The 56,232-nt window shown below is 64.2% G+C and carries 53 protein-coding genes (1 of these 53 only partly in view); 36 read left to right on the top strand and 17 right to left on the bottom strand.

Translation table 11 applies throughout. The features are described 5' to 3' along the window. Both oxc and Q0743_RS04730 read right to left on the bottom strand, forming a co-directional pair. On the bottom strand, positions 1-1,464 hold the 5' portion of the coding sequence (gene oxc, locus Q0743_RS04735) for an oxalyl-CoA decarboxylase (protein ID WP_298240426.1). It extends 270 nt beyond the left edge of the window; only the first 1,464 of its 1,734 coding nucleotides appear in the window; the start codon lies at positions 1,462-1,464; its stop codon lies off the left edge, out of view. Positions 1,465-1,525: 61 nt separating this feature from the next. Continuing rightward, positions 1,526-2,221 (bottom strand): GntR family transcriptional regulator, encoded by a 696-nt coding sequence (locus Q0743_RS04730; protein ID WP_164936202.1) that lies wholly within the window; start codon positions 2,219-2,221, stop codon positions 1,526-1,528. Between the two features lie 350 nt (positions 2,222-2,571). Between Q0743_RS04730 and Q0743_RS04725 the strand changes: the two genes are divergently transcribed. From Q0743_RS04725 to Q0743_RS04700, 6 genes are all read left to right on the top strand, one after another. Continuing rightward, positions 2,572-4,701: an acetate--CoA ligase family protein gene (locus Q0743_RS04725; protein ID WP_298240425.1), complete on the top strand. Its 2,130-nt coding sequence runs from the start codon at positions 2,572-2,574 to the stop codon at positions 4,699-4,701. 112 nt (positions 4,702-4,813) lie between these two features. Further along, positions 4,814-5,656 carry an IclR family transcriptional regulator C-terminal domain-containing protein gene (locus tag Q0743_RS04720; RefSeq protein ID WP_298240424.1) on the top strand — a complete coding sequence of 281 codons (843 nt, stop codon included), beginning with the start codon at positions 4,814-4,816 and terminating at the stop codon, positions 5,654-5,656. Positions 5,657-5,761: 105 nt separating this feature from the next. Beyond that, a complete protein-coding gene (locus tag Q0743_RS04715; protein ID WP_298240423.1) occupies positions 5,762-6,730 on the top strand; it encodes a tripartite tricarboxylate transporter substrate binding protein in 969 nt (322 codons plus the stop codon). After that, positions 6,727-7,224 (top strand): tripartite tricarboxylate transporter TctB family protein, encoded by a 498-nt coding sequence (locus Q0743_RS04710; protein ID WP_298240422.1) that lies wholly within the window; start codon positions 6,727-6,729, stop codon positions 7,222-7,224. The genes Q0743_RS04715 and Q0743_RS04710 overlap by 4 nt, the downstream gene beginning before the upstream one ends. Then, the gene (locus tag Q0743_RS04705) at positions 7,224-8,723 is read left to right on the top strand and encodes a tripartite tricarboxylate transporter permease (RefSeq protein ID WP_298240421.1); all 1,500 of its coding nucleotides are present in this window, start codon (positions 7,224-7,226) and stop codon (positions 8,721-8,723) included. Before Q0743_RS04710 ends, Q0743_RS04705 begins: the two co-directional genes overlap by 1 nt. 53 nt (positions 8,724-8,776) lie before the next feature. Continuing rightward, the gene (locus Q0743_RS04700) at positions 8,777-9,547 is read left to right on the top strand and encodes an NYN domain-containing protein (RefSeq protein WP_298240420.1); all 771 of its coding nucleotides are present in this window, start codon (positions 8,777-8,779) and stop codon (positions 9,545-9,547) included. 50 nt (positions 9,548-9,597) lie between these two features. Here Q0743_RS04700 and Q0743_RS04695 read toward each other — a convergent pair whose 3' ends face one another. Next, positions 9,598-10,794, bottom strand: a complete 1,197-nt coding sequence (locus Q0743_RS04695; RefSeq protein ID WP_298240419.1) for a tetratricopeptide repeat protein — start codon at positions 10,792-10,794, stop codon at positions 9,598-9,600. A 199-nt stretch (positions 10,795-10,993) separates the two neighbouring features. Between Q0743_RS04695 and Q0743_RS04690 the strand changes: the two genes are divergently transcribed. From Q0743_RS04690 to Q0743_RS04670, 5 genes are all read left to right on the top strand, one after another. Further along, complete coding sequence (locus Q0743_RS04690; protein ID WP_298240418.1) at positions 10,994-12,796, top strand: adenine deaminase; 1,803 nt, start codon at positions 10,994-10,996, stop codon at positions 12,794-12,796. 152 nt (positions 12,797-12,948) lie between these two features. Further along, positions 12,949-14,739, top strand: coding sequence for a glyoxylate carboligase (gene gcl, locus Q0743_RS04685; protein ID WP_298240417.1), 1,791 nt, complete (start codon positions 12,949-12,951; stop codon positions 14,737-14,739). Positions 14,740-14,751: 12 nt separating this feature from the next. After that, positions 14,752-15,537, top strand: coding sequence for a hydroxypyruvate isomerase (gene hyi / locus Q0743_RS04680; RefSeq protein ID WP_298240416.1), 786 nt, complete (start codon positions 14,752-14,754; stop codon positions 15,535-15,537). Between the two features lie 12 nt (positions 15,538-15,549). Next, on the top strand, positions 15,550-16,437 hold the full coding sequence (locus tag Q0743_RS04675) for a 2-hydroxy-3-oxopropionate reductase (protein ID WP_298240415.1): 888 nt from the start codon (positions 15,550-15,552) through the stop codon (positions 16,435-16,437). Between the two features lie 114 nt (positions 16,438-16,551). After that, on the top strand, positions 16,552-16,935 hold the full coding sequence (locus Q0743_RS04670) for a DUF1236 domain-containing protein (RefSeq protein WP_100176620.1): 384 nt from the start codon (positions 16,552-16,554) through the stop codon (positions 16,933-16,935). Positions 16,936-16,979: 44 nt separating this feature from the next. Here the strand turns inward: Q0743_RS04670 and Q0743_RS04665 are convergent, their stop codons facing one another. The 3 genes from Q0743_RS04665 to Q0743_RS04655 all read right to left on the bottom strand — a co-directional run bounded on the left by Q0743_RS04665 (position 16,980) and on the right by Q0743_RS04655 (position 18,620). After that, positions 16,980-17,357 carry a VanZ family protein gene (locus tag Q0743_RS04665; protein ID WP_298240414.1) on the bottom strand — a complete coding sequence of 126 codons (378 nt, stop codon included), beginning with the start codon at positions 17,355-17,357 and terminating at the stop codon, positions 16,980-16,982. A gap of 77 nt (positions 17,358-17,434) precedes the next feature. Then, positions 17,435-18,043 carry a thiamine pyrophosphate-dependent enzyme gene (locus Q0743_RS04660; RefSeq protein WP_298240413.1) on the bottom strand — a complete coding sequence of 203 codons (609 nt, stop codon included), beginning with the start codon at positions 18,041-18,043 and terminating at the stop codon, positions 17,435-17,437. A 10-nt stretch (positions 18,044-18,053) separates the two neighbouring features. Further along, a complete protein-coding gene (locus tag Q0743_RS04655) occupies positions 18,054-18,620 on the bottom strand; it encodes a thiamine pyrophosphate-binding protein (RefSeq protein ID WP_298240412.1) in 567 nt (188 codons plus the stop codon). 245 nt (positions 18,621-18,865) lie between these two features. Here Q0743_RS04655 and Q0743_RS04650 point away from each other — a divergent pair, with 245 nt between their 5' ends. The 3 genes from Q0743_RS04650 (at position 18,866) to Q0743_RS04640 (ending at position 20,808) form a co-directional block, all read left to right on the top strand. Then, complete coding sequence (locus Q0743_RS04650) at positions 18,866-19,915, top strand: hydroxyacid dehydrogenase (protein WP_298240411.1); 1,050 nt, start codon at positions 18,866-18,868, stop codon at positions 19,913-19,915. Between the two features lie 112 nt (positions 19,916-20,027). After that, the gene (locus Q0743_RS04645; protein ID WP_298240410.1) at positions 20,028-20,477 is read left to right on the top strand and encodes a flagellar basal body rod C-terminal domain-containing protein; all 450 of its coding nucleotides are present in this window, start codon (positions 20,028-20,030) and stop codon (positions 20,475-20,477) included. 118 nt (positions 20,478-20,595) lie between these two features. Then, the gene (locus tag Q0743_RS04640) at positions 20,596-20,808 is read left to right on the top strand and encodes a hypothetical protein (protein ID WP_174718872.1); all 213 of its coding nucleotides are present in this window, start codon (positions 20,596-20,598) and stop codon (positions 20,806-20,808) included. 3 nt (positions 20,809-20,811) lie between these two features. On the opposite strand, the gene Q0743_RS04635 is transcribed toward Q0743_RS04640, so the two are convergent. From Q0743_RS04635 to Q0743_RS04625, 3 genes are all read right to left on the bottom strand, one after another. Beyond that, positions 20,812-21,387 (bottom strand): GNAT family N-acetyltransferase, encoded by a 576-nt coding sequence (locus tag Q0743_RS04635; RefSeq protein WP_298240409.1) that lies wholly within the window; start codon positions 21,385-21,387, stop codon positions 20,812-20,814. A 6-nt stretch (positions 21,388-21,393) separates the two neighbouring features. Next, on the bottom strand, positions 21,394-23,751 hold the full coding sequence (locus tag Q0743_RS04630) for an Orn/Lys/Arg decarboxylase N-terminal domain-containing protein (RefSeq protein ID WP_298240408.1): 2,358 nt from the start codon (positions 23,749-23,751) through the stop codon (positions 21,394-21,396). 81 nt (positions 23,752-23,832) lie between these two features. Continuing rightward, positions 23,833-24,312, bottom strand: a complete 480-nt coding sequence (locus Q0743_RS04625) for an Lrp/AsnC family transcriptional regulator (RefSeq protein WP_298240407.1) — start codon at positions 24,310-24,312, stop codon at positions 23,833-23,835. Between the two features lie 143 nt (positions 24,313-24,455). Between Q0743_RS04625 and ald the strand changes: the two genes are divergently transcribed. Then, positions 24,456-25,571 (top strand): alanine dehydrogenase, encoded by a 1,116-nt coding sequence (gene ald / locus Q0743_RS04620; protein ID WP_298240406.1) that lies wholly within the window; start codon positions 24,456-24,458, stop codon positions 25,569-25,571. A 110-nt stretch (positions 25,572-25,681) separates the two neighbouring features. Here the strand turns inward: ald and Q0743_RS04615 are convergent, their stop codons facing one another. From Q0743_RS04615 to Q0743_RS04605, 3 genes are read right to left on the bottom strand one after another with little or no spacing between them, the layout of a single operon-like run. Further along, positions 25,682-27,592, bottom strand: a complete 1,911-nt coding sequence (locus tag Q0743_RS04615; protein ID WP_298240405.1) for an NAD(P)/FAD-dependent oxidoreductase — start codon at positions 27,590-27,592, stop codon at positions 25,682-25,684. Further along, positions 27,589-28,230: a TetR/AcrR family transcriptional regulator gene (locus Q0743_RS04610; protein ID WP_298240404.1), complete on the bottom strand. Its 642-nt coding sequence runs from the start codon at positions 28,228-28,230 to the stop codon at positions 27,589-27,591. Before Q0743_RS04610 ends, Q0743_RS04615 begins: the two co-directional genes overlap by 4 nt. Then, positions 28,227-29,720: an AMP-binding protein gene (locus Q0743_RS04605; protein WP_298240403.1), complete on the bottom strand. Its 1,494-nt coding sequence runs from the start codon at positions 29,718-29,720 to the stop codon at positions 28,227-28,229. Before Q0743_RS04605 ends, Q0743_RS04610 begins: the two co-directional genes overlap by 4 nt. Before the next feature lie 172 nt (positions 29,721-29,892). Here Q0743_RS04605 and Q0743_RS04600 point away from each other — a divergent pair, with 172 nt between their 5' ends. The 7 genes from Q0743_RS04600 to Q0743_RS04570 all read left to right on the top strand — a co-directional run bounded on the left by Q0743_RS04600 (position 29,893) and on the right by Q0743_RS04570 (position 36,202). Then, complete coding sequence (locus Q0743_RS04600; RefSeq protein WP_142249095.1) at positions 29,893-31,152, top strand: ABC transporter substrate-binding protein; 1,260 nt, start codon at positions 29,893-29,895, stop codon at positions 31,150-31,152. 88 nt (positions 31,153-31,240) lie between these two features. Next, positions 31,241-32,143 carry a branched-chain amino acid ABC transporter permease gene (locus tag Q0743_RS04595; RefSeq protein ID WP_298240402.1) on the top strand — a complete coding sequence of 301 codons (903 nt, stop codon included), beginning with the start codon at positions 31,241-31,243 and terminating at the stop codon, positions 32,141-32,143. Beyond that, the gene (locus Q0743_RS04590; protein WP_298240401.1) at positions 32,140-33,159 is read left to right on the top strand and encodes a branched-chain amino acid ABC transporter permease; all 1,020 of its coding nucleotides are present in this window, start codon (positions 32,140-32,142) and stop codon (positions 33,157-33,159) included. The genes Q0743_RS04595 and Q0743_RS04590 overlap by 4 nt, the downstream gene beginning before the upstream one ends. Before the next feature lie 2 nt (positions 33,160-33,161). Next, entirely contained in the window at positions 33,162-33,917 is a 756-nt protein-coding gene (locus tag Q0743_RS04585; protein ID WP_298240400.1) for an ABC transporter ATP-binding protein, read from the top strand. Beyond that, complete coding sequence (locus Q0743_RS04580) at positions 33,914-34,627, top strand: ABC transporter ATP-binding protein (protein ID WP_298240399.1); 714 nt, start codon at positions 33,914-33,916, stop codon at positions 34,625-34,627. Before Q0743_RS04585 ends, Q0743_RS04580 begins: the two co-directional genes overlap by 4 nt. Positions 34,628-34,793: 166 nt before the next feature. Next, positions 34,794-35,012, top strand: a complete 219-nt coding sequence (locus Q0743_RS04575) for a hypothetical protein (protein WP_014496622.1) — start codon at positions 34,794-34,796, stop codon at positions 35,010-35,012. 131 nt (positions 35,013-35,143) lie between these two features. Continuing rightward, positions 35,144-36,202 (top strand): putative sulfate exporter family transporter, encoded by a 1,059-nt coding sequence (locus tag Q0743_RS04570; RefSeq protein ID WP_298240398.1) that lies wholly within the window; start codon positions 35,144-35,146, stop codon positions 36,200-36,202. A 138-nt stretch (positions 36,203-36,340) separates the two neighbouring features. Here the strand turns inward: Q0743_RS04570 and Q0743_RS04565 are convergent, their stop codons facing one another. From Q0743_RS04565 to Q0743_RS04545, 5 genes are all read right to left on the bottom strand, one after another. Then, positions 36,341-37,213, bottom strand: a complete 873-nt coding sequence (locus tag Q0743_RS04565; RefSeq protein WP_298240397.1) for an ABC transporter ATP-binding protein — start codon at positions 37,211-37,213, stop codon at positions 36,341-36,343. After that, positions 37,210-38,082 (bottom strand): ABC transporter permease, encoded by an 873-nt coding sequence (locus tag Q0743_RS04560; RefSeq protein WP_298240451.1) that lies wholly within the window; start codon positions 38,080-38,082, stop codon positions 37,210-37,212. Before Q0743_RS04560 ends, Q0743_RS04565 begins: the two co-directional genes overlap by 4 nt. A gap of 35 nt (positions 38,083-38,117) precedes the next feature. Beyond that, entirely contained in the window at positions 38,118-39,539 is a 1,422-nt protein-coding gene (locus Q0743_RS04555) for an ABC transporter substrate-binding protein (protein WP_298240396.1), read from the bottom strand. A gap of 181 nt (positions 39,540-39,720) precedes the next feature. Further along, on the bottom strand, positions 39,721-40,494 hold the full coding sequence (locus tag Q0743_RS04550) for a Crp/Fnr family transcriptional regulator (RefSeq protein ID WP_298240395.1): 774 nt from the start codon (positions 40,492-40,494) through the stop codon (positions 39,721-39,723). A gap of 130 nt (positions 40,495-40,624) precedes the next feature. After that, the gene (locus tag Q0743_RS04545) at positions 40,625-40,921 is read right to left on the bottom strand and encodes a gamma-butyrobetaine hydroxylase-like domain-containing protein (protein ID WP_298240450.1); all 297 of its coding nucleotides are present in this window, start codon (positions 40,919-40,921) and stop codon (positions 40,625-40,627) included. Between the two features lie 200 nt (positions 40,922-41,121). Between Q0743_RS04545 and Q0743_RS04540 the strand changes: the two genes are divergently transcribed. The 14 genes from Q0743_RS04540 to chvE all read left to right on the top strand — a co-directional run bounded on the left by Q0743_RS04540 (position 41,122) and on the right by chvE (position 56,144). Beyond that, positions 41,122-41,895 (top strand): ferredoxin--NADP reductase, encoded by a 774-nt coding sequence (locus Q0743_RS04540; RefSeq protein ID WP_298240394.1) that lies wholly within the window; start codon positions 41,122-41,124, stop codon positions 41,893-41,895. Positions 41,896-41,997: 102 nt separating this feature from the next. Then, positions 41,998-43,740, top strand: a complete 1,743-nt coding sequence (locus Q0743_RS04535; protein WP_298240393.1) for a fumarate reductase/succinate dehydrogenase flavoprotein subunit — start codon at positions 41,998-42,000, stop codon at positions 43,738-43,740. A 31-nt stretch (positions 43,741-43,771) separates the two neighbouring features. Further along, entirely contained in the window at positions 43,772-44,005 is a 234-nt protein-coding gene (locus tag Q0743_RS04530; RefSeq protein ID WP_007593252.1) for a ferredoxin family protein, read from the top strand. Between the two features lie 2 nt (positions 44,006-44,007). Further along, on the top strand, positions 44,008-44,985 hold the full coding sequence (locus tag Q0743_RS04525; RefSeq protein ID WP_298240392.1) for a HEAT repeat domain-containing protein: 978 nt from the start codon (positions 44,008-44,010) through the stop codon (positions 44,983-44,985). A gap of 109 nt (positions 44,986-45,094) precedes the next feature. After that, positions 45,095-46,267 (top strand): fumarylacetoacetate hydrolase family protein, encoded by a 1,173-nt coding sequence (locus Q0743_RS04520; protein ID WP_298240391.1) that lies wholly within the window; start codon positions 45,095-45,097, stop codon positions 46,265-46,267. Between the two features lie 479 nt (positions 46,268-46,746). Next, positions 46,747-47,712, top strand: a complete 966-nt coding sequence (gene ytfQ / locus Q0743_RS04515; RefSeq protein WP_298240390.1) for a galactofuranose ABC transporter, galactofuranose-binding protein YtfQ — start codon at positions 46,747-46,749, stop codon at positions 47,710-47,712. Between the two features lie 118 nt (positions 47,713-47,830). Beyond that, positions 47,831-49,375, top strand: coding sequence for a sugar ABC transporter ATP-binding protein (locus Q0743_RS04510; protein WP_298240389.1), 1,545 nt, complete (start codon positions 47,831-47,833; stop codon positions 49,373-49,375). Continuing rightward, positions 49,372-50,364, top strand: a complete 993-nt coding sequence (locus Q0743_RS04505) for an ABC transporter permease (protein ID WP_298240388.1) — start codon at positions 49,372-49,374, stop codon at positions 50,362-50,364. The genes Q0743_RS04510 and Q0743_RS04505 overlap by 4 nt, the downstream gene beginning before the upstream one ends. Next, positions 50,361-51,341 carry a galactofuranose ABC transporter, permease protein YjfF gene (yjfF, locus tag Q0743_RS04500; RefSeq protein WP_298240387.1) on the top strand — a complete coding sequence of 327 codons (981 nt, stop codon included), beginning with the start codon at positions 50,361-50,363 and terminating at the stop codon, positions 51,339-51,341. The genes Q0743_RS04505 and yjfF overlap by 4 nt, the downstream gene beginning before the upstream one ends. After that, positions 51,338-52,114 (top strand): FadR/GntR family transcriptional regulator, encoded by a 777-nt coding sequence (locus Q0743_RS04495; protein WP_298240386.1) that lies wholly within the window; start codon positions 51,338-51,340, stop codon positions 52,112-52,114. Before yjfF ends, Q0743_RS04495 begins: the two co-directional genes overlap by 4 nt. Beyond that, positions 52,111-53,037: a Gfo/Idh/MocA family oxidoreductase gene (locus Q0743_RS04490; protein WP_298240385.1), complete on the top strand. Its 927-nt coding sequence runs from the start codon at positions 52,111-52,113 to the stop codon at positions 53,035-53,037. Before Q0743_RS04495 ends, Q0743_RS04490 begins: the two co-directional genes overlap by 4 nt. Before the next feature lie 2 nt (positions 53,038-53,039). Beyond that, entirely contained in the window at positions 53,040-54,119 is a 1,080-nt protein-coding gene (locus Q0743_RS04485; RefSeq protein WP_298240384.1) for an aldose epimerase family protein, read from the top strand. Next, positions 54,119-54,997 carry an SMP-30/gluconolactonase/LRE family protein gene (locus Q0743_RS04480; protein ID WP_298240449.1) on the top strand — a complete coding sequence of 293 codons (879 nt, stop codon included), beginning with the start codon at positions 54,119-54,121 and terminating at the stop codon, positions 54,995-54,997. Before Q0743_RS04485 ends, Q0743_RS04480 begins: the two co-directional genes overlap by 1 nt. A gap of 73 nt (positions 54,998-55,070) precedes the next feature. After that, complete coding sequence (gene chvE, locus Q0743_RS04475; protein ID WP_298240383.1) at positions 55,071-56,144, top strand: multiple monosaccharide ABC transporter substrate-binding protein; 1,074 nt, start codon at positions 55,071-55,073, stop codon at positions 56,142-56,144. Positions 56,145-56,232: the final 88 nt, after the last annotated feature.

The following is a 56,232-nucleotide window of genomic DNA, read 5'->3' as shown; positions in this document are numbered from 1 at the left end:
GCCGTCATTGTTGAAGATGACGACGCAGATCGGAAGGTTGTAGCGGCAGATCGTCTCGACCTCCATGCCGGAAAAGCCGAACGCCGAGTCGCCTTCCACCGCGAGCACGGGATGACCGGTCTCGAGCGCGGCGGCGATCGCCTGGCCCATGCCGATGCCCATGACGCCCCAGGTGCCGACGTCGAGACGCTTGCGCGGGCGATACATGTCGATGACACCGCGGGCGAGATCGAGCGTGTTGGCGCCTTCGTTGACGAGGATCGCCTCGGGGTGCTCCTTGATGACGTTCTTCAGAACGCCGAGCGCGCCATGATAATCCATCGGCGATTTGTTGTTCATGAGCTTCGGCGCCATCTTGGCGACGTTCTCGTCGCGCTTGGTGGTGATCGCCTTGGTCCATTCCGCAGGTGGGGCGGTCCAGCCCGTAGCGATGGCCTGGTTGAAGGCCGAGACGACCGAGCCGATGTCGCCGACGACGGGCGCGACGATCTCGACGTTGGAGTCCATCTCACGCGGCTCGATGTCGACCTGGATGAACTTCTTCGGGGTTTCGCCCCAGCTCTTGCCCTTGCCGTGCGAGAGCAGCCAGTTCAGGCGTGCGCCGATCAGCATGACGACGTCGGAGTCCTTCAACACCGTCGAGCGGGCTGCACCTGCGCACTGCGGATGGGTGTCGGGGAGGAGACCCTTGGCCATGCTCATCGGGAGGAACGGCACGCCGCTCTTCTCGACGAAGCTCTTGATCTCTTCATCGGCCTGCGCGTAGGCCGCGCCCTTGCCGAGGATGATGAGCGGACGCTTTGCGCTCTTCAGAACATCAAGCGCGCGCTTCACGGATGCAGGCGAGGGGATCTGCGCGGGCGCCGCGTCGATCACCTTGACCAGCGACTTCTGGCCGGCCTCGGTGTTCATCACCTGGCCGAACAGTTTTGCGGGGAGGTCGAGATAGACGCCGCCCGGACGGCCCGAGACCGCGGCGCGAATGGCGCGGGCGAACGCGATGCCGATGTCCTGGGCGTGCAGCACGCGATAGGCCGCCTTGCACAGCGGCTTTGCAATCGCGAGCTGGTCCATTTCCTCGTAGTCGCCCTGCTGGAGGTCGACGATTTCGCGCTCGGAAGAGCCCGAGACCAGGATCATCGGATAGCAGTTGGTGGTGGCGTGCGCGAGCGCGGTGAGACCGTTGAGGAAGCCGGGCGCGGAGACCGTGAGGCAGACGCCGGGCTTCTTGGTGAGATAGCCGGCGATGCCTGCGGCGTAACCGGCGTTCTGCTCGTGGCGGAAGGAGATCACGCGAATGCCGGCGGCCTGCGCCATGCGGCCCAAATCCGTGATCGGGATGCCCGGCACATTATAGATGGTGTTGATGCCGTTCAGCTTGAGCGCGTCGATGACGAGATGGAAGCCATCCGTCAGCTCCTGCTCGGTGCCCGGTGCCTCGGACTTGGTCGCGGTATTCAGCATGGGCCTTGTCTCCCTGGTCTCAAGTAGTGGGGCGAATTGTTCGCCCTTCTGGTGAACGTTGCTAAGTGAAGAGCTCCTGACCGTGCGCTTCGACGTAAGCGGCAAGGCCGAGAGTGTGGTCGCGGGCGCGCTTCTCGGCGAGCTCGGTGTCGCGGGCCTCCAGTGCTTCGATCATGCCGAGATGCTCGGGCAGGGAGGTCGCGGTGCGGTCCTTGCGTCCGATGGTCAGCTGGCGATAGCCGCGCACGTGGAGCAGGAGGTCGTTGGTGAGGTCGACCAGGACAGGCGATTCAGACAGCGAGATCAGCGCCTGGTGGAACGCGATGTTGGCCTTGGAGTATTCCTCGACGTGATCCTCGGGCAGGCGGTCCTTGCCGAAATCCTTGAAGAAGTCGCGCAGCGCCGTGATGTCCTTCTTGCGTGCAGTCGTGGTGATGAGGCGCGCGGCCATGCTCTCCAGCGCCGCCCAGGCGCGGATCATGTCGACGATCTCGCTCTTGGTCCGGCGCACCACCATGATGCCGCGGCGCGGAACCGTCTTCACGAAGCCGTCCTGCTCCAGCATCGCGATGGCTTCGCGGATCGGGGTGCGGCTGACGCCCAGGCGTTCGGACAACGCGCGCTCGTCCAGCATCACCGGCTCGGGCGTCGAGTAGATGTCCATCTTGAGGATGGCTTCCTTCAAGGCGTCATACGCCTTGTTCTTGAAGCTGCTCTCCGGGGCAATGCGAACGATTGCGATGTCTGCCTCGGCCATGTTCGGCAACGCCTTGGTTGGTTTCCGTAGTGACACGACGAATCTCCTCCAGTGGGAGTCGTCTTTTACAGGAATATTAACGGGAAAGTTTTTGGCATACCACATGCCAGAATGTCAAGGCGGCTATTTTTTGCGGCGTTCTAAGCAACGCGACAGCTTGACAAGTTGGCTTCTGGCATACCAAATGCCATCGCCAGCCATTTTTGATCCAAGGCGGCGGAGTAGTCTCGGGCTTTATGCCGCTCCGCTCCGCGACATGGAACAGAGCGCGGCGAATGGCAAGCATCACGGGCAGCCGCAACCACGCGCGCGCTTTGAAAAGAACGAACTGAGGTCAAGGGAGAAGCCACATGTCCAATTCCAAAGATGCCGTCCGCAAGGTGCTTGACCAGGTCAAGGCGGACAACCGCACCAGCCTGACGGCCCCGGAAGGCAAGCTGGTCTGCGACGCCTACGGCATTCCGGTGCCGAAGGAGGGCGTGGCCAAGTCGGCGGGCGAGGCCGGCAAGATGGCCTCCTCGATGGGCTTCCCGGTCGTGATGAAGATCGTCTCGCCGGACATTCTCCACAAGACCGAAGCCGGCGGCGTCATCGTCGGCCTCAAGAATGTTGAGGACGCCGAGAAGGCCTACGAGACCATTCTCTCCAACGCCAAGAAATACAAGGCCGATGCCAAGATCGAAGGCGTCCAGGTGCAGCAGATGCTGGCCGGCGGCACCGAGGTCATCGTCGGCTCGATCACCGACGGCTCGTTCGGCAAGCTGGTCGCCTTCGGCCTCGGCGGCGTGCTGGTCGAGGTGCTCAAGGACATCACCTTCCGCCTCGCGCCCGCGACCAAGGAAGACGCGCTCTCGATGCTCGACGGCATCCAGGCGCATGAGATCCTGAAGGGCGTGCGCGGCGGCGAGCCGGTGAACCGCACCGCTCTGGCCGAAATCATCGTCAAGGTCTCGCAGCTCGTCACCGATTTCCCTGAAATCGTCGAACTCGACCTCAATCCGGTGTTCGCGACGGCGAAGGGGGCCACTGCCGCCGACGTCCGCATCGTCGTCGACTTCGCCTATGTGCCGAAGCCCAAGCCGCGCCCGACCGAAGAGATCGTCGCGGCCATGAATCGCATCATGCAGCCGAAGGCGGTCGCCGTGGTCGGCGCCTCCGCCGAGGACGGCAAGATCGGCAACTCCGTGATGAAGAACCTCATCAACGGCGGTTACAAGGGCGACATCTACCCGATCCATCCCAAGGCCGCCGAGATCCTCGGCTACAAGGCCTACAAGAGTGTCAAGGACGTGCCCGGCGTGATCGACACGGCCGTGTTCGCGATCCCCGCCAAGTTCGTCGCTGCGGCACTCACCGAGTGCGGCGAGAAGAAAATCCCCGGTGCGGTGCTGATCCCGTCGGGCTTCGCGGAAGCCGGTGCGCCGGAGCTGCAGGCCGAGATCGTCGAGGTCGGCAAGAAGTACGACATCCGCCTGATGGGGCCGAACATCTACGGCTTCTATTATACGCCCGCCAATCTCTGCGCGACCTTCTGCACGGCCTATGACGTCAAGGGCCACGCGGCGCTGTCGTCGCAGTCGGGCGGTATCGGCATGGCCATCATCGGCTTCTCGCGCTCGGCGAAAATGGGCGTGTCCGCCATTGTCGGCCTCGGCAACAAGTCCGACATCGACGAGGACGATCTGCTCGCCTTCTTCGAGCAGGACCCGAACACCAACCTGATCGCGCAGCACTGCGAGGATCTCAAGGACGGCCGCGCCTTCGCGGAAGCCGCCAAGCGCGTTTCCAAGAAGAAGCCGGTCGTCGTGCTCAAGGCCGGCCGCACCTCGGCCGGCGCCAAGGCGGCGTCCTCGCACACCGGCGCGCTCGCCGGTAACGACAAGATCTACGAAGACGTGCTGGCGCAGTCGGGCGTGATCCGCGCCCGCAGCCTGCGGCAGCTGCTCGAATTCGCCCGTGGCGTGCCGGTGCTGCCGACGCCGAAGGGCGAGAACGTGCTGATCATCACCGGTGCCGGCGGCTCGGGCGTGCTGCTGTCGGATAGCTGCGTCGACAACGGCCTGTCGCTGATGTCGATGCCGCCGGATCTCGATGCGGCCTTCCGCAAGTTCATCCCGCCGTTCGGCGCGGCCGGAAATCCTGTGGATATCACCGGCGGCGAGCCGCCGATCACCTACGTCAACACGGTGAAGCTCGGCCTTTCGGACGAGCGCATCCATTCGCTGATCCTCGGCTACTGGCACACCATCGTCACGCCGCCGATGGTGTTCGCCCGCAACATGGTCGAGGTGAAGAAGGAGATGGAGGCCAAGGGCTTCGTGAAGCCGATCGTCGCCTCGCTCGCCGGCGACGTCGAGGTCGAGGAAGCCGCCGAATATCTCTACCAGAACGGCATCCCGGCCTATGCGTACTCGACCGAGCTGCCGGTCGAGGTGCTCGGCGCCAAGTACAAGTGGGCGCGCGGGGCCGGGCTGCTCTGAGCTGTCAACAAAAAATGTCGCTCCGGTGAAGGCCGGGGCGACATTTCCCACGATGCGGGAAAGTTTCACGGCACGAGCGTCAATCGTCTGACTGGCTGATATGCAGGTCGCGATGAGGAAAAACGTGATCCGCCGCAGGACCGTCGAGCCGAGATCCACGGCCGACCATGAGCCTGAGACACGCGACGGCGGCGTGCAGTCCGTTGATCGTGCGCTGTCGATCCTGGAAACGCTGGCTGAGGACGACGCAGGCTACCGCCTGAGCGATCTGGCGATCCGCACAGGGTTGTCCACCTCGACCGTGCATCGCCTGCTCGCAACGCTGGAAAGCCGTCGCTTCGTTCGGTTCGACGGCGCCGAATCCAAATGGCATGTCGGCTCGCGCGCCTTCACCGTGGGCGCGAGCTTTGCCCGGCGGCGTAATTTCTCCACGCAAGCGATCCCCTACCTCCGCAAGCTGCGCGATCTCACCCGCGAGACGGCCAACCTCGCCGTGGTCGACGACGAATTCATCATCGTGCTGACCCGCATGGAAAGCCGCGAGATCATGCGCTCGCTGACCCAGGTCGGCGGCCGTGTCGCCATGGTGACGTCGGGCGTCGGCAAGGCGGTGCTCGCGACCTATTCCGACGAGGACGTCGGCGCTGTCATCCGCCATCACGGCATGCCCCGCCTGACCGAGAAGTCGATCGTACGGCCGAGCGACCTGTTCAGGGAACTCGAAAAGATCCGCAAGCAGGGCTTTGCGCTCGACGACGAGGAGGCCTGCATGGGCCTGCGCTGTATTGCGGCGGTGGTCTACAACGACTGCGCCGAGCCGCTCGCGGCGATTTCCGTCTCCGGCATGACCAGCCGGTTGACCGATCAGAGGTTGCCGGAAATCGGGCAAATCGTCCGGGATGTCGCCGCCGAACTGACGGCTGCCCTCGGCGGTGTGCTCCCGACACCCCGCTGAGCCAAAACCCCTGGGCGATGGCTGGACAGCGTCGGCCGTTTTGGTTGATATGCGACCAAACGACACAATGCGGCAAACGTCCGCATGATCCAGGAGAGCGTCCTTATGTTCCATTTTTCCGCGCGCCTTGCCGGCGCAGCTGTTGCGCTGACCCTTGCGGCAGCGACGCCATCCTTGGCCCAGCAGCTCGAGCTCAAGGTGATGGCGCCGGCGGCTCCCGGCGGCGGCTGGGACCAGACAGCGCGCTCGATGCAGCAGGCGCTGGTGGCCTCCGGTGTCGCGCGCAGCGTACAGGTCACCAACGTCCCCGGTGCGGGCGGCAGTGTCGGCATCGCGCAATTCGTCAACGGTGCCAAGGGCGACGGCAACCAGCTGATGGTCAACGGCTTTGTCATGGTCGGCGCGCTCGCCATGAACAAGTCGCCGGTGACGCTCGAGCAGGTGACGCCGATCGCGCGCCTGACCGAGGAAATCCAGGTGATCGTGGTGCCCGCGAATTCGCCGATCAAGACCGCGCAGGATCTCGCCGCTGCGGTCAAGGCCGATATCGCCAAGGTGACCTTCGCCGGCGGCTCGGCCGGCGGTGTCGACCATGTGATGGCGGCGTTGTTTGCCGGCGCCGTCGGCGCCGACGCCAAGAAGATCAACTACATCCCGTTCTCCGGCGGCGGCGAGTCGCTCGCCGCGATCCTTGGTGGCAAGGTCACCGCGGGCATTTCGGGCCTCAGCGAATATGAAGGCCAGATCAAGTCCGGCAAGCTGCGCGCGATCGGCGTGACCTCCGAGAAGCGCATCCCTGGCAGTGATATCCCGACCTTCAGGGAGCAGGGCATAGACCTCGTGATCGCCAACTGGCGTTCGGTGGTGGCGCCTCCCGGCATCACGCCCGAGCAGAAGAAGACCCTGAGCGATGCGGTCGAGAAGATGGTGAAGTCGGACGCCTGGAAGGAGATTCTCAAGCAGAAAGGCTGGGAGGACGCCTATCTCGGCGGCGATGCCTTCGCCGACTTCCTGAAGAAGGAAACGGTCCGCGTCACCGACGTGTTGAAGTCGGTCGGCCTCGTCAAGTCATGACCCGAGATCGCGCGTCTGGCGATCCGGCTCAGCCGCCGCGGCGCGTCGATCGCGCCGGCATCGTCATCGCAGCGTTGCTCGCAGCTGTCGCCGCGGTGCTGGTCTTCGACGCGCGCGGCCTGCAGTCGACCGCGATGTACGGCATGGGGCCGGAGGCGATGCCGGTCGTGGTCGCAATTGGCCTTGCGCTGCTCGCGATCGGCAACTTCGTTGATGCGTTGCGCGGCAATCTGCCGGCGCGCGAGAGCACCGATCCGGTCCCGGTGGTCCTGATCCTCGTCGGCCTCGCGCTGCTGATCGCCATCGTCGGCTTTGGCGGCGGCTTCATCCTGGCGACCTCGGCGCTGTTCGTGACGACGTCGGCGGCGTTTGGACGCCGCGCTATCCTGATGGATTCGATCATCGCCCTCGTGATGTCGATTTTGATCTATCTCGCGTTCGACCGGTTATTGACGCTGAGCCTTCCGACCGGCCCGCTGGAGCGATTGCTGTGATGGATACCTTTGCGGCGCTGGCGCACGGCATGGCCGTCGCCATTCAGCCGATGAACCTGCTCTACGCGATGATCGGCGTGTTCCTCGGCACCGCCGTCGGCGTGCTGCCCGGCATCGGCCCCGCACTGACCGTCGCGCTGCTGCTGCCCGTCACCTACAAGCTCGACCCCGGCGGCTCGCTGATCATGTTCGCGGGCATCTATTACGGCGGCATGTATGGCGGCTCGACCACGGCGATCCTGATCAACACGCCCGGCGAGAGCGCCTCGATGGCGACCGCGCTGGAAGGCAACAAGATGGCCAAGGCCGGCCGCGGCGGGCCGGCACTCGCGACCTCGGCGATCGGCTCCTTCGTCGCCGGCACCATCGCCACGATCGGGCTTGCCTTCCTCGCGCCATGGCTGGTCGATTTTGCCGTGCGGTTTGGCCCCGAGGATTACTTCGCGCTGATGTGCGTAGCCTTCGTCACGGTGTCTGCCACCTTCGGCGATTCCCCCATTCGCGGTCTCACCAGCCTCTTCATCGGCCTGACGCTCGGCCTCGTCGGCATCGACAAGCTGACGGGGCAGGCGCGGCTTGCGTTCGGCGTCCCGGAGCTGCTCGACGGCGTCGAGGTGACGACGCTGGCGGTCGGTCTGTTCGCGGTGGGTGAAGCGCTCTATGTCGCGTCGCGCCGCCACCACACAGAGGAAAAGCTCGAGCCGGTGCGCGGCTCGCTGTGGATGACGAAGGAGGACTGGAAGCGCTCATGGAAGCCGTGGCTGCGCGGCACCATGTTCGGCTTCCCGATCGGTGCGCTGCCGGCAGGCGGCGCGGAAATCCCGACCTTCCTGTCCTATTCGACCGAGAAGCGGCTGACGAAGCATCCCGAAGAATTCGGCAAGGGCGCGATCGAAGGCGTCGCCGGGCCCGAGGCCGCCAACAACGCCTCCGCTGCCGGCACGCTGGTGCCGCTGCTGACGTTGGGCCTGCCGACCTCGGCGACGGCCGCGATGATGCTGGCGGGCTTCCAGCAATACGGCCTCAACCCGGGGCCGCTGCTGTTCGCCGAGCGACCGGACCTGGTGTGGGGCCTGATCGCCAGCCTGTTCATCGCCAACTGCATGCTGCTGGTGCTCAACCTGCCGCTGGTCGGCCTGTGGGTGCGGCTGCTCGCGATCCCGCAGCCCTGGCTCTATGCCGGCATCCTCGTGTTCGCGACCATGGGCACCATCGCGGCAAAGCCGTCGGTGGTGGAATTGTCGATGCTATCAGGCTTCGGCGTGCTCGGCTTCCTGATGCGCCGGTTCGATTTTCCGATCGCACCCGTCGTGGTCGGCCTGATCCTCGGCCCGATCGCCGAGAGCCAGCTGCGTCGCGCGCTCGCGATCAGCCTCGGCGATCCCATGACGCTGCTGCAGAGCCCGATCTCGGCGACGCTGCTTGCCATCGCACTGATCGCGCTGCTGGCGCCTTTCGTGCTGAAGGGGCTCGGCCGGTTCAAGGCGAACGAGGATTAGTCGTTCCGACGCACGCATCTTTCGATGCTGCGTCCATCTTGTGGGGACATGCCATGCCGTCGGAAGTTCGCTCGCCCCGTCTCGCTGTCCTGATCGATGCTGACAATGCCTCGGCAAAGATCGCGGACGGACTGTTCGAGGAGATTGCCAAGATCGGCGAGGCCAGCGTTCGCCGCATCTACGGCGATTTCTCCAATGCGCGATCCAAGGCCTGGGCGGATATCCTTTCGAAGCACGCCATCATTCCGCAGCAGCAGTTCGCCTATACGACCGGGAAGAATGCATCAGACATCACGCTTGTCATCGACGCGATGGACCTGCTTCACAGCGGGCGGTTCGATGGCTTCTGCCTGGTGTCGTCCGACAGCGACTTTACCCGGCTGGCCGCCCGCATCCGGGAGCAGGGCATTGATGTCTTTGGCTTCGGCGAGCAGAAGACACCGGAGAGTTTTCGGCAGGCCTGTCGTAGATTCGTCTATACCGAGAATCTGCGCGGCGGTACCGCGAACAACCAAGATTCCGCTTCCAAGCAGCAGCCGCTCCAGCCGCCCGATGCGGCCACCCCCATGATCAAGACCGCCATCGCCCAGATGGAGAGCGAAGACGGCTGGGTCGATCTCGGCGAAATGGGAAAACGACTGATCGCGCTGGCCCCCGATTTCGATTCCAGGACCTTCGGCTCCCGCAAGCTGAGCGACCTCGTGCGGAAGACGAATGCCTTCGAAATTGAGGAGCAACCGAAAGGCGGATCGGTGCGGATTCGGGTCAAGGCTGCTGCCGAACCGCCGCGGAGACGGCGGAACTCGCGCGAAGGACGGGTTTAGGGACTGCAATGATACCGTTCCCGGCCGCCCCGGCATTCATGAGGTCTGTGTCAGTTGAGTCCATATCGCGCCATGTAATCTGACACGTTTGGTCTAATGGCTTGTGCCGCTGCAAGATCGGCTTCACTGCCAGGGATGTCGCCCTTGCGGCGCCTGGCGATCGCACGCCCGTACAGCGAGACGGCAAGTCGCGGGTCAATGCGGAGTGCAGCGTCATAGTCGGCAAGGGAATCGTCGAGTGCTCCCTTCAAAAGCGAAGAAAGGGCGCGGCTATCGAGAATTAAGGCATCGCGAGGCCGTATCTGCAAGGCGTCATTGCAATCGGCGAGGGCGTCGTCAAAGGCGCCCGCGATCGAACGGACGATGCAGCGGCCGTTCAGCGCCCGGGCATTCCGGGGCTCGAGTTTCAGCGCCTGGCCGAGGTCCTGAATGGCGCGATCGTAGTCTCGTTTTCCTCGATAAGAGGAAGCCCGACGTATGAAGACGAAGGCATTTCCGGGGGACGGATCGAGTTCAATGGCCCTATCGTAGTCGGCCAGGGCAAGATCGCGCCGACCCTTCAGCTCGTAGGCAAGAGCCCTTGCATTGAAGCCGGCCGGACACAAGGGATCTAATCTGATCGACTGGTCGATATCTTCGATCGCCCGGTCATACTCTTGCATATCCAAGAAGGCCGAACCCCGAAGTAGGTAGCCGCGAGCATTGCCGGGATAGAGCTTGATAGCTTCGCCGAAGTCCACGATGGCACGGCCAAATTCGCTCATGTTCGTGTAGAGCGCCCCCCGCTCGAGAAAGGCAACGGATGAACTGGCATCGAGGCTGATGGCGTGATCGAGGTCTTCCCTGGCTTCGCTTAACTGGTGGTTCGCTGCACGGGCAGCACCCCGCTCCGCATAGAACCGCGGGTTTTCCGGATCGAGCTTGATAGCTTGGTCAATCTGTTCGATGGCTCGGTCGTAGTCACCTGTGAACTTGAAGCGCGTCGCAGCCAAGATGAAGGTGTAGCCCTTCTTGCTTTCGGGCGACGTCTTTCGAATTGCTCCCAGCGCCGCGCTCGGCGGAACACGACAGGCCGAAAGGATCTTGGCTGAGGGGGAATCTTCCGCTCGGGCGAGCTCTCCATTAACGCTGAAGGTGATGAGCTGTGTCGTCAGGCTGAATGCCGCTGCCAACGCCAAACTGGGCAGAGAATTTGTTCCGAAAATAGAAGAAACATCATCACCAGAGTGTTCTTGCTGCAGCTTCATGTACTTGCTTCAGTATTTGGCAGAACTTCGTTTGTCGATTCCGCAAATACAATGATAGCATGCAGTACGTCTATCCATCAACTTTGAGAGCAGGGAGGCCTCTTGCCCAATGCGCAAGCAGGCGTACTATTTAATTTGCTCTTGCCCCGCATGAAGAGCGGCGCGAGCATTGCCAAGCTCACAGCTTGCGAGGGTCCTGATGACCAAGCTGACCCGTTTTGCCGTCGCCCCGCTGCACAGCATGACCCGGCGTCTGGCCGACGTCGCCTCGGCGCGGATTGCGCCGGGTCTCGTCATCACTGGTGCGCGGCTGCTCTCGACCTATTCGGAGCGCATCCATCCGGGACGCGAGGTCTGGATCACAGGCGGCCGGATCGCGGCGGTGAAACCCGCTGGTGCGGCGAAGAAGGCGTGGAGTGACGTTCCGCTCTATGACGCCGCCGGCGGCATCATCGCGCCGGGCCTCGTCGACCCGCACATCCACATCGAATCTTCGATGGTGACGGCCTGCGCCTATGCCGAGGCCGCGCTGCTGAACGGCACCACCACGATCTTCTGCGACAGCCACGAGATCGGCAACGTCATGGACGTCGCCGGCGTCGAGGCGATGCTGGAGGACGCGCGCGAGGCGCCGCTGTCGATCTTCCTGACGGTGCCGAGCACGGTGCCGGCCACGTCGGCGGAGCTGGAGACCGCCGGCGGCGATCTCACGCCCGACAAGATCGCCGGATTGTTCGACCGCTGGCCTGAAGCGGTCGCGCTCGGCGAGAAGATGGATTTCGTCCCGGTGACCATGGGCGACGAGCGTAGCCATGCGATCCTCGCCGCAGCGCTGAAGCGCGGGCGGCCGGTGTCGGGTCACGTCTACGGCCGCGAATTCGTTGCGGCCTATGCGGCGAGCGGTGTGACCGACACCCACGAGGCAATTGACCGTGACATCGCCGACGATCTGCTCGACGCCGGTGTCTGGGTTTTCCTGCGCGGCGGACCGCCAACGACGCCCTGGCATTCGCTGCCGCAGGCGATCCGGACGGTCACCGAGCTCGGCGCCTCGCACAAGCGCACCGCGGTCTGCACCGATGACCGCGATGCCGACGATCTCATGATGTTCGGTCTCGACTGGGTGGTGCGCGAAGCCGTGAAGGCGGGGATGTCGCCGGAGCAGGCCTGGTCGATGGGCTCGCTCCATGGCGCCACGCGCTTCGGCATGGATGGCGATATTGGTGGCCTCGGCGGTGGCCGCCGTGCCGATCTCGTGCTGATGGACGACAATCTCGATCCGCAATGCACCTGGTATGGCGGCGAGCTCGTGGTCGAGCACGGCAAGATCACGCCGCGTCTCGATCAGGCGCTGTCGCAGCGCTATCAATATCCGAAGGCGGCCTACGCCACGGTGAAGCTGCCGGAGAAGGTCAAGCTGACGCCGGAGCTGCCGGCGAAGGCGTGTACCGTCAACGCGATCAAGACTGCGCTGCCGGGCATCACGCTGATCCATGAGAAGGTTAAGATCGAGCCCGCGAAGGACTGGCCGTCGCTGTTCGCAGGCTACGGCCTCTGCTTCGTCACGGTGGTCGAGCGCCACGGCAAGTCGGCCGGCAACGTCGCCCATGGCCTCTTGAAGGACTTTGGCCTGAAGCGCGGCGCGGTCGCCTCCAGCGTCGGCCATGACAGTCACAACATCATCGTCGCCGGCATCAACGAGGCCGACATGCAGGTCGCGATCGCGGCGATCAGGGAGCAGCAGGGTGGCGTCTGCGTCGTCGCCGACGGCAAGGTGAGGGCGCTGGTTCCGCTGCCGATCGCGGGGCTCCTGTCCGACAAGCGCGTCATTGATGTGGCCGAAGAGGTCAAGGCGCTGAAGAAGGAATGGGCCGAGGCCGGCTGCACCATTCCCTACATGGGCTTCAATTTGATTCCCCTATCGGTCATTCCGGAAATTCGCATCACCGACAAGGGCCTGGTGCTGGTGCCGCAGATGGCGCTGGCGCCGCTGTTCGAGTGAACTGCTTTCACGGATATCTCGATCTAACCGATTGAGACCACCGCGCTTTTTCTGCGGCTGCCGCATCGTGGAAAATAAAATCGATTTCGTTGAGATCGCATCTCTCGCGCCTGATGATCTCGCTCGCTGACGTGAAACAAGCGAGGTCCGATATGGCGAAGATGCGAGCCGTCGATGCTGCCGTCCGAATTCTGGAGAAGGAAGGCATCTCAACCGCCTTCGGAGTTCCCGGGGCCGCGATCAATCCGCTCTACTCGGCGCTGAAGAAGCGCGGCTCGATCCGCCACATTCTGGCGCGGCATGTCGAGGGCGCCTCGCACATGGCCGAGGGCTATACGCGGGCCAAGGCCGGCAATATCGGCGTCTGCATCGGAACCTCGGGGCCGGCGGGCACCGACATGATCACCGGGCTCTATTCGGCGATCGCCGATTCCATTCCGATCCTCTGCATCACCGGGCAGGCGCCGCGGGCGCGGCTCTACAAGGAGGACTTCCAGGCCGTCGACATCGAGTCGATCGCAAAGCCCGTGACCAAATGGGCGGTGACCGTACGCGAGCCGGCGCTGGTGCCGCGCGTGTTCAGCCAGGCGTTTCATGTGATGCGCTCAGGGAGGCCGGGGCCTGTGCTGATCGACATGCCGCTCGACGTGCAGCTCGCCGAAATCGAGTTCGACGACGAGACCTATGAGCCGCTCCCGGTCTACAAGCCGACCGCGACCCGCAAGCAGGTCGAGAAGGCGCTGGAGATGCTCAACGCCGCCGAGCGGCCGCTGATCGTCGCCGGTGGCGGCATCATCAATGCCGATGCCTCGAACCTGCTGGTGGAATTCGCCGAGATCGCCAACGTGCCCGTCGTGCCGACGCTGATGGGCTGGGGCGCGATCCCCGACGATCACGTGCTGATGGCCGGCATGGTCGGCCTGCAGACCAGCCATCGCTATGGCAACGCCACGATGCTCGAATCCGACTTCGTGCTCGGCATCGGCAACCGCTGGGCCAACCGCCACACCGGCTCGGTCGAGACCTACACCAAGGGCCGAAAATTCGTTCACGTCGACATCGAGCCGACCCAGATCGGGCGTGTGTTCAATCCCGATCTCGGCATCGTCTCGGATGCCAAGGCTGCGCTCGAACTGTTCGTCACCGTCGCCAGGGAGTGGCGGCGGTCAGGCAAGCTCCGCGAGCGCCAGGCGTGGCCCGCGGCTTGCCGCGACCGCAAGAAGACGATGCTGCGCAAGAGCCATTTCGACAACGTCCCGATCAAGCCGCAGCGCGTCTATGAAGAGATGAACAAGGCGTTCGGCCGCGACACAACCTATGTCACGGTGATCGGTCTGTCGCAGATTGCTGGTGCGCAATTCCTCGGCGTCTATCGCCCACGCAACTGGATCAATGCCGGGCAGGCGGGGCCGCTCGGCTGGACGCTGCCCGCTGCGCTTGGCGTACGTGCGGCGTGTCCGGAGCGCGAGATCGTCGCGCTCTCCGGCGACTACGACTTCCAGTTTCTGATCGAGGAGCTCGCGGTCGGGGCGCAGTTCAATCTGCCCTACATCCACGTCGTCGTGAACAATTCCTATCTCGGCCTGATCCGCCAGGCCCAGCGCGGTTTCGACATGGATTACCATGTCCAGCTTTCGTTCGAGAACATCAACTCCCCGGAGATCGGTGCCTACGGCGTCGACCATGTTGCGGTGGCAGAAGGCCTCGGCTGCAAGGCGATCCGCGTCACCGACCCCAAGGACACGCAGGCTGCATTCGCGACCGCGCGCGAGTTGATGGCGAAGCATCGCGTGCCTGTCGTCGTCGAGTTCATCCTCGAACGCGTCACCAACATCGCGATGGGCACCGAGATCGACAACATCGTCGAGTTCGAGGAGGTGCTGGATCTGCCGCTCGACGAGGTCGGGACCGTCAGGCCCGCCGTGCTGCAGCCGGCCGAGTAGGGGAGAGCATCCATGCCGAAATTCGCCGCCAACCTCACCATGCTCTTCAACGAGATGCCGTTCATCGATCGCTTCGCTGCGGCGAAGGCGGCCGGCTTCTCGGGAGTCGAATATCTCTTTCCCTATGATTTCGACAAGGCGCAGCTGCGCGAGCAGCTCGAGGCGCACGGGCTGACACAGGTGCTGCATAATCTTCCCGCAGGCAATTGGGCCGGCGGCGAGCGCGGCATCGCGATCCTGCCCGATCGCGCCGCCGAATTCCGCGACGGCGTGTTTGGCGCCATCGACTATGCCAAGGCGCTCGACTGCGAGCAGCTCAACTGCCTCGTCGGCATCGCGCCCAACGATGCCGATCCGCGCGAGCTTCAGGAGACGCTGGTCGGAAACCTGCGTTTTGCGGCCTCGACCCTGGCGCGGGAGAACATCAAGCTGCTGGTCGAGCCGATTAATACGCTCGACATTCCCGGCTTCTTCCTCAACGGCACCGAGCAGGCGATCCAGCTCATCTCCGAAGTGCGGTCGAACAACCTGTTCGTCCAGTACGATATCTACCACATGCAGATCATGGAGGGCGATCTCGCCCGCACCATGCAGGAATATCTGCCTGAGATCGCCCACATCCAGCTCGCCGACAATCCCGGCCGTCATGAGCCCGGCACCGGCGAGATCAATTATCCCTTCCTGTTCCGCCATCTCGACGCGATCGGCTATCGCGGCTGGATCGGCTGCGAATACAAGCCGCGCACCACGACCCTGGAAGGCCTTTCCTGGCATGCGGCACAGACTTTCGAGACGTGAGGAAACGCAGACATGATCGACATCGGCTTCATCGGACTTGGCACCATGGGACGGCCGATGGCCGGCCACCTCCTGGCCGCGGGCCATCGCGTGCTCCTGCATGACGTTGCGCCTGTTGCGCCCGAGCTGATCGCGGCGGGCGGCATTGCCTGCAAATCGGCCAAGGAGGTCGCGGAGCAGGCGGACGCCGTCATCATCATGGTGCCTGACACCCCGCATGTGGAGGCCGTGCTGTTCGGCAAGGACGGCGTTGCCAGCGGCATCTCCAAAGGCAAGATAGTGGTCGACATGAGCTCGATCTCGCCGCTGGCGACGAAGGAGTTCGCCAAGAAGATCGAGGCGCTGGGGGCTGATTATCTCGATGCGCCGGTGTCGGGCGGCGAGGTCGGGGCGAGGGCTGCGAGCCTCACCATCATGGTCGGCGGCCCCGAGCGGGCCTTCGGCACCATGAAGCCGGTGTTCGACAAGATGGGCAAGAACGTCACCCATGTCGGTGCCAACGGTGACGGTCAGACCACGAAGGTCGCCAACCAGATCATCGTCGCGCTGACCATCGAGGCAGTGAGTGAGGCACTGCTGTTTGCATCCAAGGCCGGCGCTGATCCTGCGCTGGTGCGCAAGGCGCTGATGGGCGGCTTTGCCTCCTCGCGGATCCTCGAGGTGCATGGCGAGCGGATGGTGAAGCGTAATTTCGATCCGGGCTTCCGCATCGAGCTGCACCAGAAGGATCTCAATCTTGCGCTGGACGGCGCGCGTGCGCTCGGCCTGTCGCTCCCGAGCACGGCGGTGGCGCAGCAATTGTTCTCGTCCTGCACCGCGCATGGCGGCAAGGCCTGGGATCACTCCGCGATGGTGCGGGCGCTGGAACTGATGGCAGGCCACGAGATCGCCGCTAGCTGAACTGTTACGCGGTAACAGTCTCCAGTCTTGCTGCATCCTTCGGCACGCGGGAACCGGAACAATGATCCGGGCCCGCGGTTGAAGGCGCAGGACAATCACTGGAGACAAAACAATATGAAAACCCGTCTTGCGATTTCGTTGGCTGCTGCGTCGCTGCTGGCGTCGAGTGCAGCCTTTGCCCAGTCGACGACCGAACAGGGCGCCAGGGACGGCGCGCGCGCGGGTGGCGACATCGGCGGCCCGATCGGCGCGATGGTCGGCGGCACCGTCGGTGCGGCCGTTGGCGCGGGTCTCGAAATACCGAATGCAGTGCTGGGCGGAATTCCTCGCAGCGATTCCGTCGTGGTGGAGGAGCGCGTTGTGGTCGGTGAGCCGCTGCCGCCGACCGTGGTGCTGCGTCCCGTGCCGAATTACACCGAGTATCGCTATGCAGTCGTGAATGATCGCCGCGTGATCGTGGAGCCGCGGACGCGCCGCGTCGTCAAGATCATCGACTGATCGGCAGCATTGCTAAGTGTTGAGAAGATGGGCCCTGCGGAGCGTCACTCCGCGGGGCCTTCGCTCGTTACGGCGGGTCCAGCGCGAAAGCGCGAGAACAGCCAATCCGCTCCGGCCGCGAGCGCAAAGCCGGTGCAGGCGGTGAGCGCGTCGACCAGAAAATCCTCCAGCCGGGCGTGGCGACCCGGTGCCCAAAATTGCATCAGCTCGAGCACACCGATCAGGACCACGGCGGCCGCTGCGATCAGCACGCGCCGATGCCGATAGGCCAGGCCGAAGGCCAGGCCCACCAGGATGAATGCGAGTGCATGCTCGCCGTCCTGACCGAGGTCGGAATGAGGCCGAAGGCCGGGGGGACCGAGGGTGGCGAAAGTCACGGCAGCCGCAAGCAGCCAGGCAATGGATCGAACCAAAATGGACATCCGTTGCGCTTAGCACGGATCGGCGGCGGACCGGTACCGTCCTTCCATCAGATCGGCGTGTAGTTAATGACGAAACGTTAAAGTGGCTCGCGCACGCCGAGCCCGTGCATGAAGCGCTCCCGGATCTGGACGGGGTCCCGCCGCGTGGTGCCGACGCCGGGCTTGTCGTCGATGCGGACAGCGATGAGGTGTGGCTCGGCGGCAGACATGGCCACGTCGACCAACCGTTCGAAATCCTCCTCGTCCGCGGCCCAGGCGCTGTTGGCAAGGCCGGAGCCTGCGGCGATGGCGACGATGTCGGCGACGCTGGCCGCGGGTGTCGGCTGGGCTCCGGTAATCTGGTAGATGCCGTTGTCCATCACGATCATGATCAGGTTCTTCGGCTTCAAGGTCGCGATGGTCGAGAGCGCGCCGAGCTGCATCAGCAGCGAGCCGTCGCCTTCGAGCGCGAAGACGCGGCGGTCGGGTTGCGCCAGCGCCACGCCGAGGGCGATCGGGAAAGCGAGCCCCATGCTGCCGAGCATGTAGAAATTCTGCGGACGGTGGCCGGCGGCCCAGAGGTCGAAATTGGTGTTGCCGATGCCGCCGATCACGGCTTCCTCGTGCTTGAGCTTGCCGATCAGGCGCGAGGTCACGTCGAAACGGTTCATCACCTTGGTGTTGCGATTGTCCATGTTCGAGCTCATTTGGCGCGCCTCACTTGTCGAACGTCTTGCCGCCGGTGAGCAGCGGGTTGAGGATCAGGGCCACGGGCGCCTGGGTCGTGACAGCCTGCTTGATCGAGCGGTCGGCGATGAATTCGAGCTCGTCGAGCCGGGTGATGGTGTGGTGTTCCAGCGCCAGCGAGTCCAGCACCGGGCGCATGGTACGGCAGACCAGCGACTGGCCGTAGTTGAACTCGCCGAGCGTGCCGCGCTCGGAGACGAACATGATCAGCGGAATCTGGTAGGGCACCGCGAGCGAGGCCAGCACGTTGGCCAGCGTGGCAAAGCCCGATGTCTGCATCAGCACCGCGCCGCGCCGTCCGCCCATCCAGGCGCCCGAGACGATGCCGACCGCCTCCTCTTCGCGGGCGGTGGCGAAGGTCGTGAAGAAGGGATCGGCATGCAGGTTCTTGATCAACGGGGTCAGCACGCGGTCGGGCACGTAGGGGACGAGGCTGATCTCGTTCCGCTTCAAGGTCTGCAGCACGATGCCGTGCCAGCTCCCGTCACTGGACCCTTGTGCCACCTGAGGCGAAGTCTGCCGTTGCGCAACCGCCATTGCGTTCTCCCTTGCGCCGCGCATGCTTCTTCTTCGGCCGTCGCGGCTGTCGGCCGAACTTGACGGAGCGGGCGGGATTGTCAACATGTCCGGGCCGGCACCGTGATCTGCGCCAGAGGGCCTGCCGTGGCCGGCACCGCTATGTCATAAGCGGCAATAATAATGAGAGAGCGGGAGGGACGCATGAACGGGGCGCGGTATGCGCTGGCCTTGCGGGTCTCCTCGAGAGAGCCGGAAGGGTCCTGATGTCCGTCAACAGCAAGCGCGTCTTCTACGTCAAATACCTGGCCAATCCGATCTATGTCGACATACTGAAGGCGCGGCCCGACGTTCGGCTCGATCGCATCGAGAACGAGAGCCCCGAAGATTTCTACGCGCCGATCCTGAGCGCGGCCCATGTCTACCAGATCGGTGCCGCCCGCGACGAGCTCGCGCCGCATTTCCATGTCGATGCCGCCCTGCTGAAGCGGACGCCGAACCTGCTGCTGGTCTCCAGCAACGGCGCGGGCTTCGACCCCGTCGATGTCGAGGCCTGCACGAACGCGGGGGTGCTGGTCGTCAACCAGTCCGGCGGCAACGCCCATTCCGTCGCCGAGCACGCACTGGCGATGATGCTGACGCTGTCCAAGCGCATCATCCAGTCTGATCGTCGCCTGCGCCGGGAAGCCAACGTCAATCGCAATGACCTCGTCGGCAACGAGGTCGAGCACAAGACCGTCGGCATCATCGGCCTCGGCAATGTCGGCCGCCGCATTGCCGCCCTGTGCAAGGGTCTGCTCGGCATGAAGGTGCTGGCCTATGACCCCCATCTGTCGGCCGAGGTGATGGCCGAGCGGGGCGGCGAGAAGGTCGAGCTCGACGAGCTCTTGCGCCGCGCCGATTTCGTCTCGATCTCCTGTCCGCTCGACAAGGGCAGCCGCAACATGATCAGCACGCGCGAGTTCGCGCTGATGCAGCCGCATGCCTACTTCATCACCACGGCGCGCGGCTTCATCCACGACGAGGATGCGCTGCTCCAGGCGCTGCGCGACAAGCGCATCGCCGGTGCCGGCCTCGACGTCTGGTCCAAGGAGCCGCCGCCACCGGAGCATCCGCTGCTCCAGTTCGACAATGTGCTGGCAAGCCCGCACACCGCCGGCGTCACGATCGAGGCACGCCAGAACATGGGCCGTATCGCCGCCGAGCAGGTGCTGGATACGCTCGACGGCAGGCGCCCGCCGCGTATCATCAATCCCGAGGTCTGGCCGGCTTATGCGGAGCGCTTCAAGCAGGCCTTCGGGGTGATGCCGGGGTAGTCGCGCCAGGGATCGGCGCGCGCCGGGTGGTTACCACGGCGGAAAGGCAACGCGCCGCATCTTACGCTTCGGATAAGTGAACGCGTATCACTTGTTCTGTAGTTGAAAGTCCATGAGCATATTCTCGATTGCGTCATCAGGACTTTCCGCGGCTAGTTTGCGTGCGAACGTTGCCGCGAGCAACATCGCCAACGTTCAAACGACCGGCCCGCTGCCGACGTCGGACGGATCGAGCCAGGCGACCTCTGCCGGCAGCTCGTGCATCGCTCCGACGTTTCCCGCGGCTTACGTGCCGTTGCGCGTCGATCAGGTCTCCCAATCGAGCGGCTCGACGCCCGGCGGCACGAGCGCGACCGTGTCGACGGTTTCGCCGAGCTATACCGTACAGTCCGACCCGAGCGCTCCCTTCGCGAACCAGGATGGCCTGGTCGCAGCGCCCAATGTTGATATCGCCAACGAATTCGCTCAACTGGCGGCTGCAAAGTACAGCTTCATTGCCAATGCGAAGGTCATTCAGGCCTATTCCGAGACGGAAAAGTCGCTGCTCGACATTACCACGTGAGGTCGGACTGCTGCCTGAATGGGCAGCGGGAACCTCGCCGACCTTGATCCGCGTCAAAATCTCCATCCCCCAAGAGCGTAAATGGGATTAGAGTGCTGCCGGGGCAGCAGGAGGTCCCATGTCCACTTATGTCGTCAGGTTCATGAAGGACGTGCTCGGGGAGTACGGCCGGCAGAGCGAGGTCTGTCAGGGCACGCTCGAGATCGACGCCGCCGACGAGGACGAGGCCAGGGAGCGGGCGAAGGCGCGGTTTTGCAAGGACCAGGCGTTATGTCACTGGTCGCTGCATGCCGATCGGATCCACGTCAGGCCGGCTGACTTTCCCTCGTAAGGCTTACCGGCCGGGTGCCGTTGCCGGCGGCGGAGCGGTGACGCCCGCGCCGAGCGAGCGCTGCACCATGACGGTGTCGGACCAGCGGCCGTGGCGATAGGCGACGCCGCAGAGCAGTCCAGTGCGCGCGAAGCCGAACTTCTCGTGCAGCGCCAGCGAGGGTGCGTTGTCCGCATCGATATAGCCGATCATCTGGCGGAAGCCGGCCGCCGCGCAGGCGTCGATCAATTCCTGCAGCAGAAGCCGTCCAACCCCGCGGCCGAGATGGGCATGATGGACGTAGATCGAGTGCTTGGCCGTGTAGCGATAGGCCGGTCGCTTGCGGAACAGCACGGCGTAGGCATAGCCGACCACCTCGCCGCGAAAGGTCGCGACCAGATGCGGCAGCCGGGTCTGCCTCAGGTTCTTGCGCCGGTCGCGCAAATCGTCCGGCTCGGGCGCGCCGGTTCCCTCGACATCGCGCGGCACGCCATTGCGGACGTGATGGCGGTAGATCGCCAGCATCGCCTCGACGTCACTCTCGCGTGACGGCCTGACCAGGACGGGCTCGTCGCTCTCGCGCACGGCTGTTTCGTTCATCGGTACCTACTCGGCAACGACGTAAGTATAGAGTCCGATGCGGCCGCTCGCATCGACCTCCTTGTAGACGCCCTGGATTTCGACGTCGAAGCCGGGAAAATTGTTGAAGCAGGTCTCGAACATCTTGAGGTAATCCATCATCGGTTTGGCCCGTTCCGTCAGGCGCTCGCCGGGCACGATGGTGGCGATGCCGGGAGGATAGACCACGAAAGGCGTAGTGGCGATGCGTCCCGCGATCGCCTCGATCGGCAGATAATCGACGTCGTTGCGGAACAGATAGCGCGCGGCATCGCGGGGAGACATCGCGATCTCGGGCATGTGCTCGGGCATGAACTGCTTCGCCTGGAGCATGCTGACATTGGCAGTGCGGAAGAAGCGATGCATGTCGCCGCAGAGGTCGCGCAGCCGCACACCGGCATAGCGCGCCTGCCGCCGCTGATGGAATTCCGGGATCGCGTCCGCCAGCAGCGCATTGTCGTCATGCAGCCGCTTGAATGCGACGAGGCCGGAGATCAGCGTGCCGGCCTTGCTCGCCTCGACACCGGGCGTGAGCAGAAACAGCAGGGAGTTGAGGTCGTTCTTCTCGGGGACGATGCGGTTCTCACGCAGATATTGCGCAACGACGGGTGCGGGGATGCCGTGCTCGGCATAGGCGCCGGTCGTGCGGTCGAACCCGGGGGTGAGCAGCGTCAGCTTGTTCGGATCGGTCATGGCAAAACCTTCTGCGAGATCGGGAAAGCCGTGCCAGTTGGTATCCGGAGAGAGTTGCCACAGCGCGGGATTGGTGGCGAGCTCGTCGGTGGAGAGTGTCTCCCAGGCGACGTTGTGCACAGCGCCCGGGCGGCTGACGTCGGGGATGGCGACGCGGTCGGGAACGAAGGGTTCGAAGAACCAGCGACGATCGGGATTCTGCTCCTTCTCCTCGAACTCCCGGCGCATCGCGCGGATCTTCTTGCGCAGCTCGATCCCGAGGCGGATCGTGTCGTCCCAGAGCACTTCGCCGGAGCGGCCCTTCATCATCTGTGCGCCCACGTCGAGGGAGGCGAACAGCGGATAGAACGGCGAGGTCGAGGCATGCTGCATGAAGCTTTCGTTGAAGCGGCGGTGCTCGACGCGTCGTTTCTGGCCACGGATGTGGCGGTCCTTGATGTGGATCTGCGAGGCCTGCGAGAAGCTCGCAAGCTGCTTGTGGGTCGATTGCGTTGCGATGATGCCCGGTGCTTCCGGGGACAGATTGGCAAGGCCCATGGCAAAGCGGCCGGCATAGAGCGGGTGGAATTTCATGAAGCCGGCCCACGCCTCGTCGAACAGGATGTATTCGCAGAGATGGCCGATACGCTTGATGATCATCTCGGCGCTGTGGATGGAGCCATCGTAAGTACACTGCTCGACCACGGCCACACGGAACGGCCGTTCCTTGCGCCAGGCATCCTTGTCGATGACGAGCGGATGGTTGCGGATCGCCTCGCGCAGGGCCTTTTCGTCGAGGACGTCCCAGCGCATCGGGCCGATCAGGCCCCAGGCGTTGCGGACGGTCGGGACGTAGACCGGAATGCCGCCATTGATCATCAGCGCGCCATGATGGGCGGCCTTGTGGTTGTTGCGGTCGAACAGCACGAGGTCGCCGTCGGTGACGAGGGCGCCGAGCGCGACCTTGTTCGACGTCGAGGTGCCGTTGAGCACGAAATAGGTCTTCTCCGCGCCGAAGATCGCTGCCGCTTCCTTCTGCGCCTTCAGGGCCGGGCCTTCATGGGTGAGGAGGTCGCCGAGGTCCAGCACGGAATTGTCGAGGTCGTCGCGGAAGACGGACTCGCCGAGATGCTCGACGAAGACCCGACCGATCGGACTGCGGTTGTAAAACACGCCGCCATTGTGGCCCGGACAGGTCCAGAGCTGGTTGCCTTCCTCGGCATAGTCGACCAGCGCCCCGAAGAACGGTGTCTTCAGCGTCTCGGCATATTGCTTCAGCCGGCTGATCAGATTCTTGGCGATGAAGGTCGGCGTTTCCTCGGACAGGAAGACATAGCCGTCGATGAAATCGAGCACCTCGACCGGCAGGTCCTCGAACCGCTTGCGCCGGATCAAGAGGATGATCGGGAAGTCGAGGCCGCGGCGCCGCATCAGATTGATCAGCGCCGAGGTCCTGCCTTCGAGGCCCTTTTTGCCCCAGTCCACCACCATGCAGCCGATCGCGGCATCGGTCTGCACCGCCATCTCGGCGTCCTCCAGCTTGCGGGCCCGGACCACCTCGAAGCCGGAGCGCTGGATCTCCTCGATGATCTGGTTGAAGCGGACACCTTCGAGATCGTCGGCGTCGAACATCGGTGCTGCGAACAGAAAGTTGAAGCGCTTGAAATAGTCCATGGTCTGTCCCGAATGTGCCAGAAGCACAGCTCTCGGCACATTCGATGACAGTTGGATGACAGCGGAGCCGGATGATTCCGGCTAGCGCTTCGCCTCGCCGAACACCACGGTAGGTACCGCGCGGTTGACGATCTCGCGCAGGGCGAAGCTCGATTGCACGCGCGCGACGCGGGGCAGGCGGGATAGCTCGGTGCGGTGGATGCGCTCGAAATCCTGGATGTCGCGGGCGAGCACGATGAGAATGTAGTCGTCAGTCCCCGACATCAGGAAGCAGCGTACGACAGAAGGGCATTTCACCACCTCCGCCTCGAACGCCTTCAGCGCCTCGTCGCTCTGGCTCTCCAGCGCAATGCGTACCAGCACGGTGGTGGTGAGGCCGAACTGGCCGAGGTCGAGCGCAGCCTGGTAGGCCTGGATGTAGCCGTCGTCCTCAAGTGCCTTCTGCCGCCGCGCCAGCGCCGTGCTGGATAGCCCGATCTTGTTGGCAAGCTCGGTGTGGCTGGCACGCGCATTGGTCGTGAGTTCCGCAAGGATCGCGAGGTCTTTCCGGTCGAGGGCCAAGGTTTCGTTTCCAGCGTGAAAGGGCGGCTTGGCGCCGGAAACCGGCGCGGGCCTGCCGAAACTAGCGGATATTTGCACGAAACCAAACCGGCGCCGTCGCTACGATGAGGAACAGAATCAAGGCTTTGGCGAGGGAGCTCAAGATGCGCGTCGGCGTGCCCAAAGAGATCAAGGTGCAGGAATATCGCGTCGGGCTGACCCCGGGCGCCGTCCGCGAATATGTCGCGGCCGGGCACGACGTCGCGGTCGAGACTGGCGCCGGCGCCGGCATCGGCGCGTCCGACGAGGTGTATCGGCGGGCAGGGGCCGCCATTGCCGAGAGCGCCCGCGATGTCTTTGCCAGGTCGGACATGATCGTGAAGGTGAAGGAGCCGCAAAAGAGCGAGTGGGCTCAGCTCCGGGAAGGCCAGATTCTGTTTACTTATCTTCATCTTGCGCCGGATCCTGAGCAGGCCAAGGGCCTGCTTGCCTCCGGCTGCACCGCGATCGCCTATGAGACCGTCACGGACGCGAGCGGTCACCTCCCGCTGCTTGCGCCGATGAGCGAAGTCGCCGGCCGCCTCGCCATCGAGGCCGCCGGCGCCGCGCTCAGGCGATCGGCCGGTGGCCGCGGACTGCTGCTGGGCGGCGTGCCCGGCGTGCAGCCCGCGCGCGTGGTCGTGCTCGGCGGTGGCGTGGTCGGAACGCAGGCGGCACGCATGGCCGCAGGCCTCGGCGCCGAGGTCACCGTGATCGACCGCTCGATTCCGCGCCTGCGCGAACTCGACGATCTCTTCGCCGGACGCGTGCGTACCCGCTTCTCGACCATCGAATCGGTCGAGGAGGAGGTGTTCGCTGCCGACGTCGTGATCGGCGCCGTGCTGGTGCCGGGCGCCAGCGCGCCGAAGCTGGTCACGCGCGCGATGCTGACATCGATGCGGCCCGGTGCCGTGCTGGTCGACGTCGCAATCGACCAGGGCGGCTGCTTCGAGACTTCGCACGCGACCACGCATACCGATCCGACCTACGAGGTTGACGGCGTCGTTCACTATTGCGTTGCCAACATGCCGGGCGCGGTGCCGGTGACCTCGAGCCAAGCGCTAAACAATGCGACGCTGCCCTTCGGCCTGATGCTGGCGAACAAGGGTTTTGCGGCGGTGCTGGAGAATCCGCATTTGCGCAATGGGCTGAATGTCCATCGCGGGCGGATTACCAACAAGGCGGTGGCGGAAAGTCTCGGGCTGGAGTTTGCGCCGGTGGGAAGCGGGCTGGCGGCGTAAGAGCGGTACCCCACCATTGCGAGTGCAGCGAAGCAGTCCATAATCCCTCCGCGGAAAGATCCTGGACTGCTTCGCTGCGCTCGCAATGACGACTTGGTGAGAGCGACGCCTCACCCCTTCGTCAACTTGTACTGCCGCAAATCCGGATCATGGGTCATTCGCCAGTAGTCGACGAACCGCCACGGCATGGCCGAGAACACCCGGCCACTTGAATTGCGGTAGTAGGTGCTCATGCCGGGGTGCGTCCAGATCATCGCCTCGTGCTCGGCATCGACCTTGCGGACATAGTCGTCGAGTACGTCCTGGCGGACGTCGATGGCGGCGAGGTCTTGCTCGATCATGCCGGCGAGACAGGCCGAAATGTAGCGGCTCTGGCATTCCGACTGGAAGATGACGCTGCCGCCATGGGCCGGTCCTGAATTCGGGCCGAGCATGCAAAAGAAGTTGGGAAAGCCCGGCACGGTGAGGCCGAGGAAGGCGGTCGGATTGTCGTTGGCCCAGGCTGTGCGCAAATCCTTGCCGTCGCGGCCGCTGATGTTGAGGCGGGCCGCCATCTCCGTCACCTTGAAACCGGTCGCGACCACGATGATGTCGGCGGGACGGTGCTTGCCGTCGGCAGTGACGATGCCGGTCTCGTCGAAATGATCGATCGTGTCAGTGACGAGCTCGACATTGTCTCGCGTCAGCGTCTTGAACCAGTTGTTGTCGAGCAGGATACGCTTGCCGTAAGGCGGATAGGTCGGCACGCATTTTGCGATCAGGTCCGGCCGGTCCTTCAACTCGGTGAGGATGAAATCGGTCAGCTCCTGGCGGTGCCGGTCGTTGCCCTTGTTGACCGCGCGCTCGGGGTGCGGCCAGGCCGGGTCCTTGCGCAGGAACGGCAGCAGGCCGTCGCCGTAGCGCCAGAACATGTTGAAGCGGTACCACTGCACATAGAACGGCAAATGCGCCAGCAGCCAGCGCGCGCCCTCGCTGATCGGATCGGCATAGCCCTTCACCGGCCGCGCCCATTGCGCGCTGCGCTGATAGACCGTGACCGAGGCGACGCGGCCGGCGATCGACGGCACCAGCTGCATCGATGTCGCGCCGGTGCCGATCACCGCGACATGCTTGCCGTCGAGCTTGATGTCGTCCGACCACAGCGCCGAATGCAGGATCGTTCCCTTGAAGCCCTCCTCGCCCTTGAAGTGGGCGCGGGAGGGGTCGTTGAGCTGGCCGATGGCCGAGACCAGGGCGGTGGATTCGATGGTCTGTTCGCCGTCCTTGGTCTTCAGCGTCGAGATCCAGCGCCGCCTGCTGTCGTCCCAGCGCGACGAGGTCAGCTCGGTGTTGACGCGCAGATGCTTGCGGATGCCGTATTCGTCCGCGACCTTCAGGAGATAGCCCAGCAGCTCGTCGCGCTGGCAGAAATAGCGGGTCCACGCATTGCCTGAGCCGAACGAGTAGGAATAGGAGTGATTCGGCGTGTCGACGCCGCAGCCTGGATAGCGGTTGATCCACCAGGTGCCGCCGAGCTCGGCGTTTTTCTCGACGATGGTGTAGGGGATGCCGAGATGGCCGAGCGCGACACCAAGCGCGATGGCGCAGACCCCGGCGCCGACGATCAACACATGCTGCTCGGCGAGCTTCTCGTTGGACGGACGCGCCGTCCATCGCGGCTCACGCGGCACAAAGCCCATCTCTTCGCGCATCAGCGGCGCATATTCCGGCGCGACGTTCTCGCCGAGGCAGGCGCGCATCATCCTCAGCAGAAGTTCGTCGCCGGGATCAGCGATGACGGGCTTCGGCGTGCCATCGGCGAACAGCCTGACCACTGCGGCGCGGATCTCGTCCTGGATCTCCCGGGGCACGCCGGCCTCGGGATCGGGGATGAGGCGGATATCGCGCTTTGGCAGGTAGGGCGGTTCGAGCCACTTCTCGTCGCCGGTCATGTGCACAAGCACCATCAGCAGGCAGCGGATGTCGCCCTCGGCGATCGCAGTCGTGAGGTCGAACGGCTTTTGCGGAGATGCGATGTTCATGGCGTGTCCTGATCTCCGGAGCTATTGAAGAGGCCGCGCGTCATCAGTTTGCGATAGGCGGAGATGACGTGATCGGGCACGGCGGTGACGCCGCCTTCCGAATAGGAGTAGCGGCGGCTGAGATAGCCGCGCGCGCCCATCAACATGTGGACGATGGCCTCGAACTCATCGTCGCTGTAATCCTGGATCGCGCCCGTCGCTCGCGCGCGACGCAAGATGCGGACATAGGCGACCGAGATGTTGTCGAGATGTTTCTGGTAGCCGTGAGGTGCAAAGAACTCGGCCTCGTTGAGGATGCGCAGGAATTCCGGAACCTCGCGGATGAAGTCGAAGAAGGCGGAGAAGCGCGCGATCTCCTGCCGGGCCGCATCCGCTGTGCCGGTGCGGGCGCGGATGAACTCGACCATGTCGAGGCCGATCTTGGGCAGCAGCTGGTCGAGCAGCTCCTGACGGTTCTCGAAATGATTGTAGAAGGTGCCTTGCGCGACGCCGGCTTCTTCCGTGATGCGGGCGACGGAGGCCTCCGCATAGCCATGCTTGCCGACGACCTTGGTCGCGGCGTCAAAGATCTTCTGCTTGGTCCAGGCATTGCGCTCGACGCGGTTGAGCTTGGTCACCTTGGCATTCGCTTGCGTCATTCAGACGTCTCCAGCTCGGCGCGCAGCACGCGCTTGAGGATCTTTCCGCTCGGGTTGCGCGGCAGGCTGTCGCGGATGACGAGCTGTTTCGGCACCTTGAAGCTCGCCAGCTGCGCGCGGCAATGATCGGTGAGGGCAGGGAGTTCGAGGTTTGCGCCCTCGGCCAGCACGACGACGGCGACCGGACGCTCGCCCCAGCGCGCATCGCGCAGGCCGATCACCGCGACCTCGCGCACCTCAGGCAGATCGTAGATGACACGCTCGACCTCAGAGGAGGCGATGTTCTCGCCGCCGGAGATGATCATGTCCTTCTTGCGGTCGGTCAGGTACAGGAATCCTTCCTCGTCGAGGTAGCCGACGTCGCCGCTGCGGAACCAATCGCCGAAGAAGGCCGATGCGGTCTTCTCAGGGTCCTTCCAGTAGCCGCGCGTGATCTTGGGGCCGCGCAGGCAGATCTCGCCATCGACGTTCGGCGGCAGCGTCCTGCCGTCTTCGTCGCGGATTTCGATCTCGACATGAGCGATGGCGCGGCCCGTCGAGCCGATCTTCTCGATCTCGCGGCCGGACTCCATGAAGGTGTCGCCGCCGACGGTCTCGGTGAGGCCATAGGCATCGATATAGCGTGCATTGCGGAAGAGTTGCGAGAAGGCGCGGATGCGTAGCTCCGGCGTCTTCTCGCCGCCGCCGATCGCCCATTCCAGGCTGGAGACGTCATGGCAGTCGCGGGTCGGGCAGGTGAGCATCGCGGTGGTCATCACGGGCGCGAACCAAGCGGCGTTGAGGCTGTCCTCCGCGATCGCCGCGAGCGCCGTCTCAGGCTCGAAATTGCGCTCGATGCGGATGAAACCGCCATGCCAGAGCACGGCGATGCCGGGCAGGTCGAGCGCGCCAACGTGATAGAGCGGGCCGACGACGAGAAGCCGCGTGTCGGCACTAAGGCCGAGCGCGATGGTCTGGTCGGCCGATTTCCAGTAGAAATTATCGTAAGTAAAAATCACGCCCTTGGGGCGGTCGGTCGTGCCCGAGGTGTACATCAGACGCATCAGGTCTGATGGCTGGCGCACGTGCATGGAGGCTGGCGGCGCGTCACCAGCAAGGTGCGTGATGCTCTGCTGCGCGGCTTCATTCAGCACGACAGTCTTCGCACCCGCTGCGTTGGCGGCGAGCTCTTCATCGGCGATCAGCAGCCGCGCACCGGCATTGGCGGTGATGTAGCCGACCTCGTCGCGGGAGAGGCGGAAGTTGATCGGCAGGAAAACCGCGCCGAGATGGCTGGTGGCGAAGACGAGCTCTAGGAACGCCGCGCTGTTCTTCATGAGCACGGCGACGACATCACCCGCGCCGATGCCCTGTGAGGCAAGCCAGCCCGCGACCCCGCGCACGCGCGCATCCAAGGCCGCGTAGGAAATCTCCTCGCCGCGATATTTCAGCGCAGGCCGCTCGGGCGTGCGCCGGGCATGGAAGGCGATGAAGCTCGACAGGTTGATCATTGCGCTTGTTTTGGGCCGGTTGCCGGCCTCGTTTCCTCCTCGATGAATTCTGACTCGTAATTCATCTTTGGCTTGACGTCACCCCCCTACCTCTGAAATCCTTGGGAACACGGAGACGAGACGATCTCCAGCAAGGGACCAGGAAACGCCGACCCGAAAGAGGGAGGGGAAAATGACGAGAACCCGCACGCCGGGCATCAGCCGCCGTTCAACACTGGCGCTGATGGGCGCCGGTGCGATGACGTTTGCCGCGCCGTGGGTGGCGCGTGCTCAAGCCAAGACGATCAAAATCGGAATGCCGACCATCCTCTCGGGCCGCGTCGCGCAGCTCGGCACGTCCTCGCGCAATGCCGTGATGCTCGAGGTGGAGAAGGTCAACGCCGCGGGTGGCCTCGCCGGGCGTCAGATCGAGATGGTGGTCCGCGACTCCAAGGGCCAGCCGCAGGAAGCAGCCCGCGTCGCGCGCGAGCTCGTCAACACTGACGGCTGTGAACTGCTGCTCGACGGCGAAGCGTCCTCCGGATCGTTCGCGGTGCATGAGGTCGCACGTGACCTCGGCGTGCTCTGCATCCACACCTGCTCGGAAGCCTCCTCGCTCACCGCCGATCCGAAGCAGCACATTCCCAACGCGTTCCGCTGCGTGCGCCAGGGCATCCACGATTCCATCGTCGGCGGCAGCTACGCCGCTGCCATCTCCAAGGCCAAGGGCCTGAAGAAATGGGCAACGTGCTCGCCCGACTACGCCTATGGCCGCGACACCACCGGCGAGTTCACGCTGTATCTGAAGCGCTTCGCGCCCGATGTCGAGATCATCAGCGAGTCCTGGCCAAAGCTGTTCCAACCCGATTACACCGAGGTGGTGACGAAAATTTTGCAGGCCAAGCCGCAGGCGCTGTATTCCTGCCTGTGGGGCGGCGATCTCACCTCCTACATCGACCAGGCCAACATCTACGCGATGTTCGGCCAGATGGAGGTGTTTGCGGTCAACATGGCCGACTACACCGCGCTCACCGTGGTGAAGAACCTGCCCAAGGGCATCCACTCCGGCAATCGCTACATCAAGACCTTCCCGACCACGCCGGAGAACGCTGCCTGGGGCGATGCCTACAAGGCCAAGTACAACGAATATCCGACCAACTGGTCGTGGCAGAACGCGACCGCGGTGATGTTCCTCGCCGAAGCCGCCAAAAAGGCGAACTCGGCCGACGGCAAGAAGCTCGCGGAAGTCCTGAAGGGCCTCACCATCAAATGCCCGTTCGGCGCCGACGGTACCGTGACGATGCGCGGCGATGACCACACGCTGGTCGGCTACGCCATCGGCTGGGGCACCACGATCCCGCAGGAGCCTTATGTGCCCGAGGTCAAGGCCGGCGATTGGAAGACGATCTTCGAGCTCGAGGCCGAGTGGAAGAAGAGCAAGGGCTACACCTGAGTTAATGCGCGGTGGAGACGGGTGACCGTCTCCACCGTTTTCGTTTGGCCCTCCGCCATCTCTGGCGCGCGACAATGAAAGTGCTCCCGTGGATCTCGATGCGCTTGCCGGCTGCCTCTCCAGCTCCGCCTGCCTGGTGACGCAGACCACCAGCGGCCTCATCATCGGCATGCTGCTGTTTCTGGTCGCGGTCGGGCTGACCCTGATCTTCGGCGTGCTCAAGGTGGTCAATTTCAGCCACGGCGCCTTCTACATGTTCGGCGCCTATTTCGCGATGGCGGCCTATCAGCTCACCGGCAGCTTTGCGTTGGCGATGCTGGCGGGGGCGGCTGGCACCGCCATCCTCGGCCTGATCTTCGAACGTGTCTTCATGAGCCGCGTCTATGGCGCGGATGTCTTGATGCAGCTGCTCGTCTGCTATGCCTTCGTGCTGATCTTCGACGATGTGGTGCGCATCATCTGGGGGCCGGAATTCAAGTCGATGGGGATGCCGTCCGCGTTCCAGGTGATGCCGCTGTTCATCGCCGGCGGCGTGGTGCCGCCTTATTATCTGTTGCTGATTGGTGTCGCGCTCGTCGCGGCCATCGTGCTCGGTGCTGGCCTGTCGCGCACGCGCATCGGCAAGGTGATCCGCGCCGCCGCGCATAATCCCGGCATGGTGTCGGCGCTCGGCATCAACACCGGCCTGATCTATGGCGGCGTGTTCGCGCTCGGCGGCATGCTGGCGGGGCTTGCCGGGGCGCTGGCGGCACCGGTGCGCTCGCTGACGCCGGGTATGGGATTTTCGGTGCTGATCGAGTCCTTCATCGTCACCGTGATCGGCGGCATGGGCTCGATCCTGGGCGCGCTGATCGGCGCGCTGCTGCTCGGCTTGATCCGCTCGTTCGGCTCGCTCGGCTTTCCCCTGTTCACGGAAGGCTTGATGTATTTGTTCATGGTGATCGTGCTGGTCTCCAAGCCCACCGGCCTGTTCGGCAAGGAGGCGGCATGACCGAGCTCGAAGCCGGCCGCGCGCGGGCGCTGGTGCCGGTGAGCAGCGGCGCGGCGCTGCAGCGCTATCGCGACGTCCTGATCGCGGTCATTGCGTTCGCCGTGCTGGCGAGCCTGCCGCTGTTCACGGGTAGCAAGGCGCTGCTCGATTTCGTCATCCGCTGCTCGGCCTACGGCCTGTTCGCGACTTCGCTGAATCTGTTGGTCGGCTACACCGGCCTGACCTCGTTCGGCCATGGCATGTTTTTCGGCCTCGGCGCCTATGGTTTCGGTCTGATCATGCAGAAGCTGGGCGTGCCGATTCCAGTCGCCTTCGTCGCGACGCTCGCGATCACCGCCGTGATTGCCGCGATCATCGGCGCGATCTGCGTGCGGCTGAAGGAGATCTATTTCGCCTTCGTCACGCTCGCCTTCCAGATGCTGATCCATTCGACCATTCTATCCTGGGCCTCCTTCACCGGCGGCGACCAGGGCCTGCGTGGCGGCATCCCCAGGCCCACGTTTCTCGGCATCAACCTTGCCAACCACATCCATCTTTACGTCGCCAGCTGCGCGCTGCTGATCCTCGGCCTGCTCGCGATGCGCCAGATCGCGCAATCGCCGTTCGGCTACACGCTGCGCATGATCCGCGACAATGCCGCGCGCGCGAGCTTCCTCGGCATCGACGTCTGGCGCGCCAAGCTCACCGTGTTCGTGCTGGCGGCGCTGTTCGCGGCGATGGGCGGCATGGTGATGGCGCTGTTCGTCTCCGGCGCCTATCCGGAGTTCGCCTATTGGACGATCTCGGGCGAAGCCATCTTCATCAACATGCTCGGCGGCGTCTCGACCTTCCTCGGGCCGATGGTCGGCACCGTGCTGCTGCTGCTCCTCAACGACACAGTGACGCGGTTCACTGAGTATCATGGCATCGTGCTCGGCGTGGTTATCCTGTTCTTCGCGCTGGGCCTGCGCAAAGGCCTGCTGGACTTCGTGGCCGAATGGTTCGCGCGACGGCGCAAGACCGGCGAGGGGCGCTAGCCATGCTGGAGATCCGCAATCTCGCAAAGTCCTTTGGCGGCGTGAAGGCGACCAATGACGTCACGCTGGACTTCCCCGACGGCTCGCTGACGGCCGTGATCGGCCCGAACGGCGCGGGCAAGAGCACGTTCTTCAATCTGATCACCGGTGCGCTCAAGCCAGACAGCGGGCAGGTGCTGCTCGACGGTGTCGATCTCGCCGGGCGCTCGCCGCCGGAGATCGTGCGCCACGGCATCGGCCGCGCCTTCCAGGTTGCGAGCATCTTCAAGTCGCTGACGGTGCAGGAGACCATGCTGGCCGCCGTCAGCGCCGATCAGCGTTCATCCGCAGTGCTGCACAAGCGCTTTCCCTTGCCCGAGACGCGCGACCGCGCCGAGCACGTGATGGAGCTGCTTGGCCTCGCCGGCAAGCGCCATCGCACGGCCGCAACGCTGTCGCACGGCGACCAGAAGCTCCTGGACATCGCGCTGGCGCTGGTGCTCGAACCGAAGGTGCTGTTGCTGGACGAGCCGACCGCCGGCATGGGGCCGGAAGAACGCTGGCGCATGATCGACAAGGTGCGCGAGCTTTGGGAGACCCAGAAGATCACCGTCGTCTTCATCGAGCATGACATGGACATCGTGTTCAAAATCGCGCCTGAGATCATCGTGCTGTGCTACGGCCGCATCCTCGCCACCGGTACGCCCGCCGAGATCCGCAACAACAGCGCCGTGATCGACGCCTATCTCGGCACCGAACATGCGGGAGCCGCCGCATGAGCGAAGCCGTCATCGAAGTCGACGATCTCGACGTCTATTACGGCACCAGCCAGATCCTGTTCGGCGTCGGCCTGTCGGTGCGGCAGGGCGAGACCATGGCGCTGCTCGGCCGCAACGGCGCCGGCAAGTCGACGACCATGAAGGCGATCATGGGTCTCGCACCGCCGCGGCGAGGGAAGGTCAGCCTGCGCGGTGCGGTGATTTCCGGCTGGCAGCCGCACCATATCGCACGCGCAGGTCTCGGCTTCGTGCCGGAGGATCGGCAGATCTTTCCGGAGCACAGCGTCGAGGACAATCTCGTCATTGGTCGCAAGAAGGGACCGGAGGGCCAGGACGAATGGCCGATCAAGCGCATCTATGAGGTCTTCCCGCTGCTCGAGCCGCTGCGCTATCGCATTGCCGGGCGCCTGTCGGGCGGCGAGCAGCAGATGCTGGCGATCGCGCGCACGCTGATGGGCAATCCCGCGCTGCTGCTGCTGGACGAGCCGAGCGAGGGGCTGGCGCCGATCATCGTGCAGCGGATCGGTGAGCTGCTGCGGCAGCTTCGAAGCATCGGATCGACCGTGCTGATCGCCGAGCAGAACATGCATTTCTGCCTCGGCCTTGCCAGCCACGCCACGGTGATCGACAAGGGCCAGATCGTCTATGCCGCGGGAATCGACGAGCTGAAGGCCAATGATGCCATCCGCCGGCGCTATCTGGCCCTGTAAGCCGGACGCCGGTGCCTCAGTAGCCCGGAAGAAGAAAACTATTGTCTCGACATCGTCCCGCGGAAGGAGTTTCCCCTCGTTGGGGTAAAAACGCCAATCGCTTCCATTGCCGTTTCGGCGGGAAACGACGACATTCCCATCAGAATTTGATGGATTGGCTACGGTCATGGAACGCACTGGATTTGAGCCCTTCGGCGAGCAGCTGGTGTCCGCAACGGACGCCCAGCCAAAATCGCGCGCTTCAAAGCTCCTGCTGCGGGCCGGCACCACGGTTTTCTGGTCGCTGGTCGCTGGCATCGTGCTGGCGCGTGCGGCCTTCTTCGAGCCGGGCATCTATGACGGCTTCAGCCGGGTTGCTTCGCTCGCCAAGAGCCTGATCTTCTAAGGCCGGCCCGATCTTCTGACCCCCGATTATTCCGGGCTGAGGACAGAACTTCGCTCGGCCCTGATATGCCGAAAACTTATTCCCCATCGAGCCGACGCTGCGTATAAATATTTCTCCTCTGGGAGAGATTTGTGTCGCAGAATCAAGCATCCACCCCGGCCGACGCCAAGCCGACCACCGCCGTTAGCCGCGTCGTCGCGCTGATTCCCGGCATTCTCCTCTGTATCGCCGTGGCCGGCGTGTCGGCCTTGCTGGAGCACCTGGAACTGGGGGTCTTCGAGCACCCCTATGTCGAGGCGCTGGTGATGGCGATCCTGCTCGGCATGGCGCTCCGCAGCTTCTGGAAACCGGCTCCGCGCTGGCAGGCCGGCATCGCCTTCAGCGCCAAGCAGCTGCTCGAAGTCGCCGTCATGCTGCTGGGGGCCTCGATCAGCTTCGCCGCCATCGCCGCCTCCGGGATCGCGCTCCTGGCCTCGATCGCCGCCGTCGTCGTGATCGCGCTTTGCGTCTCCTTCGGTCTCAGCCGGCTGCTCGGCCTGTCGACGCGGCTGTCCATTCTGATCGCCTGCGGCAACTCGATCTGCGGCAATTCCGCGATTGCGGCGGTGGCGCCCATCATCGGCGCCAACAATGACGAGATCGCATCCTCTATCTCGTTTACCGCCATCCTCGGCGTGATGATGGTGCTCGGCCTGCCGCTGCTGATCCCGCTGCTGCAACTGTCCGCCACGCAATACGGCATTCTCGCAGGGTTGACGGTCTATGCGGTGCCGCAGGTGCTGGCGGCGACGGTGCCGGCTGGCTTGGTTTCGACGCAGATCGGCACGCTGGTGAAGCTGATGCGCGTTTTGATGCTGGGACCGGTCGTTGTCGGCCTGTCGCTGATCGCCTCGCGCTGGCAGAGCGATGCCAAGAAGACCAATGTCGGCTTCTTCCGCCTGGTCCCCTGGTTCATCCTTGGCTTCCTCGCGCTCGCGACGCTGCGCTCGCTGGAGATCGTCCCGAGCACGGTGGTGGCGCCGATCACGAAGATCACCGGCTTTCTGACGGTGGTGTCGATGGCCGCGCTCGGTCTCGGCGTCGACGTGCGCGTGCTCGCCAATGTCGGCGGCCGGGTGACGGCTGCGGTGACGTTGTCGCTGATGCTGCTGCTCGGCATCAGCATTGCGCTGGTGCACTGGTTCAAGTGATCAGGTAAGGCTGCCGTAGGGTGGGCAAAGCGAAGCGTGCCCACGCATTTTTCGCGATCGAGAGACGTGGTGGGCACGGCGCAAGGGCGCCTTTGCCCACCCTACGAGACCGTCATCGACGCGAGCGTATCGGCTAAATCAAATCACATCCGCCAGCGAATGGCCGTGCAGCTCGATGTTGAGCCCCTGCATGCCCATGTCGTTGATCTCGCCGCCCATCGCCTTGAGGCTTTCCTCGCGGATCAGGGACATCAGCCCGCGGCGAAGTGCCAGAAATTCCGACGACATCATCATCGATTGCTGCCGCGGCCGCTCCAGCGGAATCGGGATTTCCGCCTTGATCGAGCCGGGACGCGCGGTCATGCAATAGACGCGGTCGGACAGGAAGATCGCTTCATCAATGTCATGGGTGACGAACAGCACCGAGATCTTCAGCCGCTGCCACATGTTGGTGAGGATCTGCTGCATGATGACGCGCGTCTGTGCGTCCAGTGCGCCGAACGGCTCGTCCAGCAGCAGTACCTTCGGTCCCGTCGCCAGCGCGCGGACGATGCCGACGCGCTGCTTCATGCCGCCGGAGAGCTTTTCCGGATAGTGCTTCTCGAAGGCCTCGAGACCCGCGAGCCCGAGCAGCGTGCGCGCAGCACGCTCGCGCTGGGAGCGCGGCATGCCGCGCATCTTCAGACCGAACTCGACGTTCTCCCGCACTGTCTTCCAGGGGAACAGCGAATATTGCTGGAATACCATGCCGCGCTCGGCGCTGGGGCCGCTCACGCGTTCGCCGTCGACCGTGACGATGCCGGTCGTCGGCTTGAGGAAGCCGGCGACGGCGTTGAGCAGCGTCGACTTCCCGCAGCCGGACGGGCCGACGATCGAGACGAACTCGCCGGGCTTCACATGGATCTGCGTGTCGGTGACGGCCTGCACCGCGCCCTCGATGGTCTCGTAGGCGAGGGAGAAGTTCTTGACTTCGATATGGCCTTTCGGCGTGTTGACCGAAACCTCGCTCATTTTGCGCTCCACGGCATCACCAAACGTCCCGCGCCCCTGATCAGGACGCTCGATCCGAGCCCGAGCACGCCAATCGCGATCATGCCGAGCGCGATGTCGGCGTACTGGACCAGCGAATAGGCCTCCCAGGTGAAGTAGCCGATGCCGTACTGACCGGAGATCATCTCGGCGGCGATCAGCGACACCCAGGCAACGCCCATGCCGACGGTGAGCCCGGTGAAGACGTGCGGCAGCGAGGCCGGGAAATACACCTCGCGGAAGATCGAGCGCTCGCGCGCGCCGAGACATTGCGCCGCCCGCACCAGCACCGGATCGACCAGCGACATGCCGTGCAGCGTGTTGACCAGGATCGGGAAGAACGAGCCGAGGAAGGTGATGAAGACGATGCTCTGCTCGTTGGTCGGCCACAGCATGATCGCCATCGGCACCCAGGCGATCGCCGGGATCGGCCGCAGCACCTCGGCAACGGGGAAGACGATCTCATGCACCAGCTTGAAGCGGCCCATGATCAGGCCGAGCGGCACACCGACGATCGCTGCCAGCGAGAAACCGATGAAGATGCGCCGGCAGCTCAGCAGGATGTGCATCAGGAATTTGGGATCGTGAATCGCCTTGCTGAAGCTCGCATAGACCGCCAGCGGCGAGGGCACGTTGGTGAAGCGCACGAAGAACACGACGCGGTAGGTCGTGAGCAGGTGCCAGACCATCAGGAAGGCGAGCAGCGAGATCACGCCGATCGCGGTCGCGCGCAGGCCGGCCCGGTTGAGCCGGTACCAGCGCAGTGCGAGTGTGCCGAACGAAGGTGGCGCTGTGGGCGGGGTGACGGCGGCGGGCGCGGGGCCCGCCTCTGCAAGTGCTGTTGCCGGCATGCTGTCCTCGGGATGTCTGACGAGGGCGGGACTGCTCACGTCTTGCCTCCGCCGACCGCAGCCCTCACCGCGTCATCGAAGCCGAGCACTTTGCCGCTGATCTTGGCGGCATAGGCTTCGGCGTCCTTCTTCAGCAGGAACGGGGCGACGTCGCCATTGCCGACCGCGAAGAAGGCCTGATCAGCGAACAGCTTGATGCCGCGCGTGGTGTCGAAGACATAGGCGACGTTGATCTTCTTGCCCTTGGCCTTGTAGTCGGCATAGGCACCGAGCGTGCAAGCCGCGGACGAGAAGGGCAGGATGCCGGCATCGTCAACCCAGACTTCGCCAGCCTTGCGGGGATCTGCGATCGGCTTCTTGCAAAAGGAATCTTCGCCCGAAATCTCGTAATTCTTCGTGCTTGCAAGCTGCGTGTCGTAGTCGAGCTTCATCTCGGCATAGGCCTTGCGGATGTAGCTGTCGTCGACCCACTTCTTCGGATCGAACTCCTTCATGCGGCCGAGGTTCTGCAGCACCTTGACGTCGGTCGTGGCGGCATCGATCAGCGCCGGCTTGACCGTGGGATCGGTGGTCATGTTGCCGCTGGGGCCGAGGAAAATATAGACGACTTCCTTGTTGATGCCGGTCCACTCCTGGATCTTTTCGGCGGCCAGCTTAGGGTCGTCGCGCAGCCACTGGTTGGCGGCGATCAGTGCCTTGAAATAGGCGACGACGACTTCCGGATATTTCTCGGCGAAATCGGTGCGAACGACGATGCCGTGGAAGGTCGGCAAATTGGTCTCGACGCCGTCGAAGATCTTGCGTGCGAAGCCGCGGAACGGCAGCAGCTCGGCGAAGGGGACGAAGTCGGCATGCGCGTCGATCTTCTTCTCCTGGAGATTTGTCGAGCCGACCTCCGGGCTCTGGCTGACGAGCTGGAAGAAATCGGAGGCATAGCCGCGATCCTGCATCGCCTTGAGCATCATGCCGTGCGCGGCGGAGCCGAATGGGACGCTGACCAGCTTGCCCTTGAGATCGGCGAGGTCGTAATAGGGCGAGTCCTTGTGGACGACGAGGCCGTTGCCGGAGCCGGAGAGGCTGTAAGCGGCGATGCCCATCAGCCGGCTCTTGCTCTCCGGATTGCTCTCGAAGGTGAAGCCGTTCACGATCAGCGGATAGTCGCCCATCATGCCGATCTGCAGCTTGTTCGCCATCATCGCGTTGGTGACGGGTGGACCGGAGGTGAAGTTCTGCCATTCCAGCTCGAACTTGATGTTCGCGTATTTACCGTCCTTCGGCAGGTACTTCTCCAGCAGATGCAGCTGGCGGATGACGACGCCGGCGGTCACCGTGTTGGTGGTGGTGTCCTGCGTTCCGATGCCGAGGGTGACGGTCTCCGCGGAGGCCGGCTGCGTGACGATTAGCGCCAGCGACGTCACCGACATCGCGATCGAGAGCGTGGGAAGATGGCGGACCATTCTCATCCTCATTCGGTTGGATGTGCTGTGGTTGCCATGATTGGGTGAGGGAGGGGACACGGCAAATCCGGAATGACGACGGCAGTCGATTAGTTGCCGGGAAAAGGTGATTGCATACTCCTTGAGCAGTCCTGCACTATAAAGCCGCTTGCCTGTGCATCGGCCTTGGCCGCAAATTCCTCTAATCGGATCCGTGGCCGCGCATTTCCTCGAGCACGTCGGTGCGGCAGACCACGATCTGCGAGCGTTTGGTCAACACGATTCCCTTCTCCTGCATGCGTTTCAGGCTGATCGTGACCCATTGCCTGGTCGCGCCGACCATGTGGGCGATGTCGGCATGGGTGAAGGCGGCTGCAATCACCCGGCCGTCGGCGTCCTCGACGCCGTAGAGCTCGACGAGGTGCAGCAAGAGATGCGCGAGGCGCTGGGTGATCGAGCGCGTCCCCAGCATCTGTGCCAGCGCCGAATAGCATTTGCCCTTGAAGGTGAGGCCCTCGATCAGGCCGATCGCGAGATTTGGCATCTCGGCGGCAAGGGACCGTAACTCCTTGCCGGGCAGATGCACCACGCTGCAATTGCTGGAAGCAACGCCGGACCATTGATGCACGGTGCCCTCGAACACTTCGGGTCCGCCAACGAAATTGCCGACATGCCAATAGGCCAGCGTGATCTCGCGCCCAAGCGGCGACGTGTAGAACACGCGGATGCGGCCGCTCTCGATCAGCCAGATGCCGTCATGCTTGCCACCCTGGCTGAACAGGGTCTGGCCGCGGTTCAGGACCTTTCGCCGACCCTGCTTCAGCACCAACTCCCGCTCGCGCGACGAGAGCTTGTCCATCAACGGTGGTGGACCGCCGATCCATTGCTGGTTCTCGGTGAGTAGCAGCGAGGAGCTGCCGGTAGGCCGGACTGTCGGGGGAACGGCCCCGCGAACCACACTCGCCGCCTGCAACATCGTCTGCCTCCGGAACGTTCAAACCGTTCTAGAGAGGAGCAATGTCCGTGCCAGATGGGGGCAACCTCCTGCGTCATTCCGGGCTCGCCCTTCGGGCGCCCCGGAATGACGAGCTGTGGGTAGGTGCGGCCTACCGCCCCGCCAGGCTCAGCAGATACGTCTTGGGGTAGATCCCCCTGTTATGCCCGTCCGAGAACGCGATGTTCAGACCGTAACCGAGATCACCGATCTCGGTGATCGCAATCCCCGGAAACGTTTCCGGGAAGCGGCCGTCGAAGCGGGCGCGGGTGCAGTGGGCGCATTTGCAGGAGAGGCGAAGTGTTTCGGCGGGCACGCGCAGCGCGTTGTCCTGCGCGGTGCGGACGAGCAGCGTCGCGAGATCATCGCTCGCTTCGTACTCGGACACGGTCGGGGCCACCAGAGTCATGGTCATCAGGAACCTCCGACCTCTATCTATGTCGGCGCAGGCGTGCGCGAATAGCAACTAATTGCCGGCGCGGGCCTGACCGCGTGCCTCGCCTTCGATCACCGTCCACGAAATGTGAAACTAATCGACCGGGAATTTCACTTCCGAATTGCCGGACTCTCTTCTCTCCGTGACCTTGGCGTCATCGACAAGGAGAGATGATGAGCGCATTTCAGAAGGAAACGGTTCTGTCGGTCCGGCACTGGACCGAATCCCTGTTCAGCTTCACCGCGACGCGCGATCCCGGTTTTCGCTTCCAGAACGGCCAGTTCGCGATGATCGGGCTCGAGGTCGAAGGCAAGCCGTTGATGCGGGCCTATAGCATGGCGAGTGCCAATCACGAGGAGGCGCTTGAGTTCTTTTCGATCAAGGTGCAGGACGGCCCGCTGACCTCGCGCCTGCAGAAGATCAGGGAGGGCGACATCATCCTGGTTGGTCGCAAGGCGACCGGCACGCTGATCACCGGCAATCTCATTCCGGGAAAGCGCCTCCTGCTGCTCTCGACCGGCACGGGTCTTGCGCCCTTCGCCAGCCTGATCAAGGACCCCGATGTCTACGAGAACTACGAGACCATCGTGCTCGCCCATGGCTGCCGACAGGTTTCGGAACTCGCTTATGGCGAGCACCTCGTCGAAGGCCTGCGCAACCACGAGTTCTTCGGACCCCTGATCCGCGACAAGCTCGTTTACTATCCGACCGTCACCCGCGAGCCGTTCAGGAACCGCGGCCGCATCACCGACCTGATCGCCTCGAACCAGCTGTTCGACGACATCGGCCAGGCCGGTCTCGATATCGAGACCGATCGCATCATGCTGTGCGGCAGCCCGGCGATGCTCGAGGAACTGCCGGCGATGTTCGCCGCGCGGGGCTTCGTCGAGGGCAATCACAGCCAGCCCGGCCATTTCGTGATCGAGAAGGCCTTTGTCGAGCGCTGAGGCGCAAATCGCTGTCCGGCGACAACTAATTGCTATCGCCGCGGCGCCCCCTGAACAAGTCTGATGCAAAGGCGCCGAGGATCGGCGAACCAGGAGCAAGTGATGTCACTAGATCAGATCGTCGACGGACTTTCGGAGGTTTCCTGCGATGTGCTGGTGATCGGCGGCGGCACCGCCGGCCCGATGGCCGCGCTGAAGGCGAAGCTGAAGAACCCGAAGGCCAACGTCGTCCTGCTCGAAAAGGCCAACGTCAAGCGCTCCGGCGCGATCTCGATGGGCATGGACGGGCTGAACAATGCCGTCATCCCCGGCTATGCGACGCCGGAGCAGTACACCAAGGAAATCACGATCGCCAATGACGGCATCGTCGATCAGAAGGCGGTCTATAAATACGCCCAGAACTGCTACAAGATCATCGAGGAGCTCGACAGCTTCGGCATTCGCTTCCTGAAGAACGAGAACGGCGATTACGCCGTCAAGAAGGTGCACCACATCGGCACCTATGTGCTGCCGATGCCGAACGGCGAGACGGTGAAGAAAGCGCTGTATCGCCAGCTCCGCCGCGCCCGCATCCTGATCTCGAACCGCTACATGGCGACGCGGCTGCTGAAATCAGCCGACGGTCGGATCGCAGGCGCAGTGTCGGTCAACACCCGCACGGCTGAAATGCTGGTGATCAAGGCCAAGGCCGTCATCCTCTGCATGGGCGCCGCCGGCCGGCTCGGTCTGCCGACCTCCGGCTACATGTTCGGCACCTACGAGAACGCCGCCAATTCCGGCGACGGCTATGCGATGGCCTATCACGCCGGCGCCGCGCTCGCGAACCTCGAATGCTACCAGATCAACCCGCTGATCAAGGACTATAACGGCCCGGCCTGCGCCTATGTCGCCGGTCCCTTCGGCGCTTTCACGGCGAACAACGAAGGCTCGCGCTTCATCGAATGTGATTACTGGTCCGGCCAGATGATGCTGGAGTTCTACAACGAGCTCCTCTCCGGCAAGGGCCCGGTCTTCCTCCAGCTCAAGCATCTCCACCCCGACACCATCTCGGAGATCGAATCCACACTGCACAAGGTCGAGCGACCGACGCGCGGCCTGTTCCAGCAGGGACGCGGTGTCGACTACCGTAACGACTCGATCGAGATGCACATCTCCGAGATCGGCTTCTGCTCCGGACACAGCGCCTCCGGCGTGTTCGTCGACGACAACGCCCGAACCACCGTGCCGGGCCTCTACGCCGCCGGCGACATGGCGAGCGTGCCGCACAATTACATGCTCGGCGCCTTCACCAACGGCTCGGTCGCCGGCATCGACGCGATGGAGTTCGCCGACAACCACGATTTCGCGGAGTTTGACGCGCAGGACGTGGCCAAGGAACGCGACCGCGTGATGGCACCAACCAAGCGCGAGGATGGCATTCCGCCAAACCAGGTCGAGTACAAGACGCGCCGCCTCGTCAACGACTATCTCCAGCCGCCGAAGGTCACACGCAAATACGAGCTCGGCATGCGCCGTCTCGCCGAAGCGCGGCAGGACATGCAGGAGCACATGATTGCGCGAAACGCGCACGAGCTGCTGCGTGCACTCGAAGTCCAGTCGATCATGGACTGCGCCGACATGGCGGTGCATGCCTCGCTCTACCGCGAGGAGAGCCGCTGGGGCCTCTATCACTGGCGGACGGACTTCCCCGAAAAGGACAACGAGAACTGGTTCTGCCACACGCTGCTGTCCAAGCAGGACGGCAAGATGACCAGCGAGAAGCGCGCCGTCGAGCCCTATGTCGTCCCGATCGCCGACGACGAGAAGGACCTTTACGACAAGCAGCGCATCCGCGCCTCCGCCTGATCGACCGCAACAGAACAACAGGAGACATCACATGCCTCTCGCGTCCTATCAGACATCGGTTCCGGTGGTCGTCGACGACGCCAAATGCATCGCCGACAAGGGCTGCACCGTCTGCGTCGACGTCTGCCCGCTCGATGTCCTGCGCATCAGCGACATGACCAACAAGGCCTACATGGCCTATGACGAGTGCTGGTACTGCATGCCCTGCGAAGCCGACTGCCCGACCGGCGCCGTCACCGTCAACATTCCCTATCTGTTGAGGTGATCATGTCGAGCCCGTTCGAATCCTACGACGATCTCGAAGACGCCGACGAGCGGCTGCAGGCGGCCGATCCCGCCGAGCGCCGCGTCGCCATCATCGCACTCGGCCATTCCGGCGATCCCGCCGCCGTCGCGCATCTCGCCAACATGGTCGCCGATCCCGATGCCGGCGTGCGCCAGCAGGTCGCGATGGCGCTCGGCGAGTTCGACGGGCCGGAAGCGGCGAGTGCTCTGGTCAAGCTGCTGGTCGATCCGGAGCGGATTGTTGCGGCGGCCGCAGCCGACAGCATGGCCGAGTTCAAGGATCCGGCCTGCGCCGAGATCATCCTGCCGCTGGTGAAACATGCCCATGCCTTCGTCCGCATGGGCGCGCTGCGCGCCTTGAAGGAGCTGCGCTGCAAGGACACGCTGAAGCCGGCGCTGGAAGCGCTCCAGGACGGTGATGCCGCGGTGCGCGTTCAGGCGATCGGCGTGATTGGGTTCCTCAAGCTGGAAGAGTCCATTCCTGCCCTGACCGCGCTGATCAATGACCCCGATGCCCACGTTCGTCGTGCTGCGGTGAGCGCACTGGCGTTCTCCCAGATGAAACCCGCCGCGGAGACGATCACGCGCGCACTGAAGGATTCCGACTGGATGGTCCGCGAGATGGCGGCGGAAACGCTCGGCCTCAACGTCAACGGTTCGCTCGCCGCCGACCAACTGGTCGCGTGCCTCGCAGACGAGTTCTGGCAGGTCCGGCTGAAGGCGATCCGCAGCCTCGGCAAGATGAAGGTCGAGCGCGCGGTGCGTCCGATCGGCAATTGTGTCAATCACGACCAGGCGAACCTGCGGAAGGAGGCCGCTGCGGCACTCGGCGAGATCGCCCATCCCGATGGTGAGGCGTTCCTGGCCGTCATCGCCGACGATGCCGATCCCGATGTGCGCAAGAACGCGCGTTGGGCGCTGCAGCAGATCGCGGCGCGCAAGGCGCGGGCGGGGGCATAGCGGCTCTTCGTTGTCGGTCTGGACTTCCCCCACCAGACGTTTATTGGTCTTCGCCAATGGGATCGGCCACCGAAAGAATGGCCGATCCGAGAACAGCGAGGACGCGACCATGACGACTTTGACGGTGAAGGACCTGCTCCCCGAGGACGGAACGAAGGGGACGCTGGTCGGCCGCGTCTGGCTGCCGCAGGTCAGTGGTCCGGCCGTCGTCGCCGTGCGCGGTGATGGCGTATTTGACGTTACAGCGAAGTTTCCGACCGTCAGCGTGCTGTGCGAAGAGGACAATCCGGCCAAGGCGCTGGCTGCGGTCAAGGGTGAGCGCATTGGCGATCTCGAAGCGATCATTGCCAATACCGCCCCCGATGGTCGCGATCCCAAGAAGCCCTGGCTGCTCGCGCCGGTCGATCTCCAGACGCTGAAAGCTGCCGGCGTCACCTTCGCGATCTCGATGCTGGAACGCGTGATCGAGGAGCGTGCCAAGGGCAACCCGGCCTCGGCCGAAGCGATCCGGAAGGAAGTGACACGCCTGATCGGCGACGATCTGTCAAAGCTCAAGCCGGGCTCGGATCAGGCGATGCATCTGAAGCAGGTGCTGATCGACCAGAACGCCTGGAGCCAATATCTCGAGGTCGGCATTGGCCCCGACGCCGAGGTCTTCACCAAGGCGCCCACCATGTCGTCGGTCGGCACCGGCATGGATGCCGGCCTGCATCCGAAGTCGACCTGGAACAACCCCGAGCCGGAATTGGTGTTGTTCGTCTCCAGCCGCGGCAAGATCGTCGGCGGCGCGCTCGGCAACGACGTCAACCTGCGCGACTTCGAGGGCCGCTCGGCGCTGCTGCTGTCGAAGGCCAAGGACAACAACGCCTCCTGCTCGATCGGTCCGCTGCTGCGCCTGTTCGACGACACTTTCACGCTCGATCATGCGCGCAAGCTCGATATCAGCCTGAACGTGACGGGTACCGACGGTTTTGTCCTCGACGGCCATTCGTCGATCAGCAAGATCAGCCGCGATCCGACCGATCTGGTCGCGCAGACCATCGGCAAGATCCATCAATACCCTGATGGATTCGTGCTGTTCCTCGGCACCATGTTCGCACCCGTCAAGGATCGCGATGCGCCAGGGCAGGGCTTCACCCACAAGCGCGACGACATCGTCACGATCGCAGCGCCCGAACTCGGCAAGCTCGTCAACCGCATGCGCACCAGCGACGCTTGCGAGCCGTGGACCTTCGGCATCGGCGCGCTGATGAAGAACCTAGCGCAACGCAAGCTGATCTAGCGCGCGGTCCTTCGCCTCTCCCCGCGTGTGGGGAGAGGCCGACACGCGAAGCGTGGCGCGTGAGGGGACTCTCAACGAGTCGTTTGGGTCGATAACGGCCGAGCCTCTATCCGCGTCATTGCGAGCGCAGCGAAGCAATCCAGAGTCTTTCCGCGGAGGGATTTTGGCTTCGCTGCGCTCGCAATGACGCGGAGAGAGTTCGTTCGACCGTTCATCGCCGTCGCTGCGGATCGAGCGCTCGCTCTTCAACGCGTCAGATTCCCTTCATCTCCCCGTTGCATCGCTGGAACAAAATCGCGCTGAGCGTGTCATAGAACCGCCCACCGTTGCCGCCTTGCGCGTTCCTTCAAATAGTCAAATAATATGACTAGTCGGAACCCGGCTCCTGTGAAATAGTGCCTTCCGCCGCCTCAAAGGTCGGCCTGCGGGTGCCATGTTACCAATCGGCGCCCCTGATAACATCTTGGGAGACACGCCTGATGACCCTCAAAGCCCTGTTTGCGGCCAGCGCCACGGCCGCGCTGCTGCTCGCGTTGCCGGCCAATGCCGGCCAGCTCACCATCGGCTTCTCGCAGATCGGATCGGAATCCGGCTGGCGCGCAGCCGAGACCTCGGTCTCCAAGCAGGAGGCCACCAAGCGCCAGGTCAACCTCAAGATCGCCGACGCGCAGCAGAAGCAGGAGAACCAGATCAAGGCGATCCGCTCCTTCATCGCGCAGAACGTCGATGCGATCTTCCTCGCACCTGTGGTCTCGACCGGCTGGGACTCGGTGCTGAAGGAGGCCAAGGAGGCCAAGATCCCGGTCGTGCTGCTCGACCGCGACATCGATCCCTCCGGCAAGGAGCTCTATCTCACCGCCGTCACCTCCGACAGCGTGCATGAAGGCGAAGTCGCCGGCGACTGGCTCGCCAAGACGGTTGGGACGAAGGCCTGCAACATCGTCGAATTGCAGGGCACCGTCGGCGCCAGCGTCGCCGCAAACCGCAAGAAGGGTTTCGACACGGCGATTGCCAAGCACGCCAACCTGAAAGTGGTGCGCAGCCAGACCGGCGACTTCACCCGCGCCAAGGGCAAGGAAGTGATGGAGAGCTTCATCAAGGCCGAAGGCGGTGGCAAGAACATCTGCGCGGTCTACGCGCACAATGACGACATGATGGTCGGCGCGATCCAGGCGATGAAGGAAGCTGGCCTCAAGCCGGGCAAGGATATTCTCACCGTCTCGATCGACGCGGTGCCCGATATCTTCAAGGCGATGGTCGCGGGCGAAGCCAATGCCACGGTTGAGCTGACGCCGAACATGGCGGGTCCCGCGCTCGATGCCGTCGCGGCCTTCAAGGACAAGGGCACGGTTCCGCCGAAATGGATCCAGACCGAATCCAAGCTCTATACGGCCGCGGACGATCCGCAGAAGATCTACGACAGCAAGAAGGGCCTCGGTTACTGAGGCGGGCGCTTTGCCGGATCGCCGTCTTGCTGTGGTCCGGCAACCCCCTTCGAAATCGCCGCGCGAACGCATAGGCTGGTGTCCGCTTCAATGCGGACCCCGTGGGAGTGACTTTGTCATGCAGAACAGCCTTGATCCTGCGGCCCCCCTGCTGGAGGTGCGCGGGATCAGCAAGAGCTTCGGCGCCGTGCACGCGCTGCAGGAGGTCGACTTTACGCTGCGCGCCGGGGAGATCCATGCGCTGCTCGGCGAGAACGGCGCCGGCAAATCCACGCTGATCAAGGTCGTCACCGGCGTGTTCCCGCGCGACGCGGGCATCGTCAGGATTGGCGGCGAAGAGATCGCGCCGCGCTCGGCCAAGGCCGCGCTGGCCGCAGGCATCGCCACCGTCTACCAGGAAGTCAACCTGCTGCCGAACCTCTCGGTGGCGCAGAACCTGTTTCTCGACCGCCAGCCGATGCGCTTCGGCATCGTGCGCGAAGGCGAGATGCGCCGCCGCGCCAAGGCGCTGCTCGCGGATTTCGGCCTCGACATCGACGTTGCCGCACCGCTCGGCAGCTATTCCGTCGCCATTCAGCACGTCACGGCGATCGCCCGCGCGGTGGATCTCTCCGCGCGCGTGCTGATCCTGGACGAGCCGACCGCGAGCCTCGACCGCCACGAGGTCGAGATCCTGTTTCGCATCATGCGCCAGCTCGCCAAGCGCGGCATCGGCATCGTCTTCGTCAGCCATTTTCTCGATCAGGTCTACGAGATCTCGCACCGCATCACCGTGCTGCGCAACGGGCGTCTGGTCGGCGAACGTGAAACGGCCTCGCTGCCGCGGCTCGAGCTGATCCGGCTGATGCTCGGACGCGAACTGGCCGAGACCACCAGTGCACGAGCATCAGCGGGTGAGCATAAGGCCCGCGAAGTCTGTGTCAGCTTCGAGAATTTCGGCAAGGCGGGCTATGTCGCGCCGTTCAATCTCGAGCTGCGTCATGGCGAGGTCGTCGGCCTTGCCGGTCTGCTCGGCTCGGGCCGCACCGAGACGGCACGGCTGGTGTTCGGCGCCGAGCGTGCCGATCGCGGGCAGGCGAGGGTGGAGGGCGCGCCCGTCCGCCTTCAGTCCCCGCGCGACGGCGTCCGGCATGGCTTTGGCTATTGCCCGGAAGAGCGCAAGACCGAGGGCATCGTCGCCGAGCTCACCGTGCGCGAGAACATCGTGCTGGCTCTCCAGGCCAAGCGCGGGCTGCATCGGCCGCTGTCGCGCCGCGAGCAGGACGAGATCGCGCGCCGCTACGTCAAGATGCTGGACATCCGTCCGGCCGATCCCGAGCGTCCCGTCGGCCTGCTCTCCGGCGGCAACCAGCAGAAGGTGCTGCTGGCGCGCTGGCTTGCGACCTCGCCGCGGCTCCTCGTGCTGGACGAGCCGACCCGCGGCATCGACGTCGGCGCGCATGCGGAGATCATCCGCCTGATCCGCGAGCTCTGCGACGATGGCCTCTCGCTGCTGGTGATCTCCTCCGAACTGGACGAGATCGTGACCTATTCGGACCGCGTCGTGGTGCTGCGCGATCGTGCCCATATCGAGGAACTCGCGGGCGAGGCGATCGATGTCGGCAACATCCTGGCGGCCATTGCCGCCGACAGCGTTGCTGTTGCGCTCGAGGCCCACACATGACAGCGCTGCTGCCGCGCCGCGGCCTTGCCCAGATCCTGGCGCTGATCGTCATCCTCGCGGTTGATCGCGTGGTGTCGCCGCAATTCTTCGATCTGCGCCTCCAGGACGGCCGTCTGTTCGGGAGCCTGATCGACGTGCTCAACCGCGGCACGCCGGTGGCGCTGCTCTCGCTCGGCATGGTGCTGGTGATCGCGACGCGCGGCATCGATCTCTCGGTTGGCGCCGTCATGGCCATCTGCGGCGCGATCGCCGCAAGTCTCGCCGACAGCCACAGTCTTCCGGTCGTGCTGGCCGCCGCGCTCGGGGCAGGACTTGTCTGCGGCCTCTGGAACGGATTTCTCGTCGCCGTGCTCGGCATGCAACCGATCGTGGCGACGCTGATCCTAATGGTGGCGGGCCGCGGCATCGCCCAGCTCATCACCGAGGGGCGCATCGTGACGTTTTCCTCGCCGGATCTGGTCTGGCTCGGCAACGGCTCGGTGCTCGGCCTGCCGGTGCCGGTCGTGATTGCCTTAGGGATGCTGATCCTCACCGGCGCGGTCGTGCGCGGCTCGGCGCTCGGTCTTCTGATCGAGGCGACCGGCGGCAATGCGCGCGCCAGCGAGCTTGCCGGCGTCGGCACCCGCGCGATGATCATAGCCGTCTATGTCTGGTGCGGCGTCTGCGCCGCGCTGGCCGGCGTGATCGCGGCGGCCGACATCATGGGCGCGGACGCCAACAATGCCGGACTTTGGCTGGAGCTCGATGCGATCCTCGCCGTGGTGATCGGCGGCACGTCGTTGTTTGGCGGCCGGTTCAGCCTCGTGCTCGCGGTGCTCGGTGCGCTGATCATTCAAACTATGAACACCGGCATCTTGCTATCCGGCTATCCGCCGGAGTTCAATTTGCTGGTCAAGGCGGTGGTGGTGCTGGCGGTGCTGCTGTTGCAATCGCCAAAGCTATCCGGCTTTGCCGGCATCGCCGCGCGGCTGAAGAGGACGAAAGCATGAGAGGCCTTCCGCCCGTCCTCATCACGACGATCGTGCTCGTGGCCGGCTTTGCGGCCTGCGCGATGCAATTTCCCAACATTGCCTCCACCCGCGTAGTCGGCAATCTCCTCACCGACAACGCCTTCCTCGGCATCGTCGCGGTCGGCATGACCTTCGTCATCATCTCCGGCGGCATCGATCTCTCCGTCGGCTCGGTGATCGGCTTCACCACGGTGTTCGTCGCGCTCGCGATCGAACGCTGGGGCGTGCCGCCGCTGATCGCCTTCGTCGCGATCCTCGCGCTGTCGGCGGCCTTTGGCGCGGCGATGGGCGCGGTGATCCACGTCTTCGATCTGCCACCGTTCATCGTGACGCTGGCCGGCATGTTCCTGGCGCGCGGTGCGAGCTTCCTGCTCTCCACCGAATCGGTACCGATCACGGCGCCTGTTTATTCAACGGTCTCTGACTTCGCGTTGCGCATGCCCGGTGGCGGGCGGTTGACCGCGATTGCGATCATCATGCTCGTCATCGTCATTGGCGGCGCCCTGCTGCTGCATCTCACGAGATTCGGCGCCAACGTCTACGCGCTCGGCGGCAGCCGGGCGACTGCGAGCCTGATGGGCGTTGCGGTCGGCAAGATGACGGTGAAGATCTACATGCTGTCAAGCTTGCTCGCAGGTATCGCCGGCATCGTCTTCTCCTTCTATACCAGCGCCGGCTATTCGCTCTCCGCCGTCGGCGTCGAACTCGACACGATCGCCGCCGTCGTGATCGGTGGCACGCTGCTCACGGGCGGGCAGGGCTCGGTGATCGGTACCTTCCTCGGCGTGCTGATCCAGGGAATGATCCAGACCTACATCAACTTCGACGGCACGCTATCGAGCTGGTGGACCAAGATTGCGACCGGAGTCTTGCTGTTCGCCTTCATCGCACTTCAGCAGGCCCTGGTCGCACTCGCGCGCCGGCCGGCCGCGAAACGCGAGGGAGCCGCCACATGACCTCGCGCATCGTCGTCATCCCGACGCGGCGGGCTCACTCCAACCATGCGGAGGTCGCCCGCTCGATCGGCGTCGACATCATTGCCGGGCGTTATGCGGAGGGCACGCGCCTGCCAGGCGATGCCGAGATGATCGCGATGTTCGGCGTGTCGCGGCCGGTGCTGCGGGAGAGTGTCAAGACCCTCGTCGCCAAGGGGCTGCTCACCACCAAAGCGCGCGTCGGCACCGTCGTGCGCGAACGCGCGGCCTGGAATATGTTCGACGCCGACGTGCTGGCCTGGCACCTCGATGCCGGCATCGACAAGCGTTTCCTCAATGACCTTGCCGAGATCCGCCTCGCGGTCGAGCCGCGCGCGGCGATGCTGGCGGCCGCGCAGCGGTCGGAGGAGGACCTCGCCGAGCTTCGGCGCAGCATGGACCGCATGCGGATCGAAGCGTCCGACTCGGTCGGTTTTGCTGATGCCGACCTCGCGCTTCACGTCGCCGTGGCGCGGGCCTCGGGCAATCTGTTCATGCGTTCGATCGGCCACGTCATCGAGGCAGCCCTGCGCGCCTCGTTCCTGCTCAGCGCTCCCGTGGAGCCGGAGGACCGCGACACCGTGCTGCTCTGGCACCAGAAGATCGTCGATGCGATCGCGGCGGGCGATGCGGAGGCCGCATCGGAGGCGATGGTCTTCGTCATTCACAACGGCATGCACCGCCATGAAGGCACGGTCGTCGAGACCGCGCCGGCAGAGGCGCTGCCCTCCGTGGACCCTGGAGAAAGATCGTGACCGAACTTCGCATCGCCATCGTCGGCTTCGGCAAGATCGCGCGCGACCAGCATGTCGGTGCAATCGCCGCCGTGCCGGGCGCGACGTTGACGGCGATCGCCAGCCGCAATGCCTCGCTGCCGGGACTGCCGCATTTCGCCACCGTCGAGGAACTCCTGGAGAAGGGCCCGCCGATCGATGCGGTCTCGCTCTGCACGCCGCCACAGGTGAGGCGTGCGCAAGCCGCCGCGGCGCTCGCGGCCGGCAAGCATGTCATGCTGGAGAAGCCGCCGGGCACCGGCGTTGCCGAACTCGATCCGCTTGTCGCGATGGCTGCGAAGGCAAGGCGGACGCTGTTTGCGACCTGGCACTCGCGCCATGCGCCGGCCGTCGAGCCCGCGCGACAATGGCTCGCAACGCGAGGCATCACGTCGGTGCACATCAACTGGAAGGAAGACGTTCGCGTCTGGCATCCCGGGCAGGGCTGGATCTGGGAGCCGGGCGGCCTTGGCGTGTTCGACCCCGGCATCAACGCGCTGTCGATCTTGACCAGGATCCTGCCCAAGCCGGTGTTCGTCACCGCGGCCGAGCTGGCCTTTCCCGCCAATTGCCAGGCGCCGATTGCGGCGAACCTGACGCTGGCCGACATCGAGGGCCTGCCTGTAACGGCCGAATTCGACTTCCGCCAGACCGGGCCGCAGAGTTGGGATATCCTCGTCGAAACCGACCAGGGCCGGCTGACGCTGTCTAACGGCGGCAGGCGCATGGCGATCGACGGCAACACCATTGCCGAGGCGCCCGATGAAGAATACCGGGAGCTTTACCGGCGCTTCGTCGAGCTCGCGGCGACCGGGGCAAGCGACGTCGATTTGGCGCCGCTTCGTCTCGTCGCCGACGCCTTCCTGCTCGGCCGGCGCACTGTCGTCGAACCGTTTGTGGATTAGACATGGCTGGCTCAAGGAAAATGGAAAAGGACGTTTTCGGAACGCTGCCTGACGGTCGCACGGTTGAGCGTATCGTGCTGCGCGGGGAGGGCGGCTTCGAGGCCCGCATCATCACCCATGGTGCGGTGATCCAGGCGCTGATCGCGCCGGATGCCAAGGGCCGCTATGACGACGTCGTGCTGGGCCATGACGGCTTCGCCGGCTATCTCGCCGAGCGGAAGTTTTTGGGCGCCACCGTCGGCCGCTACGCCAACCGTATCGCCAAGGGACAGTTCTCGCTCGACGGCGAAACCGTGCAGCTCCCGGTCAACAACGGCCCGAATGCGCTGCATGGCGGCCTCGACGGTTTCGATCGCAAGCTCTGGAATATCGCGGCGATCGATGAAGGCGCCGAGCCCGCTGTGACGCTCACCTATACGAGTCCGCATGGTGAGGAGAACTATCCCGGCAAGCTCGACGTCCGCCTGACCTATCGCATCACCGGGCCGACCGAGCTATCGCTTCTCATGGAGGCGCGAAGCGACCGGCCGACCATCGTCAATCTGACCAACCACAGCTTTTTCAATCTCGAAGGTGCGACCTCAGGCACGCCGATCCTTGACCACAAGCTCACGGTCGCGGCCGAGCATTTCCTCGCCATCGATCCCACCGCGATCCCGCTGTCCGGTCCGCCGTGCGCCGTAGCCGGCACGCCTTTCGATTTCCGCGACGCCCAAGCGGTCGGTGCGCGCATCCGCGAAGGCCATGAGCAGTTGCGTAACGGCAGGGGCTACGACCACACCTACTGCCTCGGGCGTGATGGCAAGCTCGCATTCGCCGCGCGGCTGGAGGCGCCGCGCTCGGGACGCATCATGGAGCTGCTGACCAATCAACCGGGGCTCCAGGTCTATTCCGGTAATTATCTCGATGGCACGATTTCGGGGAAGGGCAACAAGCTGATCCGGCAGTCGGACGCCATGTGCCTGGAGCCGCATAACTGGCCTGATGCGCCGAACCGGCCGGACTTCCCGAGCCCGCGCCTCGATCCCGGCCAGGTCTATCGCCATCACACGGTCTATCGCTTTGCAGTGAGGGCGCCATGATGGAACAGGTCGCCACCTCCGTTCTCTCGGACGATCCCTGCCATCTCGGTGAGGGCCCGACCTATGACGCGACCACCGACACCGCCTGGTGGTTCGACATCCGCGAGGGCCGGCTGTTCGAGGCGCAACTCGGCCGTGGCAATGTCCGCGTCCATGCGCTCGGCCGGATGGCGAGCGCGCTCGGGCGTATCGATGCCGAGCGGCAATTGATCGTCGCCGATGATGGCCTCTACATCCGCAAGCTCGCCGATGGCGCGATGACGCTGTTCCTTCCCCTCGAAGCGGACAATGCCGTCACGCGCTCCAACGATTGCCGCGTACACCAGTCCGGGACGTTCTGGATCGGCACCATGGGCAAGAAGGCCGAGCCGAGGGCCGGCGCGATCTATGCGCTCCATCGCGGCAAGATCTCGACGCTGTTTCCCGGCATCAGCATCCCCAATTCGATCTGCTTCTCACCGGATGGCGCCACCGGCTATTTCACCGACACCCCTCGCGCCGTGCTCTATGCCGTGCCGCTCAATCCGGACACCGGCCTGCCGCGCGGCGAACCGGAGGTCTTGCTGCGTCACTCCGGCATCGGCGGCCTCGACGGCTCGGTGTGTGACTCCGACGGCAACATCTGGAATGCCTGCTGGGGCGCGAGCCGCATTGACGTCTATTCGCCGCAAGGCGAGCGTCTGCGCTCGCTGAGCGTGCCGGCAAAACAGGCGAGCTGTCCCGCTTTCGTCGGCCCCGACCTGTCGCGTCTCCTGGTCACGTCGGCCTGGCAGGATATGGACGCGGCCGCACGCGCCGCCGATCCGCAAGCCGGTTACACCTTTCTTCTGGAGGCATCCGCGCGCGGCCGCGCGGAGCCCGACGTCAAGCTTGCATAGGAGGCGAGAAAGCAACCCACGACCACCTTCTCGACGAAACAAAGAAACAGTCTGACACCCAAGGGAGTGAAACATGCTGAAATTGAAGACGACATTCCTGGCGCTGGCGCTGGCCGGCGCTGCAACGATGGCCACAGGCCTCACCGCCTCCGCCCAGGACAAGGCGACCGTCGGCATCGCGATGCCGACCAAATCCTCGGCGCGCTGGATCGACGACGGCAACAACATGGTCAAGGTGCTGAAAGAGCGCGGTTACAACACCGACCTGCAATATGCCGAGGACGACATTCCGAACCAGCTCTCGCAGGTCGAGAACATGGTGACCAAGGGCGCGAAAGCCCTGGTGATTGCCGCGATCGATGGTACCACGCTGTCCGACGTGCTCAAGCAGGCCAAGGCGAAGGGCATCACTGTGATCGCCTATGACCGCCTGATCCGCGGCACGCCAAACGTCGACTATTACGCGACCTTCGACAATTTCCAGGTCGGTGTGCTCCAGGCGCAATCGATCGAAAAAGGCCTCGGTCTGAAGGAGGGCAAGGGCCCGTTCAACATCGAGCTGTTCGGCGGCTCGCCCGACGACAACAACGCCTACTTCTTCTACAACGGTGCGATGAGCGTGCTGAAGCCCTACATCGATAGCGGCAAGCTCGTCGTCGCCTCGGGCCAGATGGGCATGGACAAGGTCGCGACGCTCCGCTGGGACGGCGCAACCGCCCAGGCCCGCATGGACAATCTGCTCAGCGCCTACTACGGCAACAAGAAGATCAACGCCGTGCTGTCGCCCTATGACGGCATCTCGATCGGCATCATCTCCTCGCTGAAGGGCGTCGGCTATGGCAGCGCCGATCAGCCGATGCCGGTCATTTCGGGACAGGACGCCGAGGTGCCCTCGATCAAGGCGATGCTGCGCGGCGATCAGTATTCGACGATCTTCAAGGACACCCGCGACCTCGCCAAGGTGACCGCCGATATGGTCGACGCTGCGCTCGCCGGCAAGCAGGTCACGGTCAACGACACCAAGACCTATGAGAACGGCGTCAAGACCGTGCCGTCCTATCTGCTCAAGCCGGTCGTGGTCTACAAGGACAATTGGGAGAAGGTGCTGGTGGAAAGCGGCTACTACAAAAAGGCGCAGTTCCAGTAAGACTTCCTTCGCCCTCTCCCCGCGTACGGGGAGAGGGCGGGGTGAGGGGGAGTCTCCGCGAGGGAGGTGGCAATTGGACTCGCGGAGG

This window comes from uncultured Bradyrhizobium sp. (assembly GCF_936943645.1).
Lineage (GTDB): Bacteria > Pseudomonadota > Alphaproteobacteria > Rhizobiales > Xanthobacteraceae > Bradyrhizobium.
This window is presented reverse-complemented; position numbering and strand designations above follow the sequence as displayed.

Bases quoted from the DNA above. Each gene is read 5' to 3' on its own strand.
- Q0743_RS04730 (WP_164936202.1), bottom strand. From the start codon at position 2,221: ATGGCCGAGGCAGACATCGCAATCGTTCGCATTGCCCCGGAGAGCAGC.
- Q0743_RS04725 (WP_298240425.1), top strand. From the start codon at position 2,572: ATGTCCAATTCCAAAGATGCCGTCCGCAAGGTGCTTGACCAGGTCAAG.
- Q0743_RS04720 (WP_298240424.1), top strand. From the start codon at position 4,814: ATGAGGAAAAACGTGATCCGCCGCAGGACCGTCGAGCCGAGATCCACG.
- Q0743_RS04715 (WP_298240423.1), top strand. From the start codon at position 5,762: ATGTTCCATTTTTCCGCGCGCCTTGCCGGCGCAGCTGTTGCGCTGACC.
- Q0743_RS04710 (WP_298240422.1), top strand. From the start codon at position 6,727: ATGACCCGAGATCGCGCGTCTGGCGATCCGGCTCAGCCGCCGCGGCGC.
- Q0743_RS04705 (WP_298240421.1), top strand. From the start codon at position 7,224: ATGGATACCTTTGCGGCGCTGGCGCACGGCATGGCCGTCGCCATTCAG.
- Q0743_RS04700 (WP_298240420.1), top strand. From the start codon at position 8,777: ATGCCGTCGGAAGTTCGCTCGCCCCGTCTCGCTGTCCTGATCGATGCT.
- Q0743_RS04695 (WP_298240419.1), bottom strand. From the start codon at position 10,794: ATGAAGCTGCAGCAAGAACACTCTGGTGATGATGTTTCTTCTATTTTC.
- Q0743_RS04690 (WP_298240418.1), top strand. From the start codon at position 10,994: ATGACCAAGCTGACCCGTTTTGCCGTCGCCCCGCTGCACAGCATGACC.
- gcl (WP_298240417.1), top strand. From the start codon at position 12,949: ATGGCGAAGATGCGAGCCGTCGATGCTGCCGTCCGAATTCTGGAGAAG.
- hyi (WP_298240416.1), top strand. From the start codon at position 14,752: ATGCCGAAATTCGCCGCCAACCTCACCATGCTCTTCAACGAGATGCCG.
- Q0743_RS04675 (WP_298240415.1), top strand. From the start codon at position 15,550: ATGATCGACATCGGCTTCATCGGACTTGGCACCATGGGACGGCCGATG.
- Q0743_RS04670 (WP_100176620.1), top strand. From the start codon at position 16,552: ATGAAAACCCGTCTTGCGATTTCGTTGGCTGCTGCGTCGCTGCTGGCG.
- Q0743_RS04665 (WP_298240414.1), bottom strand. From the start codon at position 17,357: ATGTCCATTTTGGTTCGATCCATTGCCTGGCTGCTTGCGGCTGCCGTG.
- Q0743_RS04660 (WP_298240413.1), bottom strand. From the start codon at position 18,043: ATGAGCTCGAACATGGACAATCGCAACACCAAGGTGATGAACCGTTTC.
- Q0743_RS04655 (WP_298240412.1), bottom strand. From the start codon at position 18,620: ATGGCGGTTGCGCAACGGCAGACTTCGCCTCAGGTGGCACAAGGGTCC.
- Q0743_RS04650 (WP_298240411.1), top strand. From the start codon at position 18,866: ATGTCCGTCAACAGCAAGCGCGTCTTCTACGTCAAATACCTGGCCAAT.
- Q0743_RS04645 (WP_298240410.1), top strand. From the start codon at position 20,028: ATGAGCATATTCTCGATTGCGTCATCAGGACTTTCCGCGGCTAGTTTG.
- Q0743_RS04640 (WP_174718872.1), top strand. From the start codon at position 20,596: ATGTCCACTTATGTCGTCAGGTTCATGAAGGACGTGCTCGGGGAGTAC.
- Q0743_RS04635 (WP_298240409.1), bottom strand. From the start codon at position 21,387: ATGAACGAAACAGCCGTGCGCGAGAGCGACGAGCCCGTCCTGGTCAGG.
- Q0743_RS04630 (WP_298240408.1), bottom strand. From the start codon at position 23,751: ATGGACTATTTCAAGCGCTTCAACTTTCTGTTCGCAGCACCGATGTTC.
- ald (WP_298240406.1), top strand. From the start codon at position 24,456: ATGCGCGTCGGCGTGCCCAAAGAGATCAAGGTGCAGGAATATCGCGTC.
- Q0743_RS04615 (WP_298240405.1), bottom strand. From the start codon at position 27,592: ATGAACATCGCATCTCCGCAAAAGCCGTTCGACCTCACGACTGCGATC.
- Q0743_RS04610 (WP_298240404.1), bottom strand. From the start codon at position 28,230: ATGACGCAAGCGAATGCCAAGGTGACCAAGCTCAACCGCGTCGAGCGC.
- Q0743_RS04605 (WP_298240403.1), bottom strand. From the start codon at position 29,720: ATGATCAACCTGTCGAGCTTCATCGCCTTCCATGCCCGGCGCACGCCC.
- Q0743_RS04600 (WP_142249095.1), top strand. From the start codon at position 29,893: ATGACGAGAACCCGCACGCCGGGCATCAGCCGCCGTTCAACACTGGCG.
- Q0743_RS04590 (WP_298240401.1), top strand. From the start codon at position 32,140: ATGACCGAGCTCGAAGCCGGCCGCGCGCGGGCGCTGGTGCCGGTGAGC.
- Q0743_RS04585 (WP_298240400.1), top strand. From the start codon at position 33,162: ATGCTGGAGATCCGCAATCTCGCAAAGTCCTTTGGCGGCGTGAAGGCG.
- Q0743_RS04580 (WP_298240399.1), top strand. From the start codon at position 33,914: ATGAGCGAAGCCGTCATCGAAGTCGACGATCTCGACGTCTATTACGGC.
- Q0743_RS04575 (WP_014496622.1), top strand. From the start codon at position 34,794: ATGGAACGCACTGGATTTGAGCCCTTCGGCGAGCAGCTGGTGTCCGCA.
- Q0743_RS04565 (WP_298240397.1), bottom strand. From the start codon at position 37,213: ATGAGCGAGGTTTCGGTCAACACGCCGAAAGGCCATATCGAAGTCAAG.
- Q0743_RS04560 (WP_298240451.1), bottom strand. From the start codon at position 38,082: ATGCCGGCAACAGCACTTGCAGAGGCGGGCCCCGCGCCCGCCGCCGTC.
- Q0743_RS04555 (WP_298240396.1), bottom strand. From the start codon at position 39,539: ATGGTCCGCCATCTTCCCACGCTCTCGATCGCGATGTCGGTGACGTCG.
- Q0743_RS04550 (WP_298240395.1), bottom strand. From the start codon at position 40,494: ATGTTGCAGGCGGCGAGTGTGGTTCGCGGGGCCGTTCCCCCGACAGTC.
- Q0743_RS04545 (WP_298240450.1), bottom strand. From the start codon at position 40,921: ATGACTCTGGTGGCCCCGACCGTGTCCGAGTACGAAGCGAGCGATGAT.
- Q0743_RS04540 (WP_298240394.1), top strand. From the start codon at position 41,122: ATGAGCGCATTTCAGAAGGAAACGGTTCTGTCGGTCCGGCACTGGACC.
- Q0743_RS04535 (WP_298240393.1), top strand. From the start codon at position 41,998: ATGTCACTAGATCAGATCGTCGACGGACTTTCGGAGGTTTCCTGCGAT.
- Q0743_RS04530 (WP_007593252.1), top strand. From the start codon at position 43,772: ATGCCTCTCGCGTCCTATCAGACATCGGTTCCGGTGGTCGTCGACGAC.
- Q0743_RS04525 (WP_298240392.1), top strand. From the start codon at position 44,008: ATGTCGAGCCCGTTCGAATCCTACGACGATCTCGAAGACGCCGACGAG.
- Q0743_RS04520 (WP_298240391.1), top strand. From the start codon at position 45,095: ATGACGACTTTGACGGTGAAGGACCTGCTCCCCGAGGACGGAACGAAG.
- ytfQ (WP_298240390.1), top strand. From the start codon at position 46,747: ATGACCCTCAAAGCCCTGTTTGCGGCCAGCGCCACGGCCGCGCTGCTG.
- Q0743_RS04510 (WP_298240389.1), top strand. From the start codon at position 47,831: ATGCAGAACAGCCTTGATCCTGCGGCCCCCCTGCTGGAGGTGCGCGGG.
- Q0743_RS04505 (WP_298240388.1), top strand. From the start codon at position 49,372: ATGACAGCGCTGCTGCCGCGCCGCGGCCTTGCCCAGATCCTGGCGCTG.
- yjfF (WP_298240387.1), top strand. From the start codon at position 50,361: ATGAGAGGCCTTCCGCCCGTCCTCATCACGACGATCGTGCTCGTGGCC.
- Q0743_RS04495 (WP_298240386.1), top strand. From the start codon at position 51,338: ATGACCTCGCGCATCGTCGTCATCCCGACGCGGCGGGCTCACTCCAAC.
- Q0743_RS04485 (WP_298240384.1), top strand. From the start codon at position 53,040: ATGGCTGGCTCAAGGAAAATGGAAAAGGACGTTTTCGGAACGCTGCCT.
- Q0743_RS04480 (WP_298240449.1), top strand. From the start codon at position 54,119: ATGGAACAGGTCGCCACCTCCGTTCTCTCGGACGATCCCTGCCATCTC.
- chvE (WP_298240383.1), top strand. From the start codon at position 55,071: ATGCTGAAATTGAAGACGACATTCCTGGCGCTGGCGCTGGCCGGCGCT.